At 54.6% G+C, this 57671-nt stretch carries 54 protein-coding genes and 1 tRNA gene (2 of these 55 cut by a window edge); 18 read left to right on the forward strand and 37 right to left on the reverse strand.

What is annotated here, in order from left to right:
* From tssM to tssA, 12 genes are all read right to left on the reverse strand, one after another.
* A protein-coding gene (tssM, locus tag AC0JZ1_RS16440) for a type VI secretion system membrane subunit TssM (protein ID WP_471883530.1) crosses the window boundary here: on the reverse strand, window positions 1–696 show its 5' end (the start). Its footprint begins 2793 nt before the window's first position; 696 of the gene's 3489 nt are visible here — the first part of the coding sequence; the start codon lies at window positions 694–696; the stop codon falls past the left edge of the window.
* Complete coding sequence (gene tssL, locus AC0JZ1_RS16445) at window positions 693–2228, reverse strand: type VI secretion system protein TssL, long form (protein ID WP_471883531.1); 1536 nt, start codon at window positions 2226–2228, stop codon at window positions 693–695. Before tssL ends, tssM begins: the two co-directional genes overlap by 4 nt.
* A complete protein-coding gene (gene tssK / locus AC0JZ1_RS16450) occupies window positions 2225–3565 on the reverse strand; it encodes a type VI secretion system baseplate subunit TssK (protein ID WP_471883532.1) in 1341 nt (446 codons plus the stop codon). Before tssK ends, tssL begins: the two co-directional genes overlap by 4 nt.
* Window positions 3555–4745, reverse strand: a complete 1191-nt coding sequence (locus tag AC0JZ1_RS16455; RefSeq protein ID WP_471883533.1) for an FHA domain-containing protein — start codon at window positions 4743–4745, stop codon at window positions 3555–3557. Before AC0JZ1_RS16455 ends, tssK begins: the two co-directional genes overlap by 11 nt.
* Entirely contained in the window at window positions 4735–5757 is a 1023-nt protein-coding gene (gene tssG / locus AC0JZ1_RS16460; RefSeq protein ID WP_471883534.1) for a type VI secretion system baseplate subunit TssG, read from the reverse strand. Before tssG ends, AC0JZ1_RS16455 begins: the two co-directional genes overlap by 11 nt.
* Before the next feature lie 7 nt (window positions 5758–5764).
* Window positions 5765–7546, reverse strand: a complete 1782-nt coding sequence (tssF, locus tag AC0JZ1_RS16465) for a type VI secretion system baseplate subunit TssF (RefSeq protein ID WP_471883535.1) — start codon at window positions 7544–7546, stop codon at window positions 5765–5767.
* Window positions 7539–8048, reverse strand: coding sequence for a type VI secretion system baseplate subunit TssE (tssE, locus tag AC0JZ1_RS16470; RefSeq protein ID WP_471883536.1), 510 nt, complete (start codon window positions 8046–8048; stop codon window positions 7539–7541). The genes tssF and tssE overlap by 8 nt, the downstream gene beginning before the upstream one ends.
* Complete coding sequence (locus AC0JZ1_RS16475) at window positions 8041–8880, reverse strand: type VI secretion system accessory protein TagJ (RefSeq protein WP_471883537.1); 840 nt, start codon at window positions 8878–8880, stop codon at window positions 8041–8043. The genes tssE and AC0JZ1_RS16475 overlap by 8 nt, the downstream gene beginning before the upstream one ends.
* Window positions 8877–10265, reverse strand: a complete 1389-nt coding sequence (tssC, locus tag AC0JZ1_RS16480) for a type VI secretion system contractile sheath large subunit (protein ID WP_471883538.1) — start codon at window positions 10263–10265, stop codon at window positions 8877–8879. The genes AC0JZ1_RS16475 and tssC (AC0JZ1_RS16480) overlap by 4 nt, the downstream gene beginning before the upstream one ends.
* A gap of 57 nt (window positions 10266–10322) precedes the next feature.
* The gene (tssC, locus tag AC0JZ1_RS16485; RefSeq protein ID WP_471883539.1) at window positions 10323–11801 is read right to left on the reverse strand and encodes a type VI secretion system contractile sheath large subunit; all 1479 of its coding nucleotides are present in this window, start codon (window positions 11799–11801) and stop codon (window positions 10323–10325) included.
* A gap of 99 nt (window positions 11802–11900) precedes the next feature.
* Window positions 11901–12407 carry a type VI secretion system contractile sheath small subunit gene (gene tssB / locus AC0JZ1_RS16490; RefSeq protein WP_471883540.1) on the reverse strand — a complete coding sequence of 169 codons (507 nt, stop codon included), beginning with the start codon at window positions 12405–12407 and terminating at the stop codon, window positions 11901–11903.
* Window positions 12408–12491: 84 nt separating this feature from the next.
* On the reverse strand, window positions 12492–13535 hold the full coding sequence (gene tssA / locus AC0JZ1_RS16495) for a type VI secretion system protein TssA (RefSeq protein WP_471883541.1): 1044 nt from the start codon (window positions 13533–13535) through the stop codon (window positions 12492–12494).
* 232 nt (window positions 13536–13767) lie between these two features.
* On the opposite strand from tssA, the gene tssH reads away from it, so the two are divergent.
* The 4 genes from tssH (at window position 13768) to AC0JZ1_RS16515 (ending at window position 19140) form a co-directional block, all read left to right on the forward strand.
* On the forward strand, window positions 13768–16542 hold the full coding sequence (gene tssH / locus AC0JZ1_RS16500; RefSeq protein WP_471883542.1) for a type VI secretion system ATPase TssH: 2775 nt from the start codon (window positions 13768–13770) through the stop codon (window positions 16540–16542).
* Window positions 16543–16576: 34 nt separating this feature from the next.
* Window positions 16577–17053 carry an Hcp family type VI secretion system effector gene (locus tag AC0JZ1_RS16505; protein ID WP_377397857.1) on the forward strand — a complete coding sequence of 159 codons (477 nt, stop codon included), beginning with the start codon at window positions 16577–16579 and terminating at the stop codon, window positions 17051–17053.
* A gap of 105 nt (window positions 17054–17158) precedes the next feature.
* Window positions 17159–18235 carry a hypothetical protein gene (locus tag AC0JZ1_RS16510; protein WP_471883543.1) on the forward strand — a complete coding sequence of 359 codons (1077 nt, stop codon included), beginning with the start codon at window positions 17159–17161 and terminating at the stop codon, window positions 18233–18235.
* A gap of 11 nt (window positions 18236–18246) precedes the next feature.
* Window positions 18247–19140: a hypothetical protein gene (locus AC0JZ1_RS16515; protein WP_471883544.1), complete on the forward strand. Its 894-nt coding sequence runs from the start codon at window positions 18247–18249 to the stop codon at window positions 19138–19140.
* 119 nt (window positions 19141–19259) lie between these two features.
* Here AC0JZ1_RS16515 and AC0JZ1_RS16520 read toward each other — a convergent pair whose 3' ends face one another.
* The 4 genes from AC0JZ1_RS16520 to AC0JZ1_RS16535 form a co-directional block, all read right to left on the reverse strand.
* The gene (locus AC0JZ1_RS16520) at window positions 19260–20303 is read right to left on the reverse strand and encodes a quaternary amine ABC transporter ATP-binding protein (protein WP_471883545.1); all 1044 of its coding nucleotides are present in this window, start codon (window positions 20301–20303) and stop codon (window positions 19260–19262) included.
* A complete protein-coding gene (locus AC0JZ1_RS16525; protein WP_471883714.1) occupies window positions 20296–21183 on the reverse strand; it encodes an ABC transporter permease in 888 nt (295 codons plus the stop codon). Before AC0JZ1_RS16525 ends, AC0JZ1_RS16520 begins: the two co-directional genes overlap by 8 nt.
* Before the next feature lie 178 nt (window positions 21184–21361).
* A complete protein-coding gene (locus AC0JZ1_RS16530) occupies window positions 21362–22360 on the reverse strand; it encodes an ABC transporter substrate-binding protein (protein ID WP_471883546.1) in 999 nt (332 codons plus the stop codon).
* A gap of 518 nt (window positions 22361–22878) precedes the next feature.
* Window positions 22879–22953 (reverse strand) — tRNA-Gln (locus tag AC0JZ1_RS16535).
* Window positions 22954–23125: 172 nt separating this feature from the next.
* On the opposite strand from AC0JZ1_RS16535, the gene AC0JZ1_RS16540 reads away from it, so the two are divergent.
* Entirely contained in the window at window positions 23126–24037 is a 912-nt protein-coding gene (locus AC0JZ1_RS16540; protein WP_471883715.1) for an MBL fold metallo-hydrolase, read from the forward strand.
* Between the two features lie 17 nt (window positions 24038–24054).
* Here the strand turns inward: AC0JZ1_RS16540 and AC0JZ1_RS16545 are convergent, their stop codons facing one another.
* A complete protein-coding gene (locus tag AC0JZ1_RS16545; RefSeq protein WP_471883547.1) occupies window positions 24055–24981 on the reverse strand; it encodes a DUF1499 domain-containing protein in 927 nt (308 codons plus the stop codon).
* Between the two features lie 183 nt (window positions 24982–25164).
* Here AC0JZ1_RS16545 and AC0JZ1_RS16550 point away from each other — a divergent pair, with 183 nt between their 5' ends.
* Together AC0JZ1_RS16550 and AC0JZ1_RS16555 are read left to right on the forward strand one after the other, a co-directional pair.
* Window positions 25165–25443, forward strand: coding sequence for a hypothetical protein (locus tag AC0JZ1_RS16550; RefSeq protein WP_471883548.1), 279 nt, complete (start codon window positions 25165–25167; stop codon window positions 25441–25443).
* A 49-nt stretch (window positions 25444–25492) separates the two neighbouring features.
* The gene (locus AC0JZ1_RS16555; protein WP_471883549.1) at window positions 25493–26539 is read left to right on the forward strand and encodes a glycosyltransferase family 4 protein; all 1047 of its coding nucleotides are present in this window, start codon (window positions 25493–25495) and stop codon (window positions 26537–26539) included.
* Here AC0JZ1_RS16555 and ppdK read toward each other — a convergent pair.
* The 7 genes from ppdK to AC0JZ1_RS16590 form a co-directional block, all read right to left on the reverse strand.
* Window positions 26536–29202 (reverse strand): pyruvate, phosphate dikinase, encoded by a 2667-nt coding sequence (gene ppdK / locus AC0JZ1_RS16560; protein WP_471883550.1) that lies wholly within the window; start codon window positions 29200–29202, stop codon window positions 26536–26538. The genes AC0JZ1_RS16555 and ppdK overlap by 4 nt on opposite strands.
* A 564-nt stretch (window positions 29203–29766) precedes the next feature.
* Window positions 29767–30240 carry an Ivy family c-type lysozyme inhibitor gene (locus AC0JZ1_RS16565; RefSeq protein WP_471883551.1) on the reverse strand — a complete coding sequence of 158 codons (474 nt, stop codon included), beginning with the start codon at window positions 30238–30240 and terminating at the stop codon, window positions 29767–29769.
* Window positions 30237–33698 (reverse strand): chromosome segregation protein SMC, encoded by a 3462-nt coding sequence (gene smc / locus AC0JZ1_RS16570; RefSeq protein ID WP_471883552.1) that lies wholly within the window; start codon window positions 33696–33698, stop codon window positions 30237–30239. Before smc ends, AC0JZ1_RS16565 begins: the two co-directional genes overlap by 4 nt.
* An 81-nt stretch (window positions 33699–33779) precedes the next feature.
* The gene (locus AC0JZ1_RS16575; protein ID WP_471883553.1) at window positions 33780–34484 is read right to left on the reverse strand and encodes a DsbA family protein; all 705 of its coding nucleotides are present in this window, start codon (window positions 34482–34484) and stop codon (window positions 33780–33782) included.
* A 160-nt stretch (window positions 34485–34644) separates the two neighbouring features.
* Window positions 34645–35148: a DUF721 domain-containing protein gene (locus tag AC0JZ1_RS16580; protein ID WP_471883554.1), complete on the reverse strand. Its 504-nt coding sequence runs from the start codon at window positions 35146–35148 to the stop codon at window positions 34645–34647.
* Window positions 35149–35151: 3 nt separating this feature from the next.
* Window positions 35152–36387 (reverse strand): O-antigen ligase family protein, encoded by a 1236-nt coding sequence (locus AC0JZ1_RS16585; protein WP_471883555.1) that lies wholly within the window; start codon window positions 36385–36387, stop codon window positions 35152–35154.
* 74 nt (window positions 36388–36461) lie between these two features.
* The gene (locus tag AC0JZ1_RS16590; RefSeq protein ID WP_471883556.1) at window positions 36462–37214 is read right to left on the reverse strand and encodes a glycosyltransferase family 25 protein; all 753 of its coding nucleotides are present in this window, start codon (window positions 37212–37214) and stop codon (window positions 36462–36464) included.
* 58 nt (window positions 37215–37272) lie between these two features.
* On the opposite strand from AC0JZ1_RS16590, the gene mutY reads away from it, so the two are divergent.
* From mutY to AC0JZ1_RS16605, 3 genes are read left to right on the forward strand one after another with little or no spacing between them, the layout of a single operon-like run.
* Complete coding sequence (gene mutY, locus AC0JZ1_RS16595; RefSeq protein WP_471883557.1) at window positions 37273–38364, forward strand: A/G-specific adenine glycosylase; 1092 nt, start codon at window positions 37273–37275, stop codon at window positions 38362–38364.
* Window positions 38365–38979, forward strand: a complete 615-nt coding sequence (locus tag AC0JZ1_RS16600) for an HAD family hydrolase (protein WP_471883558.1) — start codon at window positions 38365–38367, stop codon at window positions 38977–38979.
* Between the two features lie 4 nt (window positions 38980–38983).
* Window positions 38984–39262, forward strand: a complete 279-nt coding sequence (locus AC0JZ1_RS16605; RefSeq protein ID WP_471883559.1) for a putative quinol monooxygenase — start codon at window positions 38984–38986, stop codon at window positions 39260–39262.
* Window positions 39263–39535: 273 nt separating this feature from the next.
* Here the strand turns inward: AC0JZ1_RS16605 and AC0JZ1_RS16610 are convergent, their stop codons facing one another.
* Window positions 39536–40666, reverse strand: coding sequence for a DNA methyltransferase (locus AC0JZ1_RS16610; protein ID WP_471883560.1), 1131 nt, complete (start codon window positions 40664–40666; stop codon window positions 39536–39538).
* A gap of 139 nt (window positions 40667–40805) precedes the next feature.
* A complete protein-coding gene (locus AC0JZ1_RS16615) occupies window positions 40806–41228 on the reverse strand; it encodes a DUF1284 domain-containing protein (RefSeq protein WP_471883561.1) in 423 nt (140 codons plus the stop codon).
* 150 nt (window positions 41229–41378) lie between these two features.
* Between AC0JZ1_RS16615 and AC0JZ1_RS16620 the strand changes: the two genes are divergently transcribed.
* Complete coding sequence (locus AC0JZ1_RS16620; RefSeq protein ID WP_471883562.1) at window positions 41379–42068, forward strand: HAD family hydrolase; 690 nt, start codon at window positions 41379–41381, stop codon at window positions 42066–42068.
* Between the two features lie 76 nt (window positions 42069–42144).
* Here AC0JZ1_RS16620 and AC0JZ1_RS16625 read toward each other — a convergent pair whose 3' ends face one another.
* A complete protein-coding gene (locus tag AC0JZ1_RS16625) occupies window positions 42145–42771 on the reverse strand; it encodes a PilZ domain-containing protein (RefSeq protein WP_471883563.1) in 627 nt (208 codons plus the stop codon).
* A 178-nt stretch (window positions 42772–42949) separates the two neighbouring features.
* Between AC0JZ1_RS16625 and thrC the strand changes: the two genes are divergently transcribed.
* From thrC to AC0JZ1_RS16650, 5 genes are all read left to right on the forward strand, one after another.
* On the forward strand, window positions 42950–44347 hold the full coding sequence (gene thrC, locus AC0JZ1_RS16630; RefSeq protein WP_471883564.1) for a threonine synthase: 1398 nt from the start codon (window positions 42950–42952) through the stop codon (window positions 44345–44347).
* Between the two features lie 32 nt (window positions 44348–44379).
* Window positions 44380–45678: a M16 family metallopeptidase gene (locus AC0JZ1_RS16635; RefSeq protein ID WP_471883565.1), complete on the forward strand. Its 1299-nt coding sequence runs from the start codon at window positions 44380–44382 to the stop codon at window positions 45676–45678.
* Window positions 45679–45753: 75 nt separating this feature from the next.
* Window positions 45754–46356, forward strand: a complete 603-nt coding sequence (locus tag AC0JZ1_RS16640) for a GNAT family N-acetyltransferase (protein ID WP_471883566.1) — start codon at window positions 45754–45756, stop codon at window positions 46354–46356.
* Window positions 46353–49259, forward strand: coding sequence for an EAL domain-containing protein (locus AC0JZ1_RS16645; protein ID WP_471883567.1), 2907 nt, complete (start codon window positions 46353–46355; stop codon window positions 49257–49259). The genes AC0JZ1_RS16640 and AC0JZ1_RS16645 overlap by 4 nt, the downstream gene beginning before the upstream one ends.
* A 186-nt stretch (window positions 49260–49445) precedes the next feature.
* Complete coding sequence (locus tag AC0JZ1_RS16650; protein ID WP_471883568.1) at window positions 49446–50330, forward strand: DUF1003 domain-containing protein; 885 nt, start codon at window positions 49446–49448, stop codon at window positions 50328–50330.
* 108 nt (window positions 50331–50438) lie between these two features.
* Here the strand turns inward: AC0JZ1_RS16650 and AC0JZ1_RS16655 are convergent, their stop codons facing one another.
* The 4 genes from AC0JZ1_RS16655 to AC0JZ1_RS16670 form a co-directional block, all read right to left on the reverse strand.
* A complete protein-coding gene (locus AC0JZ1_RS16655) occupies window positions 50439–51500 on the reverse strand; it encodes a zinc-binding metallopeptidase family protein (RefSeq protein WP_471883569.1) in 1062 nt (353 codons plus the stop codon).
* Between the two features lie 93 nt (window positions 51501–51593).
* The gene (locus tag AC0JZ1_RS16660; RefSeq protein WP_471883570.1) at window positions 51594–51785 is read right to left on the reverse strand and encodes a CsbD family protein; all 192 of its coding nucleotides are present in this window, start codon (window positions 51783–51785) and stop codon (window positions 51594–51596) included.
* Window positions 51786–51890: 105 nt separating this feature from the next.
* On the reverse strand, window positions 51891–52496 hold the full coding sequence (locus AC0JZ1_RS16665; protein ID WP_471883571.1) for a YqgE/AlgH family protein: 606 nt from the start codon (window positions 52494–52496) through the stop codon (window positions 51891–51893).
* 30 nt (window positions 52497–52526) lie between these two features.
* Window positions 52527–52697, reverse strand: a complete 171-nt coding sequence (locus AC0JZ1_RS16670) for a hypothetical protein (RefSeq protein ID WP_471883572.1) — start codon at window positions 52695–52697, stop codon at window positions 52527–52529.
* A gap of 91 nt (window positions 52698–52788) precedes the next feature.
* On the opposite strand from AC0JZ1_RS16670, the gene AC0JZ1_RS16675 reads away from it, so the two are divergent.
* Window positions 52789–53499 carry a protein-disulfide reductase DsbD domain-containing protein gene (locus AC0JZ1_RS16675; RefSeq protein WP_471883573.1) on the forward strand — a complete coding sequence of 237 codons (711 nt, stop codon included), beginning with the start codon at window positions 52789–52791 and terminating at the stop codon, window positions 53497–53499.
* 53 nt (window positions 53500–53552) lie between these two features.
* Complete coding sequence (locus AC0JZ1_RS16680; RefSeq protein ID WP_471883574.1) at window positions 53553–54038, forward strand: redoxin family protein; 486 nt, start codon at window positions 53553–53555, stop codon at window positions 54036–54038.
* Window positions 54039–54168: 130 nt separating this feature from the next.
* Here the strand turns inward: AC0JZ1_RS16680 and AC0JZ1_RS16685 are convergent, their stop codons facing one another.
* From AC0JZ1_RS16685 to AC0JZ1_RS16710, 6 genes are all read right to left on the reverse strand, one after another.
* On the reverse strand, window positions 54169–54480 hold the full coding sequence (locus tag AC0JZ1_RS16685) for a Dabb family protein (protein WP_471883575.1): 312 nt from the start codon (window positions 54478–54480) through the stop codon (window positions 54169–54171).
* A 29-nt stretch (window positions 54481–54509) separates the two neighbouring features.
* Window positions 54510–54950, reverse strand: coding sequence for a ribonuclease HI (gene rnhA / locus AC0JZ1_RS16690; protein ID WP_471883576.1), 441 nt, complete (start codon window positions 54948–54950; stop codon window positions 54510–54512).
* On the reverse strand, window positions 54947–55918 hold the full coding sequence (locus AC0JZ1_RS16695; protein WP_471883577.1) for a homoserine kinase: 972 nt from the start codon (window positions 55916–55918) through the stop codon (window positions 54947–54949). The genes rnhA and AC0JZ1_RS16695 overlap by 4 nt, the downstream gene beginning before the upstream one ends.
* Window positions 55919–56028: 110 nt before the next feature.
* Window positions 56029–56385: a VanZ family protein gene (locus tag AC0JZ1_RS16700; protein WP_471883578.1), complete on the reverse strand. Its 357-nt coding sequence runs from the start codon at window positions 56383–56385 to the stop codon at window positions 56029–56031.
* Window positions 56386–56449: 64 nt separating this feature from the next.
* Window positions 56450–57454, reverse strand: a complete 1005-nt coding sequence (gene ispH / locus AC0JZ1_RS16705) for a 4-hydroxy-3-methylbut-2-enyl diphosphate reductase (RefSeq protein WP_471883579.1) — start codon at window positions 57452–57454, stop codon at window positions 56450–56452.
* A 4-nt stretch (window positions 57455–57458) separates the two neighbouring features.
* Window positions 57459–57671, reverse strand: the 3' portion of a protein-coding gene (locus AC0JZ1_RS16710; RefSeq protein ID WP_471883580.1) for a DUF1304 domain-containing protein. Its footprint extends 153 nt past the window's final position; 213 of the gene's 366 nt are visible here — the last part of the coding sequence; its start codon lies beyond the right edge, outside the window; its stop codon occupies window positions 57459–57461.

Genomic DNA, 57671 nt, shown 5'->3' on the forward strand with positions numbered 1-57671 from the left:
AATCAAGGCGCCGTTAATCGGCTGCGAGCGTCTGTACTTGCGAAGAAGATCGAGAAAACCTTCCCAGCCTGCCTTTGCCGTACCGTTCAGGTCTTCCTGCGTTGTGTAGCGGCCAGCAGTATCGATCAGGATCGCTTCATCGGTGAACCACCAATTGCAGTTCCGCGTGCCGCCAACGCCCTGCACAGAATTGCCGCCCAGCGCGTCCCCCAGCGGAAAGTTGAGGCCCGAATGCGTAAGCGCGGTGGTCTTACCGGAGCCAGGTGCACCGAAGATGACGTACCAAGGGAGTTCGTAAATATAGCCGAAACGTTTGCGGGTTACACGGCGCAACAACTGGAGGGCGTCTTTCAGCCGTTGATGGATTTCAACAACTTCCGCCTTCTGGCTGGCTTCAGCTTCCTGCTCAGCGCTTCTCTCAATCCCATCGACCAATTCCGCATCACGTTTGCGACTGCGGATGATCGTGACCACCATATAGATGATCCACGCCAGCACGAGAACGCCGATGGTGACGATCCGGGCGTTGACACTGACCAGTGGCTTCCATTGGCCAAAGGCAAGCAGGTAACCGTAGAACCAGATGATGACGCAAAGGGCTATAAGCCAAATGACCGAGATGAAGCGTCTGCCGAGCAAACCGGCATAGGCTTCGACATAAGAACGGATTGTATAAAAATAGCTCAATGGGTTCATTGGGCGCTACCCGGTGTTTTACCTGCTTCGGGTTCTGGTTGCGTGCGAACAGCAGGCGCGGTGATGCCTGCCTCGTTCAGCCGCTGGCGAGGATCCGTCAGCACTAGGATCTCTGTCCGCCGGTTCATTTCCCGGCCTTCAGGGGTGGTGTTAGGCGCGATGGGGTCACTATCGGCACGGCCTTCCGTTAAGATGGCTTCGGGACCGGTGTATGCTGAAAGGATCTCGCCGACCGCCTTGGCTCGTGCCTCGGACAGGTGCCAGTTGGAAGGAAACTGAACGGTGCGAATAGGCGTGTTATCCGTGTAACCCACAACAACCGCCCTAAATTGCTCACCTGCCAGCGCGCCGCCAATCCGCTCCAGCAAGCCGCGAAATTTATCGCTCACCTCAGCGCTGCCCACGTCAAACAATCCTGAATTGTTGATGCGGATGCGCAAGCGGCCATTGGCATCGGAGAGGGAAACGAGGTTTTTCTCCACCTCTGGCTGAAGGAACGCCATGAAGTTTTGCAGCGGCGATGGCTTGGACGGTTGCTCCGGCGCCTTTTGAGCCGGAGCAGGTTCCTCTTTTTTCGCTTCAACGGGCTTTTCATTGACCGGCGGCGCGGGTGGCACAGTCAAGGCCACGCTTGGCGTTTCGTGTGGCGGAAGACTTGCCATTCGAGACAATGTACCATCCGATACGGAGTTGAGGGAGAACGTGAAGAAAATATATCCAAGACCGAAGAGCAGCGCGAGAATGGAGAGCAACGTCCATAGGGCCGTGGCAGTTTTCAGCGGCTTGTGACGTGCGGCAACGCCTCTCCAATGAGGTGAAAGCTCTCGCTCGAATATACCGTATTGGCCAAGAAGTGTCTTGTAGAGACTGTCTCTGACACGCCCCAGTTCCAGGTTACCACGCGGCGAAACTCGCATTCTGCCTTCGAAAGCGAGGGACAGGCAGAGGTAGATGAGAAGAAGAATATCCTTGGACGAGCCAGGAGACTGGTGAAAATGATCGAGAAGATCGAAGACCTTTTCACCGCCCGTTACATCCATGTGGAAGGTGGAGACCAGCCCGGAACGCGCCCAGCCCGCAGCTACGCCCCATGGCTTACTGAGCACCACATCATCAACCGTTGCACAGACCACGTAGTGCGCAGCTCTTGCACGCTCCGGCGCAATGCGCGCTGCGGATAAATCCCGCTCGTAGGCATTGACGGCGGCGATAGACACACGACGCAGCTCATCAATATCAGGCTGTTCGGAAGTGTGGCGAATGGCATGTGCAAGGTTGAGAAGCGGTGCTGCCGACCGTACCAGCGTCGGCACCTCATCTCCACCAAGTGTAAAGTCCTTGACCAGCCGTTCCGTCGACCACCCCCCGGGAGATGAAGCACGGCCTGCCGCGCTCGGATCTTGCTGCGCCGGGTTGATGATATCATCGAGGAAATCCGACATGGTACCGGGGGACTGACGCTTGTTCACACCATCCTCATCCAGATCGACAATGGTTGGCAAATCCTGCCAGGAACTGCTGTCTTTGTTCATTCTCTCAAGGCCCACAGTTCCATCTCAAGCCCTTGGAACTCACCCGAAAGATGTAGGGCGATGGCACCAGAGGTCTCAAGCTGCTTCCACAAGGGATTTTGGGTGTCCAACTCGAAGTAGATCGTTCCAGACCTATAGGGCAACTGCCGCGGTAAGACCGGAAGCGGACGCACTGGAATACCGGGCAAGGCGACATTGACCAATTCGGCAATACGCTCCACCGGCCCCACCTTGATCTGGGCGGGAAGCTTGCGGCGTATTTCTTCGGCGGGCATATCGGCGCGGACGGCCAGCACAAAGCCCGCATCTCTGAGCAAGGTGCGATCATGGATCGTACCAACGCGTACGCCGTGCCGGCGCTCAGCCAGCTCAATGGCGACTGCTGATTGTTCAAGGACTGCCGAGAGCGAGGTCCGCAGATCGTCGAACACTGCGGCGAAGGTGGATTTCAGGTCATCATGACGATAGGGCGGAAATTCCGTTGCCCGTTTGCGCTCGGTTGTGAAGGTTGAAAGCTCGCCCGCCAGCTGGATACAAAGCTCATAGAAATTCATGGGATGAAGGCGCGTTGCATTGGCCGCCATGTGATGCAGCAGAGGATCAGCCCGGTTGAGGATCTGCAGCAGGAAATAGTCCCCGACCTCTGCTGTTCCCCGAATGGTGGGGTCCCCAATACGGTCTGCAATGGCTTCGGCGCGATGCCTGACAATGCCGAGCAGTTCTTTCATCAATTCCGATAAGCGAGGCTCGGCTGCACAGTTCAAGCTCGGCGCGAGGTAGTCAGGATCGAGAATGACGGCACGGTCCGAGCGAACCTCAATGATACGCGCAACGCCGATCAGATCGAACCCGGACAAGTCGTCGCCCGATTTCAGGTAACGAAGGTTCAGCCGCCCGACTTCAATGGGTGCCATGAAATCCGTTTCAACATTCGCATCGGGCGCTTCATAGGGAGAAGCCACATGGCGAACCTGATGCAGAGCTGCTGTGCCGTTCAGCGCTATATCCGCCCTGCCCGGTTGGCGCGTGGGTAGAGCGAGATAGATGACCGCGTTCTTCACGGTTTCATCCAGCTCCAGTGCCGGTGGAAGATCGCAATCAATGGGTGCTTCAAAGGCAGTACCGTCTGGAAGAATGCCGCGAAGATTACTCACGGAGAAACGCCCGATAGCCAGAGCGCTTCTATCGATCTCAATGGCCGCCACCCCCCAGGGATAGGGTGAAAGCGTGCGCATGGTGGTGCTGATCAAGCGCTCCGTCCAACGATCTGCCTGCTGAAAATGCTGAACCCGGAGAAACATACCCTCGCTCCAGGCAACACGGTTCTCATACCTCATCCGGTATACTTCCTTCCTTGGAGGCGCTTGGCTCACCTCCGGTCTCATCTGATGCTGATGTCAGGTACGAACTGCGCAGCAAATCGGCGGTGGAAAGCTTCTTTCCCCCTTGTTCGAATTGCTGGCTATAAAAGCGCCAATAGGTCGCTTGTTGGAGAAAAGCAAAACCGGGCCTTTGCTTCGCGTCCGCCCGAACTTCCACGATGCTTGGATCAAACAGGCGCGCGGATTCGCTAAACAAGGTTTCGAGCGCTTCATTCACGCGCATCTGTTTGGAAAGAATTGCTTCCAGTCGGCCAGCCAATTCTCGCGCATGATTATCAGAGAATGAAAGCCCTACCATACCATCATGTTCTGACAGCTTCAGAGTGGAAAAGCTTTGATCGAGGGCCTGTTCCAGCTGCCGTACCAGGGCGTCCAGTCGTGGGCTGGGATTTGCAGCCAGCTGCGGCTCGAAGAGAGGTTCCACCGCGTTTGGTGTTATACCTGTAGAGCTTTGAGCGGGCTCATCCTGTCTCACAGAACGACTGATGCCGACAGAAACCCGCGTGGCAGCGCTGTGCTCCAGCACATGCCCAAGACCGGTTTCGGGCTCGCCCTCTTCCCACCAATTATCAGGCAGTAATTTGCTTGGCTTTTTCGGGTCAGGAGCGCCGTTCCAGCCGATCTCAACATTACGCGACGACGGTGCGCCCGGCTTTGGATTCTGAATGAATGCAAGCGGATCGTCCAGCTCGCGCGGACCAAGCGGGCCGGAGGCTATGCGACCCGCTGGCACGACATCCGAAAGAATGGAGGATATGGTCAAAGGCTCAGAACTTAGAGCAAGGTTCTGACGAGGATCGTCGTGATATTCGCTTCGCTCACGGTGGATAGCGGCCCGATAGGTGTAATTGCCGATCACGACAATGCTTTGATCGCGAAGGACAGCCGTCTGCCCATCATGCAGCCAAGCACCTTCGACAGAGGCCCCATGCGGACTACAGTTTTCCAATATGAACCGATCACCTTGCCGCTCGATGAGGCAATGAACGGCGGCGATCGAAGTGTCAGCGGGCTTAATTTGCCAATCGCAGTCAGCGCCGCGCCCAAGCGTTTTCCGCCCCCGCTCAAGCGTCCAAGAAGACGCAGATCCGTCGTGATGCTGACGCGGTGCTTCAAGGATCAGTTCAAGATGCATGGCGCAACTCCCCGATCAATTTTTCAACGGACCCTGCCTGTATGACAGCATCTCCGCTATCTTCATGCGCGGGCGCGGTCCTTGCCCAAGAATTCCAACCAAGCCGCGGAGGATCGCCTGCGCGCCCCAATTGGCACATCGGCACATCTTCCCGCCGAAGAATGACCTGAACATCGAAATCCAGGGTCGGGCCAACATAAAGGCGTGTCAGTGCAACGATTTCACGAATTGAACGGCTGTCCGGCGAAAGGCGCATATAATCGCCGTAAGATAATGGCCCGATGACGAGCCTGAACGCACCTGTCAGATCACGCAATCTCTCACCCGCGCTGGCATTAGTGCCAAGCACGAGGCCTTGCGGCTGGCCAAGCGAGCTTCTTTCACTCATCGGAATCTGCAACCAGCGCGGCCTGAATTGATCCACTTTAACCGACGCACCGGTCAACTCTGTCAGCATGGCGGCGAGCCCTGCGGCTGAGCGGGTTCTGTTTGCGAAGAACCCCGAAAAGCGCAAGACGAAATTTTTATCTATTTCCGCATGGCTGATGGTGCGACGTGTGCCAAAACCACCAAGAGAAAGAAGCGTTTTAAAGAAGCCGCTTTCCGCATTGCTCCCCTGCCATCGCAACCACCGTGCCAAGCGATATTTTTCGGTAGCATCTGCAAAGAGTTCGCTGATCCGGCTGTTGAAAATATCTAGAAAGGCGGAGAGAGAGCGCGACCGCTGCCGCTCCTCGTGCATGACAAGCTGATTATAAGACGGAGGCAATGAGCCGACCGGCCCGCTGAGGCTCGCAAGCAGCGTCTTGATCCTGTTGCGCTTTTCCTGTCGCGTGAAACCCGAAACGGCAACAGGTGAAGGTTCGACGCCAATCGGCGCAACGATATCGAGCCCCTGAGGGCTGGCGCGCTGAGCAACACGGAGTGCAGTCACCGGTTCAAAGCTTCCGGGGTCCTGCGATAACCGCTCCGTCAGAGTATCTTGTGTGTAATCGACCGACCGCGCGTCCATCTGGGCCTCACAAGAGCGGTCGTTCGGCTGCACGCGCAGGCCACCGGGCAACAGGTTCGCTGATACCCTTCATGAAAACGGTGAGGCGCGTGTAGCTGTTGATGGATGTGTAAAGGCCGAAGAAGCGATCGAGAATGCTGCCGAAAAGGTAGGCTGAGGCCTGATCAATCGCATTCGGGTCGAACGTTAACGCGATATCGGTCCCGGGAACCATTCCACCATGCGGCATTCGCGCCAGCGAAGACTGAGCTTGAAGGCTGACAATCGCCTCTGCAAACTGTCGAGTTTCTGGGCTATCCCTAAAATTGTAGAGCGACAGGATATCTTTCAGTGCACCGCCATTACCATCAGTGAGCGAGAGATGATTGAGCAGGAGATGTGAGATGAGACGCCAGTTTCGTCCTTCCTGATCGTTCATCCGCACCGAAGGCGTTGGTGGAAGCAGGGCTTGCACTCCACCAACGGCTTCATGGCCGGAAGCAAGCTGTAAGTAGGGATGACCTCCACCGAACGGCAACTGCTCTGGCAGATCCCGATTTAGGCAAAGGGCATCGACGCTGGCAACCGTATCGACAGGGCTGGCAAAGCGCCGTTCGCGATCGACGAAGGCTATATCTGTGTCGCTGGTACGATCATCCTCATTGAATTGGCGGCTGATCTGCCAGAATGTGGTTGAACCATCAGGTTTGTGCGCGCGCCCAAAGAAGGGGCGGCTCGTTTCCCGCGTTCCGTTCGGTGTCGTCAAAGTCACGCTTTCGACCGAGTAGATCTCACGTGTTTTTTGCCGCCGCGCATCGGGAAGAAGACGATATTCCGTGCGTGTACCATCGATAGCGATGGGTTCGCAGGCTTGCCGGAAAAGATTGACGATTGGCGTGGCATGCAGAGCAAAATCACGGGCGGAAACTGTCCGCTCAAGTTTGGGGTTGGCTGCATTCAGATAAACGAAGATTTCAAGTGTTTCCTCGCGCCAGCCTTCCAAACCGGAAATTTCCACAAAGAGCGACTTCTGCGGCAGGGCAAAGAATTCTGTCAGCAATCGGTAACCGTGAAAACTTGGCGCTGGATAGGGAAGCAGAGCCTCCTCCGAACTAAAGCCGATCGGTCTCAGGTTCCGGCTGGGCAGGATGTGAGGCTGCATGTCACCAGAATGGCGGGCCAAGGCTATGCCGACGGTATGATTGCAAAGCAGTTCATGGATTTGAATGGCCTGTTGCCAGGGAGCGGCAATATACAAGCGGAGCCTTGACAGGCCGAGGCTGCTTATCGGTTGGCGCGCATCGCGTGATCGAAGGGAAAGCCTCAGGCAACCCGTGACACCGGGGAAAGATACTGGCGGAGCATCAATCGGCTGCCCCATGAGCCTTGCGGCTGCAAGATCAATCGGTGCCACAGCGACATCCTGGCTGGTGCGAAACCGGCAGGTTTCACCAGCTACCGGCTCTGCCAGCACTTCCGTGTGGCGCGGAACGATTTGTTCCCCCGCGAGAGTTTTGGCCGGTTCAAATTGAACAACGGACATAGAAGGCAGCGGTGCGAGATAATGGGGATAAAGAGTTTCCAGTAGGCTATCGGTGAGTTCCGGAAACTCATCGTCCAGCTTTTGGCGCACACGCGCTGCCGAATAGGCAAAGCTCTGAACCAACCGTTCCACATGAGGGTCATCTATGACTTCCGCCGTCATGCGAAGACGACCGGCTATCTTTGGAAAGCTTTCCGCAAAACGGCTAGCACGCTGGCGCAGTGCAGCCAGTTCTTCATTGTAGCGGGCTAGGAAGCCTTCAGCCATCGCTGCCCTCCACCTGAATTCGCTGTGACGATGGGTCAATAACGGATTCGAAGCTGATGGGCGGCATACCCTCGTGAAGGCGGAAGGTTGCTTCAATACGCATCCGAAGTGCACGAGCAGTGACACTGCGGCTCTTCAAAATGGTAACTCTGACATTGGACAGCCGTGTTTCGAAGCGGCTGATGCTGCGTTCAATAGAACGGGCAAGCCCTAGCTTTGCTTCATCTGTCATAAGATTTGCAGCGACCGCGCCGTCGACGCCATAATTGCGCAACGAGTTTTGCAATTCGATAAGTTCGCCCTTCGGCGTTTCAATGCAGCGCCGAGTGTTCAGCAGCATTTCAAGATCGCGCCGAATAGCCTCGCGCATCTCGCGGATCTGGTCTGCGTAGCTGAGAGGCGGATCGACGGGGCTGAAAGGTGCATCATCTAGCAACCGATCTAGAACCGATCGAGTGATCTGCCGCTCTCTTGGCCGGAAAATGTCGAGAGGATCAGCCATGGACAAGCTTTTGCCCAGCAGTTGACGCGTTATCAGATGGTGCAGCAAGCTCTTCGATGTCGCTCATCGGAACAAGCTGATCGCCTACAAGGAAACAACGGTGCCCGGCGCCAACGGTAAGGCCTGTTTTCAAGACGTGCCAATCGGTTGAGCGACCAAGTTTCGCTTCGGTGCTGGTCACTTCACCGCCATGATAAATCGCAGGCAGCAGCACTGGCGCAACCGCGCCATCCGTTAAAGTCAGTTCAGCTTGACGAAAGGCAATATCCCGTGGGCGACGCATGGGTTCAATCCGCAACTGCGCTATCCGGGAAAAATCGATCCAGAGATAGGCACCGCTGCTCATAATGACTTCAAGGGCATGTGGGATACGATCATCCAGGTCGCGAAATTCAGACACCACCTTGCCATTGAAGCGCATCGTCTTCTCGCCACGCAAAGCATCCAGCTCAGCAAGCGTAACCTTGGCCGTTTCCGCATCCCCTTCCCGGTTTGCCAAGCCAATCTTCATGGCTAACTTGTCGAGTGTCGTTGGGCCTTCTGGAAATTCAGGCACGGCGCCCAACTTGAACCAGGCATCGCGGGCGGCCATTCCCCGCAACTGATTTCGCAGAAGCGCAAAACCCATGACGGCATCCGGCTGAAAAGTCGCAGCCAACGCGCACTGGTTATCAGCACGCTCGTAATCATCCGCGACGATCAGCAGATCAATATAGATGTTGCGTGCTTGTGCATCGGAAGGACTAGCTTTCACCGCTGCCTTGGCTAGGTCCAGAGCAGCATTAAGATCCCCCTCGCCCAGAACTGATGAAATCTCTTGAAAAAGGCTCATGCGGAAATCCTTTCGCGACGGTTCGCGCTCGCCGGTGCCATCCTGTCGGGGTTGGCTTCGGCAATGAGATGGAAGCTGGTGGAAATATCATCCAACTGGAAATGCGGCTGGAGACGCACGGTACAAGCAAAACTCCCAGGCTTGCCGGGTATTTCGGAGACGGAAATACCGGCTGAACGCAGGGGATAACGAACGCGCAGCGCAACATCGGCATCATCATTGCCGAGGGTGTAGCCGGTCAGCCAGTCATCCAGCCGACGTTCCAGAGTGCGCGCATCGGTAAGTTTGCCGATTTCATCGCGCATGATCACCTTCAGGTAATGGCTGAAGCGCGAGGCACACAGCACATATTGCAACATGGCAGCAAGGCGTGCGTTCTGACGTGCCTGATCGGTAGAATAGTGCGGTGGTGCATGAAGAGACGGGTTGGAATTGAACAGAGCATTGGGCGTGAGATAGGTCGATCCAATTGCGATCAGCCCCAGTTCGCCAAGTTGTTGCTCCTGATAGCTGGTAAGTCTCACTTCTAGAGGCGGTTGTGCACCCAGATATTCGCTTTCAATGCCCAGATCGAGCGGCGCAACTTCCACTTCGGAAAGAAGCCCGCCATCGATACGGTCTTGCGTCACTCCTCGAATGTCGGCGAACCATCCAGATTCCAGAAAGTTGCGGATGATGACCGCGCCGAATGCAAAAGCACCATTCGCCCACAGAAGAGTTTCGCCCCCCTCCGACACATGTTCATGGAACGGGAATGGATCGCCACGGCGACGATCATGCGGCTTTAGCGGTTGGCGCATCAAGACGCGAGGCGCTACAAGCCCAAGAAAGCGCGCATCATCGCTGCTGCGCAAGCTGTTCCAGCGAAGACGTTGAGGATCCGTGGAAAGCCAGGTGAAATCCTGAATGCGGCTGAGTTCCGAAAAGTCCTCAAGCCCTACTGTCTTTGGTGTGGCACCTGCCACAAGGGGGCAAAAGGCGGCTGCAGCTAACATGCCAATATGCGCCAGTGCACTCACCGGGTCAGAGCCCGCCGGATCTTCCGGCGAGAAATAGTAGTCTGCAATCAGCAGGCCAAAGGGCTCGCCACCGGCCATGCCGAACTCCCGGCTATAGACGAGTTCGAAAAGATGGCTCTGATCAAAATCGGATGCTCGCTCTAGAGAACGAGCAAGCTCATGCCATTCAATGCTCAGAAGCTTGATTTTTACATCTGAGCCCCGGGATGCCTGCCGGACCAGCATGGCAAGCCCACGCCAACGCGCTTCCATGGCCTGAAAGGCAGCATGGTGCATGATAGCGTTCACTTGTTGGTTCAATGCTCCATCGATCAGGCAGATAAGTTGATCTGCAAGCCGACGCGCATCACTGCCGACATCGAGCATATCGCAACCTCCCGGGAAGGAGGGGCGTCTGTCCAAGACGCCCGCCCTGCAGGTGGATCAGTTCTTGGACGGAATACGTGCCACCATTCTGAGCGATGTGGTTAGCTCTTCCATCTGCAACCATGGACGCATCCAAGCTACAGCATTGTAAGAACCCGGACGTCCTGGAATTTCCTGAACGGTTACCTTCGCGTCACGCAGGGGATATTTCGCACGAGACTCTTCACCAGCATCGTCATTGGCGTTGACGTAGTTGGAAATCCAGCGGTTGAGCCAGGCTTCGCAATCCTTGGCTTCCATGAAGGAACCAATTTTGTCGCGGCCCATCACCTTCAAATAGTGCGCGAAACGCGACGTCGCCATCATATACGGCAGACGGGCAGAGACTGCCGCATTCGCCGTTGCCTCAGGCCTGTCATAGAGTTTCGGCTTGTGCGCCGTCTGTGCACCGAAGAAGACTGCGTAATCCGTGTTTTTGTAGTGGCACAGCGGAAGAAAGCCGAGCTTGCCCAGTTCCGCATCGCGACGATCTGTAATGCCAACTTCCGTCGGGCACTTCAGATCCAGATCGCCATCGTCGCTGGAGAAAATGTGCATCGGCAGATTTTCAACCTTACCACCATTTTCCGCGCCGCGGATCGCTGTGCACCAACCGCTCTTTGCGAACGCATCCGTCAGACGTGTGCCGAGCACATAGGCCGCGTTCATCCAGCAATAGGAATCATGCGGCAGTTCGCCGGTCGTCGAACCGCCAGTTTCATCATAGTTGAAGGCATCGACCGGCACTGTTTTCGGGCCATACGGCATGCGAGAGAGAACGCGCGGCATTGCGAGCGCCACAAAGCGCGAATCATCACTTTCGCGAAAACTACGCCACTTTGCGTATTCCACGGTTTCGAAGATCTTTTCGAGATCGCGTGGTTTGGCAAGTTCCGTGTAATCTTCGAAACCGAACATATGCGGGCTGGCGGCAGAGATGAATGGCGCGAATGAAGCAGCCGCAATCATCGATACGCCTTGAAGCAATTGCACATCTTCGAAGGAATTATCGAACTCGAAATCCCCAACGATAGCGCCCATTGGCTCGCCGCCTGGTGTGCCGAACTCGTCTTCGTAGATGGATTTGAACAGTCGGGACTGATCGAACTCGACCGCCTTCGCGAGATCCTTGGAGATCTCACGCTTGGAAGCGTTCAACACCCGGATCTTCAGATTGACGCTCGTCTCAGTGTTTTTCACAAGGTAGTTGAGCCCGCGCCAGCTTCCCTCCAGTTTTACGAATTCCGGCGTATGCATTATGGCAGCGAGCTGGGCCGAAATTGCCTTGTCGATTTCAGCAATCGCGTTGTTCAAAGTGATGGTGAGGTTTCGATCATAGGTTACCGTTCCCTTCAGAGCCTGGTCGGTCAGGGTGCGCAACAGGCTTTGCGCACGGTCCGGTTCTGTTTGTCGGGTGGCAGCAACAACTTTTGTCAGCAGGTTATCCTCGACAAAGGTGGATTGCTCCCTCGCCTGAACTTGAGTTTCAGCACTCATCTCATCATCCTTCCGATGGCGGCGCGGCTATGTCTCGCGCTCTTGATGAACTTTTGGTCAGCATGACAGGCAGCGGCCGGACATGCGGAGTCTTCAGTTTCAGGACGCGCGTGATTTATCGCCGAGCTGGGACACCAGCTTCGCCAAATCGCCCTTGTTCTGCAGGATTTCTTCAAGCAGGCGCTCCAGCTCCTCAGAGCGATCCGCCTTGCTCATCAGATCGCGTAGCTCGTTGCGCGCATCCAGAAGTGCCTTCAACGCCGGCACCTGTTCGACGATCGAGCCGGGCTCGAAGTCTTCCATTTTTTCAAATTTGAGTGAGACGTTCATCTGGCTGCCGTCGTTTTGCAGCGTGTTGTCAACGGAAAGCTGAAGGCCAGGCGTCATACGGCGCATGACGTCGTCGAAATTGTCACGATCGATCTGAACGAATTTGCGCTCACCAAAGGGCTTCAGCGGCTGCGTAGGATTGCCGGAAAAATCGCCCAGAACGCCAACAACAAACGGCAACTCTTTTGCGACCATAGCGCCCTCGGTTTCCACCTCGTATTTGATGTGAACCCGTGGCTTACGAACCCTCTCCAACTTTTCATGTACACTTGCCATCTCGAATGTCTCCTTCCTGCACTCGGGCAGATCTATTCAAATGAATTAGGTCGCGCGTGACGCACGGCCAGAGGTTGTCACGTTTCAACTGGAATCTGTGGTCTTGATGCCCGCAGCCGACAGAACCGCCTGTCTTTGATGCGCATCAGGTAAGAGCTCGGCTAGAAGATCCGAAAATCCCATTCGCCCACGGCGCACCAGGGTTTCCAACGAAAGAGAGATCGGTGAGTGAGGCTCGTTCTTTTTGAAGTAGCGAGCAACCTGCAGGATGATTTCGAAGGCTTCTTCTCGCGAAGCAATATTCTCTGGGGAAGGCTTTCTTATCTCTGGCACCGCACCCGTGATGTCAGTACCCGCGTCTGCGCCCTGCGAAACCTCGCTCTCCGATAGATCTTCGCCAACATGACCCAGTATGCGTAAAGCCGAAGCCGCCTCGGCTAGCACATTGCGTGTATTAGAGCTCGCTGGAGCAAGCGTGCCGCATCTCTCAGTAAGTATTTCCGTGATGCGATCAAAAAGTGTGAGGCAGTCGGTTATCGCTGCATACTGCTCTGATATCTGAGCGACATTCAGATTTGCAAATGCGTTTTCAAGGTCTTCCCGAACGCGGTCCTCGCCCGGACGTTGCGCCACTTGAAAGTCCCACAGCGTGTATTGTCCGAATTTCGCGCCCGGAATGAGTGAAGTCAATCGGATAGCTTGAATCAGCGTCCCCTCGCTACCCGTTCCGTTCAATCCTGCAAATGGAGCAAATCGCTCTTCTGCATCGTCATTACCGATGGAGTGCAGCTCATCGAAAAATTGTTCTAAAAGCGACACCGTCACATCGTAGACTGCGCGCAGACCCGCATAACCACTGACCCTAACCTGCGCCTCCGTGAGCCAGGCAAGGACCTCTATATCCTTGCTAATAGAAGATAAAATATGCAATCCCAGATTGCTCACCTCCTGCCAAAGCGGAGATAGACTTACATTTTCACCGGGATTAATCATGCGCTCCGAGGCTCTTGCAAGGCCTCTGGCATCCTTAATTTTGAAGTATACATCACGAACATCAGTATTGGTGCGAACGTTTTCCCCGCATGGCCGATCTTCACTAATTGAAAGCTTCAATTCTTCGAATTTCATTACATGCGACCCTTGCAAGCAGAGAATTTAGCGCTGCGCGTAACGCATATTGGACAATTAGGACTTGTTATCAACCCCCTATAAATGATGTCAGAATGATGACAAGCTTCTTGTTGCTCTAAAAAGTTAGCATCGATCACTTTTTCCTCTGGACATCTCAAACAACCCGCCATAGCTAAGTGAACTCAACCAATGCGTGGGCCGAAGCAACGAATTTACGGAGCTGACCTCTATGTCGCATATCGATCTAGACCGCCTGATCAAAAGGCTGGAGCCGCCACTTCGTGTCGGTCTTGAGACAGGTGCATCGATCGCTGCGCGTATGCAGCACTCGAGTGTAGATCTCTCGCATTGGCTTCGCGGCCTTCAAGATGTTCCAGATATCGCGGCCCGTTTTTCCACGTTAGGCATTGATTGCGAGGCGCTTCGCCAAGAAGTTGATGCAAGCATCGCGGATCTTGGTCGCGGTGATGGCGCATCGCTTGTCTTGTCGCAGAACATATTGTCCGTATGCCGGGAAGCGTGGCTTCTCTCTTCTTTAGAGAGTGGTCGAAATGAGATTCGGCTGACAGATATTCTGGCTGCAGCTTTGGATGATAATCAGTTACGCGGCTATATTCGCGGCGCGGCTCCGGCGCTTCTTCGACTTGACAGGAATGCACTCGACACAGCGCGCAACGAACAAAAAGATGCGCTGCCATCCGATGACGCCACTTCATCGACAGCCAGCCCCAAGGATGCAAACGAGTTCCTGCGGCTTTACACGCGAGATATGACCGCTGATGCCGAGAGTGGTAGGCTGGATGCGGTGATTGGCAGACAGCAGGAGTTGCGGCAAGTCATCGACATTCTGATGCGCCGCAGGCAGAACAATCCCATTTTGGTCGGGGAACCCGGCGTAGGTAAGACAGCCATCGTCGAGGCCCTGGCCTTGGGCATCGCGCAGGGCGAGGTACCGGAAAAGCTCAGCAGTATTCGTTTGCTGCTTCTGGATTTAACCTTGCTGCAGGCGGGTGCCGGCGTGAAGGGTGAGTTTGAGAGAAGACTGCATGGTGTAGTAGACGCGGTTAAAAGCTCTCCAGAACCGATTATTCTATTCATTGATGAAGCCCATGGCCTGATTGGCGCGGGTGGCCAGCCTGGACAGGGCGACGCTGCCAACATTCTGAAGCCGGCTCTGGCAAGGGGCGAGTTGCGGACGATCGCGGCGACTACCTGGAGCGAATACAAGCGTCATATCGAAAAAGATGCCGCACTGACGCGTAGATTTCAGGTCGTTCAGGTTGCGGAACCAGATAACGCTACCGCTGTACAAATGGTGCGCGGCATAGCTCCAGGCCTCAAAAAGCATCATGGCGTAAGAATTCGCGACGAAGCTATTCGGGCTGCCGTTGAGCTTACTGCTCGTTATCTTCCTGCCCGCCAGTTGCCGGACAAAGCCATTAGTGTCCTCGATACTGCTGCCGCCGCGGTGGCGCTTGCTCGCCAGACTACCCCCGGTGCCATTTCAGATCTGCATCTGGAACTTCGGCTCTTGAAACAAGAGCATGCGTGGTTAGCCGCCGAGCCGCAGACCGATGCAAGCGAGACACGTCTAGACGAGATTGTTACCGAGGTCACCGCCATTGAAAGCGAGATCGCCTCGCTCCAATCAAGGCTGGAATCTGAACTAAGGCTTTCGTCGGAGGCCGATCGACTGGAGCAAATCATTGCTTCGGATGACGATATCGTTGCACTGCCACCATTGTCTGAACAGGGCGTGGATGTCTCCAACGTTACTCCGCTCGGGCCGCAGTCGCGTTCAACAGCATCTCCGTCGCTGGCGTTGAAGCAACTGGAACAGGCTATCATTGATGTTTCTGGAGAAAAGCGCCTCGTTCCCCGAGTTGTCGATCGCGATGTGGTGGCCACCATCGTATCCCGCTGGACTGGCATTCCAGTTGGAAAATTGCTGACAGACCAGATCGCTGCCGTTCAAACGCTGGATGACAAGCTTAAGCAGAGGGTTCTTGGGCAGAACCATGTGATTGGCCGAATTGCCAACGCTATGCGTGCTGCAAAGGCTGGGCTTGCCGATCCGACGCGTCCTCCGGGTGTATTTCTGCTTGTTGGCATGTCCGGAACGGGTAAGACCGAAACCGCACTGTCTGTTGCCGATATCCTTTATGGCGGCAGCCAACATCTCACCACCATCAACATGTCGGAGTTCAAGGAGGAGCACAAGATTTCCATGCTTCTGGGCTCTCCACCCGGTTATGTCGGGTATGGCGAAGGTGGTGTGTTAACCGAGGCTGTGCGCCGTCGCCCCTATGGTGTTCTGCTGCTGGATGAAATCGACAAGGCTCATCCCGGCGTCCAGGAGATCTTCTATCAGGTTTTCGACAAAGGAACGCTTCGTGATGGTGAAGGTCGTGACATCGACTTTCGCAACACGACGATCTTCATGACAGCCAATACTGGCTCTGAATTGCTCGCATCCTTGAGCGGTGATCCAGACACCATGCCTGAAGGCGAAGCACTTGAAGCATTGCTGGTTCCTGAGTTGCAAAAGCATTTCAAGCCAGCTTTCCTTGGCCGCACAACAATCCTGCCATTCATGCCGTTGGATAAGCAAAGCCTGCTTGGCATAGTGGACATTCATCTTGCTCGGATCGCAAAGCGCATCACAACGACTTATGGCGCGCAACTGAGCGTGCAACAGCAGGCTCGCGATGCGCTATGCTCGCGCGCTCAACTAAGTGAAATGGGCGCTCGCGCCATAGAAGTGATGATTATGAGAGATCTGATGCCAGCTCTCTCGTCTCAACTTCTGGAAACGCTGACGACCGCTTCAAAGATCAGAAACATCGAAATCAGGCATGATGGCAAAGCCTTCACAATTCATGTGGATGCCATCAACGCCGCACAGGAATCCGTCGATGCTCCAACAGCGGGTGCGCCGGATGATGTAGCCCCGGCTCGCAAACGCGCGCGGGGAGGAGCACGGCGCCGTGCCGACGTGCCTTAACCAGCAAACCATTCTCGAACAGGAGAGCTGAAGCATGCCGATTTATTTGCAGATCGATGGAATTCAGGGTGATGCAACTCACGAACAGCATCGCAAATGGATGGATATCGAAGCCATTCACTGGAACGTATCCCGTAACATGAACACCGCAGCAGGTTCCGCTGCTAACCGCGAAGCTTCTGAGCCGACGGTTTCAGAAGTGATTCTGACCAAAGTGAGCGATTCGTCCTCCACCAAGCTTTTCCAGGAAGCGTGCTCTGGCCGCACAGGCAAGCGGGCGACGATCCATATGGTCACCACCGGTAATCCGGGCGAGACTTATATTGAATACACGCTGACAAACACTTTGCTGGCAAGCTATTCGATCGATTCCAATGGTGACCGTCCGATCGAAACGATCAAGCTGAACTTCACCAAGATGGAAGTGAAGTATACGCCATTCGACGAGAACCAGTCGCCACAGTCGCCGATGATCGCGTCTTACGATCTCGCCACGACCAAGGCTGCTTAAAACTACGCCGCTCATGTGGTGCCGGCAACAGTCGGCACCATCTCACATCTGCCTGCCTTGGCCGCAGGCCTGGGTTCAATCCGCCTTATATAACGGAGAGGGCAAATGTCTTCAGCCAATGAGCGTTTGAATGAAATTCTTCTCGATCTTCCAAAGTATCAAGCTCAGTGGGAGTCCTACGTGGCAAATCCCTACGTTCGAGCCTATGATCTTGCCTTGGAAAACTTTAATCGAGAAACAAAGGCGCAAGCAGAGCGAGATCGCGCGAAAGCTGAGTTCTTCGTATTCGGCGCGTCTATTCTGACCGGCAGCGTCATGATGGCTGCGTTTGCGACCACATCAGTGAGAGTTCTCGCCGGTCGCGCTGCTCTGAATGTCATCTGCAACAGGAACCTCAACCGCACCTTCGATATGCTCCATGCTGCGAACCAGAATAAGACCCTGATGTTCGCTCTGGGAGGCGTGATGGACGAGGTGAAAAAACTGGCTGGCGATCAGGTCAAGAAGGCGGCTGAGAAGTTTGCCAGTAGCGAACCTATGGCTTCCGCAACCACATCGATCAACTACAAGACGCGCCTGGAAGACTTCATCAACGCAAACTTTATCTGCATCCACGACCTCGTGGAAGACGTGCGTAAAGATAACAGCTTGACTGACGCAGCTAAGAACCGGGTCGCGGAGTTGGCTCGGAAGGTGCCTTTCTGTAACCCACCCGCTGGCCGAAAGGTAAATGAGCAGCGCCTCGCTCAGAAGATGGAATTGCTGTTTTACATGGTGGCAGTTCTTGATTCCGATAAGCTTGTTAGTTACGCCCCTTCCGTGGGCGGAAGTGACCACACCATTGGTCGCGAAATCGAGTACAGCAAAAAATCAATCAGCCAGCTGCCTTCAGCCCAGGATTATCCGAAGGAAACACAGCCTCGACTGATGCGGAGCCCTCTTCCCCATTACGCACCGGGCCAGCGAGTGACCTATGAAAATATTGGCAGCGGAATTCGTGACCGTATCGATGCGTTGAGCGTTCAGACCGGTAACGGCAAGTTTTACCCTGATCAGAACGTGGTCGAAAAAATGTTCGTCAACCCAACGCAACATAGCCACATGCTAAAAGCGGAATTCATTATCAACAAACTATCCAAGGACACAACGCCGCAAGCTTTGACCGAAGTAAAGTCCATTTGAGCGGATTACGCATGGCGATCAGCTTCACAAGGACTTGTATAACAGTAAGTCGTAGCCGGTTGCTAACGCCGGTGGTTGCGGCCGTTTTCGGCGCATTCCTGTTTTCGTCTGGCTTGGCAAGTACCAAGGCTTCAATCGACCAGTCTTTCATGCTTGTCGAGCAAGTTGACGGCCGCTTGTCGTCCACGTCCAAACTTGTTGAAACGGTATCAGCTGCGGCACAAGCGGATGGAGTGAACAAGGTCGACGTCTTAACGCCTATACTGAAGAAAGCTGCTTCGTCTGCCTTCGACCACGCTGCGATGAAAGACAAGATCTCAGCGGCATTAGCCAAAGCGAGTGGTACCACCGTCACCGGGGCTGAATTCGCCCAAGCCGCTCAAGATCTGGCCAATATGTTTATAACTGATGCGTCTCGAGAGCCAGGCGGCGGCAGCGATTTGCAAAACCCGGAGCGCATTTCAAAGCTTGTGGACATAATGGCATCTCCAGATCTGGCATCTGAAACGGCATTGACTGCGCAGGTCATGTATTCCGCTCTTGAGTTGCTTACCAATGCATCTACCGATCAACTCCATGCATTATCCCGAGATGACCTTCAGCAACAATTGCTTGGGCTTGTGAAAACGTTGCGCGCAAAGCACTCTAACGAGAAGCCAGTGCCAAAAGACATTGCATCGGCTCAAGAAAAAAATCGCCTCTCTGTGATGCTCAAAAATCTCCCAGAGCAAGATTTGAGCGTTTTGGAGGATTTCTATAATAGCGATACCGGGAAAGCCAAAAGCGAAGCGCTTATCGATGCTTATCGGGAAGTTTCGGATGCTGCAAATGCGGAGATGCTTAACTTATACATGCAAGACGTTCTCACACAGTTGAAGACGAATTCAAGCTTGAAACAGAACTGAAGGTATGCGCCCTTACGCAGACGTAGCAAGCTGCATGGTTCAGCTCTGACTGAGCTCGAAGCGGGGCGACGCGGCGATGATGGCCGCGTCGCATCAACCTGCATGGCGTTTCTCTATGATTAGTGCGGTTGGTTCGATCCAATCATGACTTTCGCAATTTGCGGCAATGTCACATAACCGACCGGCGTTTGCTGGTTGAGTACAACGAGCTTGCCTTCCGGCGTGCTTGCCAAAATTTGCATGGCATGATCCAGACAGGAGCCAACCTGAAGGCTGAATTCGCTCGCGACAGGCTGTCCGCTATAAGGCTGCATGATCGCATCGACACGAATAACGCGGCCCCGGTTGACCTCCTTCACAAAGCTTTCCACGTAACCATCTGCAGGTTGGAGCACGATGTCCTGGCTACTCCCCTGCTGGATAATCTCGCCATCACGTAAAATCGCGATTTGATCCCCCAGCCGAAGAGCTTCATCAAGGTCGTGTGTAATGAACACGATCGTTTTGCGAATTTCCTTTTGCAGATCCAGCAAGACCGTTTGCATGTCAACGCGAATAAGTGGATCAAGCGCCGAGTACGCCTCATCCATCAGAAGAACCGGCGCATCATTGGAAAGCGCACGAGCAAGTCCTACACGCTGCTGCATGCCGCCTGAAAGCTGGTTCGGATACTTCTTTTCGAAGCCCTTTAAACCAACTCTTTCAATCCAGCGCATGGCTATATCGACAGATTTTGCCCGTGGAACACTCTGAACTTCGAGACCATAAAGTGTGTTTTCAAGTACATTGCGATGGGGGAATAGAGCAAACTTTTGGAAAACCATTGCGGTTTGGTGCCTGCGAAATGCCCGCAAGGCCTGCGGACTCATTTTGCAGACATCTTCCCCGCCGACCAAAACCTCGCCGGCGGTGGGATCTATCAAGCGGTTGATATGGCGGATCAATGTTGACTTTCCTGAGCCTGACAGACCCATGATCACCTGAATCGTTCCTGCCGGTATGGAGATATTGATGTCTCTCAAGCCCAGAACATGGCCATGCTTATCGTTCAGCTCGGCTTTCGTCAGTCCGTTCTTCACAGCCTCGATATAGTTGGAGGCTTGTGCACCAAAGATTTTATAGAGATTGCGGATCTGAATCCCTGCAAATTCCTGATCAACCATGGGCGATCTCCCGATGCTTTTGCAAGCGAGCGCCGAAGGCTTGGCTTACACGGTCGAAGATAATAGCAATACCAACGATGGCGAGACCGTTGAAAATGCCCAGTGTAAAATATTGGTTAGATATGGCCTTCAGAACCGGTTGACCTAATCCTTGGACGCCGATCATTGATGCAATCACTACCATGGCAAGCGCCATCATGATCGTCTGATTGATGCCAGCCATAATCGTTGGTAGCGCCAGCGGAAGCTGGACGTTTTTCAGCTTTTGCCAGCTTGAAGAGCCAAAGGCATCCGCAGCCTCAAGCACATCGCGGTCCACCAGCCTGATACCCAAGTTCGTCAATCTGATCATCGGAGGAATGGCATAAATGACCACTGCGATCAGGCCAGGTACCTTACCAATGCCAAGCAGCATGACCACCGGGATGAGGTAGACGAAACTGGGCATTGTCTGCATGACATCCAAAACAGGATTAACCAGTGACTGTACGCGGTTGGAGCGCGCCATAAGGATTCCGATGGGAATACCAATCACGATGGAAAGGATGGTGCAGACCAGAATCATCGATACGGTTTTCATCGTATCTTCCCACATCCCGAAATAGCCAATGGCCAGCAGAGTCGCGAGACAGCCGATGAGAATTGGAATGCTACGGCTAGCAAACCAGATAACAAGGCTGACCAATACCAGGATAATTGGCCAGGGTGTTTGTGTCGTGAATCGTTCACCCCATATCAGGAAATGCTGAAGTGGAGAAAAGAACGTCTCAATTCCCTCACCGTAGGATCGCGTAAAAGCGCGGAAGCCTTCATCGATCACCTTTTTCAGGTCACGCAATGAAGATTCGTCCATTTGAGGAAACTTAGTCAACCAATCCATATGGTTCCCCTGCAAGCTCCCGGCGGTCTTTTGCCGTCTTGGGAGCCAGTTTGCGTTATTTAGCGCGTGAACCGCACCGCGAATAAATCTTACTGCAGCTTGGAAAGACAAACTTGGGAATGCGCCTCACAACAAAGCGCATCCCGCCTTCAATACAAGCCTCAGCTAAATCAAGTCGTCAAAGAGCAGCCTTGATTTTGGCAGCAGCTTCTGGCGATACCCATGTGGACCAGATGGCCTCATTTTCCTTCAGGAAGTGCTTGGCACCATCATCACCACTAGCCTGATTGTCGCTCATCCAAGCCATCAGTTTGTTAACAGTGGCATTGCTCCAAGAACGCTTATTGAGGTAGCTCATTACATCCTTGCCCGACTTCTCCGAGAAGGATTTGGTCACCAGCGTCTGGACCTTATCCTTGGGCCAATCGTTCTTTTTAGGGTCCGGGCAATCAGCCACTGTGTTGCAACGCTTCCATTCCGCAGCGTTGTAAGGAACACCGTGCTCAAGTTTTACCATCTCGTATTTTCCGAGAAGCGCGGTCGGTGCCCAGTAGAATCCCATCCAGCCAAGTTTACGTTCATAAGCCTTCGCGATAGACCCATCTAGGCCCGCGGCAGAGCCCGTATCGACGAGACTAAAGTTTGCCTTTTCTGCTCCATACGCCTTGTAGAACTGCGAGGTAATGACGGTACCGCCCCAGCCTTGCGGACCGTTGTGGACAGCGCCTTTGCTTTTATCTTCCGGATCCGGGAACAATTCAGGGTGCTTAAGCGCATCCTCGATCGTCTTGATATCAGGATGCGCGTCCGCAACATATTTGGGTATCCACCAGCCTGATACGGCGTTGTCGGAAAGGGCATAAGCCGCACCAACCAGCTTACCTTCGCCAATTCCGCGGCTGACAACATCTGGCAGCAAATCAACCCAACCCTCAGGTGCCAAGTCAGGTTGGCCTTTTTCAATCATAGACGTAATCGTCGGAACAGTATCGCCTACGATAATATCGGCTTTGCATCCGTATCCATTATTCAAAATAAACTTGTCGAGACTGGCAAGAACCTCCGCACTTTGCCAGTTCATGCTTGCAATCGTGACGCTGCCACAGTCTGCGCGCGCCGCACCCGTCATTGCCAGTAAAGCGAGCGAGGTGCATGCGAGAGCTGCAAGATGTTTCATGTTTTTGTCCCCATTGTTGTTGCGGCATTTCGATCGGGGCGAGCTGCCGCTTGACGCGCCCCGGGAACTCGGGCGCCCTTTATATATTCGGCAAAACACCGGCGGACGGCATCCGTCCGTCGCATGGCCAGTGATCATGAAAATTAGCGACTAGACGGGCATTCTTGCTACAATGCATCAGGATATTCACATGGAGCATGCTGGATGTCATGTTCAATCCCCGTCCCAAGTGCTGGACCGACGCTAACCGTTGGTGCAAGCCCCATTGACCATGGATTATTCACTATTCTCCATGCCGGAATTGCTGATTAACGGCATTTTTCAAGCCTCAAAGCGACGCGCACTTACTAAAGGAATGAACCGGTCTAGGACGGCGGGCTGAACGATGCGATATTTGGCGCGACGAATGAACAGCCTCGGGCCCCAGGTAGTCTCAGTAGCGAAAAGCAGTTCATCAAACTCTTGTTGCGAAGCTCCTTGAACTCCGTAACGGTTTTAGATCATGACTCAGGAAAGTGTGGCTGGGGCGCCTGGATTCGAACCAGGGGATGGCGGTACCAAAAACCGCTGCCTTACCGCTTGGCTACGCCCCAACATCGAAGGTCAGCAAGCGCTTCGAAGCACTTCCTTCGTGATGGCCATGCGTTTAGCAAAGGTCGTTGCTTGGGGCAATCAGGTCCAGACGCTTTTTTGACATTTTCGCTGAAAGCTTCCACATGACAGTGGAGAAGGTGTTTAGGTGAAGGAAGAAACATGGCAACGACTATCGATGGACCGGAATTCGATCTGTCGTTTGAACCCGCCTATGGAGAGGCTCTTCCCGTTGCTGATGGTGTGTTGCGGCTGACATGCAACAATCCATCGCCCTTCACTTTCCACGGAACAAATTCCTACATTATTGGCGCGGGTAAAACGGTGGCTGTTCTAGACCCTGGCCCGGAAGACGATGCCCACTTCGAGTCAATGATGCGGGTGCTTAAAGGCCGTCAGGTAAGCCACATATTTATTAGCCATACGCACCGTGATCATTCCCCCCTTGCCCGCCGCTTGAAGGAAGAAACCGGCGCACAGACGGTTGCCGAAGGGCCGCACAGGGCGTCGCGTCCTCTGCACGAAGGAGAGGTCAACCTTTTTGCGGAAAGCTCTGATACCGATTTTGTGCCGGACATCACCTTGGAAGATGGACAAACCATCGAAGCGGATGGCTGGTCATTGACCGCGCTCCACACCCCGGGACACACCGCGAACCACAGCGCATTTGCGCTAAACAATAACGGGATCGTATTTTCCGCCGATCACGTCATGGCCTGGGCAACGACCATCGTTGCGCCCCCAGATGGCGCGATGAGCGACTTCATGGCGTCTGTGGATAAGCTTCTGGAGCGCCAGGATAAAGTCTTTTTCCCAGGCCACGGCGGGCCTGTGGCTGATCCGGCGTCATTCTTGCGCGCGTTGCGAACACATCGACGCATGCGGGAGCGCGCGGTGCTGGAGCGGGTAAAGGCCGGAGACCGGCTGATAGTGGAAATGGTTCAGGCCATTTATGCTCGCACCGATCCGAGGCTGCACGGTGCAGCCGCACTTTCGGTGTTGGCACATCTAGAAGATCTGGTTGATCGCGGGCGGGTGCTCACAGAGGGTCCGCCGTCCCTTAACGGCTCCTATTGGTCTGCATGATCAGGCCACGCGACCTGTCACTCAGGAGCAAGCCCTAGAAGTTCGGCATCGAGAGATCGCAGGAAGGCTTGGGCAATTTCTGCACTGACACCAAGATCGTGCGATCCGTAGCGCGAGGCCACACGCACATCTACCATCACGGTCTCTTCCTCCTCCCGCAGCCGAACCGCCACATCGAAGGGCAAGCCAAGGATGAGCGTGCGAACAGCGCCTTGCAGCAAGAGATCACCCCGCGCCTGCGCCTGAAGCATAGAGGGCGGCGCTGCCATGGAAGGGCGCGCGAGTGGTATTGGCACCACATCCGGCACCGGTGGCATGGCCTCTTGTGTCATCGGTTCAGGTGGCGGCGACACGCCTGCCTTCGGCTTTGCCTTCTGTGCAGGATCCTGAGCCTGCTTATCTTTCTCGAACTTTATGCGATTGGAAAGCCCAACCTTGATAACAGCTTCATAAATACGGTCGCGCGCACCTTCATACCGGCGGCTGGTAAGTTCCGGATAGGCATCCTCCTGCAATGCGCGGTCTGCGGGACTGACAAATGTCGGTTGGCTGAGCCAGAGCTGATCAGCCACAGGCTGCTTTTTCCACGCCGGAGGATCGGCCACATCAGTCGATACATCGAAAAGCGCTGGCCGCGTCTCGTAAAACCATAGACCGGCACCGAACAGACAAAGCGCTGGCATCGCCATCAAAATCGCCTTTGTTGCGGCAATGCCACCGCGCGCTCCGGAAACCCAGAGTTCGACAAGCCCCTTGATGGCCAACAAAAGGCTGACGAAAGAGACAGCTGCACAGAGCAAAACAAGGGCCACAAAGCTCGGCGTCGTCAACGGACCGAACCGGTGGGCGAGGAGCGAGATGAGGAGAAGCAGGAAAGAACCCAGCGCCAACCGCTTCGCAGAGTACGCGCAGGAGGAGACAGGTCTTACATAACGAACGGCCATGGCCTGATATTCCGGTTGCCCTGCACGCCACAGCAGGCAGGCATATTAAGTAAAAGCAATCAGCGCATAAGCTGGGTTAGACAGTGGTTTTCGCGCGACATACGCTATCTTCTATGTCATGCGCTGCTTCGCGTCACCCCGTCGCGGCAAATTCCTCGGTCTCTCAATCGCAAGGGCAGAGTTATGATTTTCAAGCACACAAACCGGATACTGCTGACTAGCCTTATGATGTCGCTCTTCCTTTCAGGTTGCCAAACGATAAGCCCGGAAGAACGTCGCGCGGCTGATGAACGCACCTGCCTACGCTACGGCTTCAAACCAAATACCGACGCGCTGGCGCGCTGCCTTCTGGATCTCGACCTTGATCGGCGTGCTGATGGTCGGGCTTTTCAGGCACGGGCGGACCAAATGTGGGGTGGGCCGGTGATCGTAGAGCGGCGCATCATCGTAGACAGGCGTTGAGGCTTCGCAACAGCATCAAGCATGTCATCACAAGGCAGCCGGATACAACGTGACCAGGATTCTCTATCTTACCAGCGCCGACTATGCCGCTCTCACTGGCGGTCATGTTTACAATTCGAATCTTCTGGCTGCTCTGGCGAAACAGGGGCAAACACCGCGGATATTGAAACTAGACACTGCCTTTCCCGATATTCCGTCCGATGAACGAGATATCGCGCGAGACGTTTTGCTGAACCTGCCCAAGGGTTCGATGGCCCTGATGGATCATGTCTACCTTTGCCGGCTTCAGAGCATGATGCAGCAGGTTCGCCAGCCAGTTGCGGTTATCTTTCACCACTCAGATGTGATGGAGCACGGGACGGATGCGGATGAAGAAGGGCAGCGCCTATTCCACGTTGAAAAAAGTGCTCTACAGCTGGCGACAAAAGTGATTGTCTCGTCTGGTGAGACGGCGCGCTACCTTTCTCGCTATGGCATCAAAGAGGATCGTATTCTCGTTGCTGCGCCAGGAAATCCACCAGCTTTAAAAGGAACGGCTGGTCGAAGCGAAAACAGTATGATCCGTATCCTGTCTGTAGGAGCGCTTATCCCACGAAAGCGTTATGAGCATATCCTTCAGGTCGCCTCCATGCTTGGAGATTGTGATTGGCAATGGACAATTGTGGGCGATCCCCACCGTAATCCCGGCTACACGCAGGACTTAAACTTGCAATGCCGCGCATTAGGGCTGGAAGGCAGGCTTCTTTTCGCCGGTGACGTGCCCAACGGGGAACTGCGACAACTGCGCATGAACACGGATCTTTGTGTCGCTGCGTCTTTTTATGAAGGTTATGGAATGGCGATTGCGGAGGCGCTTCGCCATGGCATACCCGTTGTCACAACATCATCCGGCGCGGTCTCAACCTGGGTGGGGGCCGGTGTGCTGCAAGTTGACGCTGAGACACCCCATGCCATGGCCCAAGCTATAAACAGCCTCGCCAACAACCGAGCTGAACTAATCAAACTCGCTGAAGAGGCATGGCAGTTCGGCCAATCCCTACTGAGTTGGGATGATACCTTTGCCGGTGTTGCCGACTGGCTGCTGACTGAGAGCTAGCGGTTGTTGGCGATTGCGGCCTGGGCGGCAGCAAGGCGCGCGATCGGTACACGGAAAGGCGAGCAAGAAACGTAATCGAGGCCGACTTCCTCACAAAAACGGATGGATGCGGGATCGCCTCCATGTTCCCCGCAAATACCAAGCTTGAGGTCGGGTCGGGTTTTTCGCCCGCGCTCTGCCGCCAACCCAATCAATTCTCCAACGCCGTCAAAATCCAGCGAAATGAAAGGGTCCTGCTCGATAATACCCTTGCGTTGGTATGTCGGGATGAAGCTCGCGGCGTCGTCACGCGATATGCCAAATGTCGTTTGCGTCAGGTCATTGGTCCCGAACGAGAAAAACTCTGCTGTTTCCGCAATGACATGCGCGCGCAAGGCCGCGCGTGGCAGTTCGATCATCGTTCCCGCCAAATAGCCGATTTGCATGCCCGTTTCCTTGGAAACATCGGCAGCGACTTCATCGATACAGGCTTTCACATAATCCAGTTCCGAGCGCAGACCGACCAGCGGCACCATGATTTCAAGTTCCACAGGCGCACCAGTAGCCTTTGCAGCGGCAGCAGCCGCCTCGAATATGGCGCGAGCCTGCATCTGCGCGATCTCTGGATAGGAAATCGCCAGGCGGCACCCGCGATGACCCAGCATCGGATTGAACTCATGAAGCGCTTCGACCCTGCGCGAAAGCTGAGCGGGCTCCATATCCATTGCCGCAGCAACTTCCTGGATCTCCTGTTGGGTCTTCGGCAAGAATTCATGCAAGGGTGGATCAAGCAGTCGAATGGTCACCGGAAGACCATGCATGATTGTAAAGAGCTCGGTGAAATCCGAGCGTTGCATCGGCAAAAGCTTATCCAAGGCGGCCCGGCGGCCAACCTCATCCTCTGCCAAAATCATCTCGCGCATGACATGAATACGCGCACCCTCAAAAAACATGTGTTCGGTTCTGCACAAGCCAATACCTTCCGCCCCATAGGAGCGTGCGGCTCTGGCATCCTGTGGCGTATCGGCATTGGTGCGAACAGCCATGCGACGCGCTGAATCCGCCCAGTGCATCAACCGCCCGAAATCACCGGAGAGTTCCGGCTGGATCATCGGCACTTCACCTTTAAGCAGCTGCCCCGAGGAACCATCGACCGTCACGATGTCTCCTCGTCGGCAGGTGAAGCCCGGACCGATCAGCAGCTCGTTGCGCAAATCAACGCGCAAGCCACCAGCTCCCACCACGCATGGAATACCCATTCCTCGCGCAACCACAGCTGCATGGCTGGTCATCCCGCCGCGTGTTGTGAGAATGGCCTCAGCAACATGCATGCCGTGAATATCTTCAGGACTGGTTTCTATTCGGACGAGAACAACCTTTCGGCCTTCCGCTTCCGCTTCGACAGCATCCTCGGCAGTAAAGACAATCGCACCGCTGGCAGCCCCCGGCGAAGCGGGCAGACCTGTTCCCAGGATAGTGCGCTCTACGCGCGGATCGATGGTGGGGTGCAAAAGTTGATCAAGCGATGCTGGCTCCACACGGCCGATGGCTTGGTCCCGGGTGATGACGCCTTCTTCCACCAGATCCACCGCAATCTTGATGGCAGCGCGCGTGGTCCGTTTTCCCGCACGTGTCTGAAGCATCCATAGCTTGCCACGCTCGACCGTGAATTCGACATCCTGCATATCGCCATAGTGGCTTTCGAGCTTCTCGCAGATAACTTTAAATTCGGCGAATGCCTCCGGCATCAACTTTTCCATCGAGGGCCTGTCGGAACCGCTGGCAAGCCGACCTTCCTCGGTCAGACTCTGGGGCGTGCGAATACCGGCAACGACGTCTTCGCCTTGCGCATTGACGAGAAACTCACCGTACAGCCTTTTCTCTCCAGTCGACGGGTTACGGGTAAAAGCGACCCCGGTTGCGGAGCTGGAACCCAGATTCCCAAACACCATCGCCTGTACGTTAACCGCCGTACCCCAGCTTTGAGGGATTCTGTGCAGAGTTCGGTAAGTCACTGCACGGGGGTTATTCCAGCTGGAAAAAACAGCAGCAATGGCTCGCCATAGTTGCGTATGGCAATCCTGCGGGAAGGCTTCGCCCAGCTCTTCTTCTATTGTCTGCTTGTAAAGTGAAACAACATGTTGCCATTCGACCGCCGATAGTTCGGTGTCATAATCATGGCCGAGACGGGCCTTTTCATCCTCCAGGATTTCTTCGAAAAACTCGTGGTCTAGCCCCATCACCACGTCACCATACATCTGGATGAACCTGCGGTAACTATCCCAGGCGAAGCGCGCATCGCCCGCATCATGGCCGAGTGCTTGCACCGTTTCATCGTTCAAGCCAAGGTTCAGAACAGTATCCATCATGCCTGGCATGGAAGCGGGTGCGCCGGATCGTACGGATAACAGCAACGGCTTTGCGCTGGCACCGAAGCGCCGCCCTGTCAGCTTCTCCATATGTGCCAGAGCCTCCAGCACTTGTTCCTCCAGGCCATCCGGCAGGCATTTTCCGTGAGAGAAATACCAGTGGCAAGCATCCGTTGTGATCGTCATGCCCGGAGGAACAGGCAGGCCAAGTGCCGCCATTTCAGCAAGGTTTGCGCCCTTGCCTCCCAAAAGAGATGAATCGCGGGCGCATCCTTCGGCGATCCCTCCTCCAAAACGGTAGACCCACTGTTTCATGCACTCCTCCGCCTTATGAGCGTTTTCCCCTCATAGGACAGATATTTACAGCAGATGTGCTGCCTTGGAAACCGGTCGGCTCCGACAATATGCTGCGATGCAGCAAATCAGGAAAGGAAGAGATTTAAGAAGCAATTGCTTGATCCAGAACATGTCGCGCAAAAGCGTAAAACGGTTTTGCGATAACGACATTCGTAGAGACAAGAGGCTAAAGTAAGTTGCATGAGGCTGATCGGCCGCAACGTGCTTTCATTTGACAGACTTTGCGGGGCCGCCTGCTTCGGCCCCGCAAAGTCTCCGGCCGGTACAGGAAACCTGCCGGGGGTCTAGCCTCTGCCGACAATGCGACAGAGCGTCATTCTCCCTATCAGTTCTGATAGGTCTGGAAAGTCGATTTAATAATGGGCGAAATATAGTAGCGCACGCATCATCATGCCTCATCACCAAATCACAACGTGCTCTGTAGGCGTATGTTCCGGTTTACGATGCTGAACACAAACCAGATCAGGAGATCTTGATATAAATCAAAGTTGTCCGGCTGATGCTTGATATCCCGAAACGGGTTTATAGGCCAGTTTTAGACAGTTCTGCCAACGCTTGCGGTGAAGGTGAGCCAATTACAATCTCGCCCATCATCTTATCAGCGGCGCGTAGAGCAATGAATTTGCCAGTTGATGTGAAGAGTACACGCAGATGACTATCTGAACATTCACCGGCGCGACACGCCGCAAATGCTTCCATCTGTTGGTCGTCAATCATGACAGACGCCGAAGCCCCCGATACGTAAAGCGGGGCGGAAACCATATTGCGCACCCAGTTCGGCAGATTACGTTCCGTCCGAATAGCTCGCAATAAAGTTTCCCGATGGACTTCAGAAGTCCGAAGCACCTCATGCAGAAAACGCCCGGACCGGGCAGTTTCAGTTTTGGGGGCTGCCGGAGCTCCAGAAGAGGAAGCAGCCTCTAGCGCGAGTGTTGCACTTGCCGTGCACAGGACCGAGCAAACGGCCAGAAAGCTCTTCGGGAGCCTGATCATCATACAGCTTCCCGCAGAAGTTCCGCTGTTTGGAGATCGACGGAAACGAGTTGAGAAACACCTTGTTCCGCCATTGTAACCCCAAACAGCCGGTTCATACGCGCCATGGTGATGGGATTATGCGTGATGATGACAAAACGAGTCTGTGTCGAAGCAGCCATCTCATCCATCAAATTGCAATATCGTTCGACATTGTGATCGTCGAGCGGTGCATCAACTTCATCCAGCACACAAATCGGCGCGGGATTAGTGAGAAATACTGCAAAGATGAGCGCCATTGCCGTCAATGCCTGCTCACCGCCAGAAAGAAGTGTCATCGTCTGCGGCTTCTTGCCGGGAGGACGTGCAAGGATTTCCAGACCTGCTTCCAGAGGATCATCGCTTTCGATTAGCTGTAGCTCAGCGGTTCCGCCATTGAACAGATGGGTGAACAACCGCTGAAACTGGGTATTCACCACATCAAAGGCTGCGATGAGACGCTCTCGGCCTTCCCTGTTGAGGCTCTGGATCGCGGACCTTAGCTTGCGGATGGCATCGATGATGTCGTCTCGCTCCTTGATGATCTGGCCCAGCCGCTCGGAAAGCTCCTTCTGCTCCTCCTCCGCACGCAAATTGACCGCTCCCAGGCGCTCTCTCTCCATCTTTAAACGGTCAAGTTCACGCTCAACAACTATTGTATCCGGGAGGGAGGTGCCCAAAGCAATGCCCGCCAGACGAAACGCCTCATGGGGCTCAACCGCCAATGCCTGACGAATAGCATTTTCTGCGTCATGCCGACGCTCGGCTGCGGACACCAGACGTTCTTCGCTACGGCCACGCTTTTCTCTAGCTTCCGCAAGTGCAGCCAAAGCTGTTGCCGCGTGCCCGTCGGCTTCCCGCTGACGTGTTTCGGCTTCGACCAGAAGGTCTGCCGCCAAACGACGCGCGGCTTCAGCCTTCTGGAGTTCGTTCATCAGCGCATGACGCTTGTCTTCGAACTCCTCAGGAGCAAGATCGAGTTCAGCAATTTCCTCGCGAGCTTCTTCTTCACGCTCTCGCAGGGTTTCGACATGCTCCTGCGCGCTCGCAGCACGTGTTTGCCAACTGGCCTTCTCCGCGACTATGGTGGACAACCGACGGCGCCGCGCATCAGTCTCTCGCGAAAGCCCGTCATGCTTTGCCCGGGCTTCGGCGAGAGCCACGCGATCTTCGGCCAGCTTCAACTGCTGCTCCGCCAATCGTGCGTCGATAACCATCAAATCAGGTGCAGTTTCGTATTCGCTACGCGCATCTTCCGCCTGACCGGTCAAATCATCGAGTTGCTCTATCACTTGTGCAAGCGCGTTTTCCAACACTGCCTTGCGGCGCAAGAGGTCGCCCGCTGCTCTTTCAGCCTGTGACAATGCATCTCTGGCATCAGACAAAGCGCGCTGCAGCAGGCGGTTTTTCTCGCGTGATTCTGCAAGACGCGACTCTTCGAAGCGAATAGAATCCGCCGCTTCGGCAGCCATATCCTCAGCGTTCAAAAGCTGGATGCGCGCCTCTTCAATCTCGGCTTCCAACTCGGCGAGGCGGTTCTTCTGCACGAGGCGCAGAGCAGCGGCGCTTGGAGCCTCAGAACCCCTCACATGCCCATCCCAGCGGTAGACAGCGCCATCTCTGGTAACCAGACGCTGCCCCGGCTTGAGGTGCGATTGAAGTAAAGACGCTTCGTCGCTGGAGACAAGACCGATCTGGGCCAACCGACGTGACAGTTCGGGTGGAGCCGTGACATGATCTGCAATCGGCTGCACACCCTTGGGTAATGCTGGATCGGCGACATCTGCCTTCAGAATCTGCCAGTAGGAGGGCGCGTTTGGATCAAGGGCGCTCTCCAGCGAATCGCCCAGCGCTGCGCCGAGCGCCGTTTCAAAACCTTTCGCAACGCTCACCATGTCGGCGACAGGTGCGAAGGCACCATTTGCAGCCTCAACCGACAGCATCTTGGCTATGGTTCTGGCTTCTGTTTCCAAGCCATGAAGCGACGCCTTGGCTCTTTCCACCGGTCGTCGTGCATCCGCTTCCCGCTGACGTGCCAACGAAAGGGCAGTCTCGATATCCTCTATGGCGTGGGCGATATCTTCGATGTTGAGTTCAGCAGCCTCTACCGCTTCACGCATTTCCTCCGGGTCCGCCAAGGAAGAGAGGGTTTCCTGCAATGCCTGAAGCTCGGATGCCGTTTCGCTGCGGGTGCGATCAAGCCTAAGACGACGGTCCGCGAGGTCCCGGACCAGTCGCTCAAGCTGTGCACGCGTTGCGGCGACTTCTGCACGTTCCGCGGTGATGGCTGCGAATGCAGCTTCCGACTCGGCCAGCCGCTCCGTTGCAGCAGCGAATGCAACACGCAGCTCCTCGGCTTCCTCGCCCGATTGCGATAGAAGCTCATTCAGCTCATTTTCCTCGTCATCAAGGCGGGCCAAGGCTTCAGTGTTATCGGACGCCAATTGCTCTTCGCGACGAATATCTTCCGACAGCTGCGCAAGGCGTCGCATCAAATCATCCTTGCGGCGCATAAGCCGCCCGGCTTCTTCCTCCAATTGGCTGCGAGCAATCTGCAAGCGCTGGAGCGCAGCACCTGCCTTGGCCTCAGACTCTCGCAGCTCGGGCAGCTTCAGGCTTGCAATCGCCTGTGCTTTCGCTGCCTCCATCTGCGCTTGCGCTTTTTCAGCGACAATGGCAGTTGCAGCATTTAGGGCTTGCGTCGCTTCATTTTCAGCATCCCGTGCTTGAACCCAGCGAATATGGAGTAGCTTGGCTTCCCGCTCACGAATATCGGCAGACAGCATCTTGAATCGATTGGCCTGCCGCGCCTGCCTCTTCAGGCTTTCAATCTGACTTTCAAGTTGAGAGGTGACGTCTTCCAAACGCTCCAGATTGGTTTCTGCGGCGCGAAGCCGAAGCTCCGCTTCATGGCGGCGCGAATGGAGGCCGGAAATGCCTGCAGCCTCTTCCAGCAATTGTCTGCGCGCCTGCGGCTTTGCCTGAATGAGTTCGCCAATACGGCCCTGTCCAACCATAGAAGGAGATCGCGCACCCGTGGAGGCATCCGCGAACAGAAGCTGCACATCCTTGGCGCGGGCCTCCTTGCCATTGATTCGATAGACGGAGCCCTGCTCGCGTTCAATTCGACGAGAGACCTGGATTTCATCGGCATCGTTAAATCCGGCCGGAGCGGTTCGATCCGCGTTATCCAGATAAAGGCCCACTTCAGCAGAATTTCGGGCGGGGCGGTTGCCTGAACCGGAAAAGATCACGTCATCCATGCCGGACGCGCGCATGTTTTTGTAGGAGTTCTCGCCCATCACCCAGCGCAGGGCTTCAACGAGGTTGGACTTGCCACAGCCGTTTGGTCCCACCACGCCTGTGAGGCCCGGTTCGATGATGAATTCTGTCGGCTCGACGAATGATTTGAAACCAACCAGGCGCAGCTTGGTGAACTTCACGGCGAAGTCCCCCAAGCCGAAGAAAAACAGAAATCACGCGAACACAGGAAAGCCGCGCCCGCGTGCGGTACCGCGTGCGAATTAGAGCAGGCTATCGATGAGCGCCGACATGGCCTCAACAGACATGTCTCCAGAGTAGCGGTTGCCATTAATCAGGAAGGTGGGCGTGGAATTCACGCCGAACTCGTCCGCGCCGCGCTTCATGGTGGCATTTACATCATCGAGAAGCTTCTGGTTCGTCAAGCAGGCTTCGAAGCTCTCCTGTGAATAACCAGCAATCTTGGAGGTCTGCATCAGCGCGTTGCGAACGTTGCCATCAGCTGGCGCCGCCCACGACCGCTGCTGCTTGAACAGCATGGAAACCATGGCGTAGTAACTATTTACATCCGCCATTTCCTGCGGCTTGGCGGGATTGCAGCGTGCCAACATGAAAGCAGCCGTCGCGACTGGATCGAATGGGAACTCACGCAGGATGAAACGCGCTTTACCAGTATCGATATACTTGGTCTTGATCGCGTCGAATGTCGTGTTGTGGAAGTGGGCGCAATGCGGGCAGGTCATCGACATGTATTCAACAATCGTAACCTTAGCCTTTTCATCGCCCAGTGCCATTTCCGGAAGTGGCCCGGGTTGCAGAACCTTCGCCATATCGACCTTGCCAGAAGCTTCAGGGAGATCCACAGCAAATGCGTAGGAGGCCGTACCTAAAAAGGAAAGACCAGCTGCAGACGTGGCGACACCACCCAGAAGTTGGCGGCGGGTTGAAACAGGAAGACGAAGAGTCATACGGCACCCATTTGAAGTAAATGAAAGACTTGTTGCCTCACGTATCGCGCAACTCACCCAAGAACAAGTCGCTTCGACGGATCAGCCACACTTCTCAAACAAACGTGACAGAGAAAAGATGAACCTAAGGTGAGCAACATTGGCTTGTGAAGACTAGTAGCTATCGCTTTCGCAATGGGCGGGGCTGCAGCACCGCAGTTCCCAACCTTTCGACAGCCTTGCGAAGCGCCTCGTTTTCAATCCCATCCATCATGTCGGCCAATTTGCGAGCCGAGTCACCGCGCAATGGTTGAGGCCGTGTCCTAGTGCGGCTTGCAACAGACACCGGCTTCTGCACGATGCGGATTTGGCGAACGGCTGGAAACCCAAAAAATCCGTTGATACGCTCGATCAATTCGCCTTGCGCATGGCTTAGAAACAGCGCGCGCGCGCCTTCACAAGCAATGGTAAGAGTTCCCGGCTGGTGCCCACCTTCGCTATCGCTCCCATCCCGGCGTGGCCAAGCGATCTTTTCCGGTCGTGTACAGTCCGCAAAATCCTCGCCAGCGATCTCGTCCCATGAGCCCAACAGACTGGTCGATATACCGGCACGCCGGGACAAGACCGGGTCCATCAACCCGTTGGCAATCTCTGAGATTTGCAAAGGAATAGGTCTACGCGCCATAGCCTACATGGTCCTTGGAGCGCGATCCGTCAGACCTCGCCATCTGTCCGTTTGCGCAATCAGCACGCCGAGAAACAGCATCGTCGATGACATGCATAACTCATGGTAGAAGGGGTCGTGAAGCAGCCCGAATATTACGATGCTGCCGAAGTAGTAGAAACTGGCGCGCTTCAATTCGGGATATCTTGCATCTTTCACTATGAGCCTCGTTACGCTCGCGAAAATCGCGAGCAACAGCATCAAGCCAATGAGGCCATTCGCCAAAAGCTCCTGCAAGACGAAATTGTGTACGTGTTTTCCGCCTTCAACTCTGCTGAGTTCCTGCCCAGCAACTTTTTCCAATTCTGGGAATGTGTTGCGGATGCCAACGCCGATAAAAGGATGCTGGGATATAACTTTGATCGAGGTATCCCAGAGTGCAAGACGGATATTGCCAGACTCCATGTCGTGAGCGCGCTGACCTTCAACATAATATTCGTAAACAGTGCCGAAGCGCTCCACCAAAAGGTGCTGGACAGATGGGAACAGGAGCAGAAGCGAGATACCCGCTGCACTGCTGAGATAGGCCCGGTTGCGCCAGCGTGGTCGCCAACGCAAGCTGCAATAGGCGAATTCGACTGCCAGGATCAGGGGCAGCACCACCATCACCGCACGCGTTTCGGACAGAAACACCGGTATTGCGGCGATCACAAGATATGCTGGACCATTCGGCAGATACCGCCAGGGCCGGTCTATGGGAATGATTGCGGCTATGCCGCCCAGCAAGGCCACGATTGCAACGATGGCCGCATTGCCGCCGCCATCATAACGTTCGCCCGCCGTCTTCAGCACGAACATCGCCATCAATGCGGCGCACGCACCGGCGACAGTCCCAAGGCGCGCGCCGATAACCAGCCATCGCAATGGCTGACGCACAAGACTGAGACCCGGCGCGATGAAGGCGAGCCCGAGCAAGAGCCCGATAAAGCCTAATTGCCGATTGCTTTGGAGCGACAGGTCGTTGCGCCATAGAAGGAGCAACATGACCCACACGATATAGGCGAATACGAACCCAATTGGCGACTTTGCCAATTGGACGAGCCTGCGGCGTTTGGAGAAGGCAACATATAGGCCCATGACACCAAATAAACCGGCTATTGCGACGGCTGGTGGCAAATACATCGCTATACACAGCATGCCAGCAGCCAAAAGCCATGGATCGACCCGACGCCGTGCGAGCATGATACGCTTGAAAGTCATTATGCCGCTTTCTTTTGACCGACGCTAAAGCTGCCTCAAATACACTGTATACGGCCCTAATTAAGGCCAGCTTGCTATAGGAAAAGTGGGTGAAGCGCCCGTTTGATCATTTCCCGCAATCGAAACAAGTGAGTAGGCAATTTGGCCACACCTTTGAGCTTATGATGCCGGTAATCGGCGCGGCTGGCAATGAAGGTTTCAAACCGTAAATCCCCAAAGTCCAGCAACGAATGCTTGCTGGTCAAAACCGGTATGCCGTGATCCCAGCTGCGTTCCAGCGCCATGTCAAAGGGAAGTGATTGAACTCTCAGCCTATCGATCAGATGACGCGCGGCCTCTGCAGTCAGCAGATAACATGCGGCAGATCCCTGCGGCCCAAGGCGTGCAAAGCCGACTGCATCACCCTCCTCCGTTTTCAGTATCTGACGAAAAGCCTGAGTTCGATGGTTCACAAGCTTGACCACACAATCTCTCGGCACAGCGGACGCCACTGATTTTGCGCGTTCCATTAGGTCGCGGCTGAGTGAAACATCATCTTCAATGATAAGCGCTGCAGGCTTTCCACTACCAAGAAATTGCTGAAATGCCTTCAGGTGGCTCTTATAGCAGCCATATTCGCCCGGCATGAGTGGGCGGCCATTACGGCGGAGGAAAAGCTGTTTGTCCACATCCTGCCATTCATTTTCCGGCACAGACTTGCCGTCCACACCAGCAACCCGCTCCAGTTCAATGCCCAGCTCCGCCGCCTGGCGCTCAACCAATTCTCGCCGCGCAGCGGCGCGCTCAATATTGATGAGATAGACGGGTAAATCATCCAGCTCTGCCATTGGCTTTAACTTTCCGCCTCATTAAGAACATGCGTGAACAACGAGAACGCCTGCCTCGATGAACGTCCAAAATTACAATTCACTCACGATCCAGCTACTCAACTGGTACGATCGGCACCACCGGGAACTACCTTGGCGGGTGACGCCTGCGCAACAACGCGCTGGTTCAAGGGCAGACCCATACCATGTCTGGCTGTCTGAGGTGATGCTTCAACAGACAACGGTGCAGGCGGTCAAGCCCTATTTCCACAAATTCCTGAGCACTTGGCCCAGCGTCACGGACTTGGCCCGCGCGCCGGTTGACGATGTGATGGCTGCTTGGGCAGGACTTGGCTACTATGCACGCGCTCGCAACCTGAAGAAGTGCGCCGAAGCCGTCTCAAATCTCCACGGTGGGATATTCCCCGATACGGAAGAAGGACTGCGCGCACTACCGGGCATTGGAGATTATACGGCTGCGGCAGTCGCGGCTATTGCTTTTGATCGTCCGGCTGCTGTGATGGACGGAAATGTGGAGCGGGTTATTTCCCGTCTCTTCGCGATCGCAGAACCCCTCCCAACCTCCAAGCCCACCATGAAAGCCAAGGTCCGCGAAATAACCCCCAGCATAAGACCGGGGGACTTTGCACAGGCCATGATGGATCTTGGTGCCACCATATGCACACCGAAGCGCCCCGCCTGCGCCCTCTGTCCCTTCAACAATAGCTGTCTTGCCTTGAAAGATTTCGATCCTGAGACCTTTCCGGTAAAGGCCCCGAAAAAGGAAAAACCTGTGCGGCAAGGTGCGGCCTTCGTGGCTGTTTCACCGAAAGGTGAGATTTTCCTGCGCCGCCGCCCGACTTCAGGCCTCCTGGGCGGGATGACGGAAGTGCCGACCACTCAGTGGACATCACGGCAGGACGGTGGCTCAACAAGAGATCACGCCCCCTTTGCTGCAGATTGGGGAAGCTGCGGAACCGTAGTCCACGTCTTTACCCATTTTGAGCTTCGCCTCACCGTCTTCCGCGCTGTTACGGACCAACACGTTGATTCGTCTGGCTGGTGGGAGCCGGTTTCAAATCTCGGTTCTCAGGCCCTGCCAACGGTTATGAAGAAGGTCATTGAACTGGCACTCCCTACCGCCTTCAGAACTATCGAAAAGGAAGAATGAATGACCACGGATATTCAGCACATCGTCTTCGACATCGGCAAAGTGCTGATCCATTACGACCCGAACATTCCCTTCGCTCGGATTATTCCAGATGAAGCGGAACGGCGCTGGTTCTTCCTCAATGTATGTACACATGAGTGGAATTTAGAGCAGGATCGGGGTCGTGAATGGGCTGTCGCCGAAGCTGAGCTTATCGCTCAACATCCTGAACGCGAACACCAGATCCGCGCGTTTCGCGAGCATTGGCACGAAATGGTATCCCATGCTTATGATGAGAGCGTTGCCATCATGGAGAGCCTGATTGAGCAGGGGCATGATGTCACCATGCTAACAAATTTCGCTGCCGACACTTTCCGCCATGCGCGAGAACTGTTTCCATTTTTGAACAAGCCGCGCGGCGTAACCGTTTCCGGCGAGATTTTCCTGATCAAGCCCGACAAGGCAATCTACGATCTTCATGCGGAGAACTTCGGGCTTACCCCTGAAAAAACTCTGTTCATTGACGATTCCGCAGCCAACGTGGAAGGAGCGCGCGAAGCTGGCTGGCAGGCGATCCAATTTACGGATGCAGCAAGATTAAGAGCTGATCTTGCTCACTATGGCATTAAGGTCTGACGCCATGACGGTCTACCTCGACGGCTACCTTGACGTTCCCAATGATCGGCTGGAGGAGGTGTTGGCTGCCTTACCGCAGCACATCACGCTAACGCGCGCAGAACCGGGTTGCCTGAAATTTGAGGTTTTACCTTGTGCCCAGGTTCCTGGCCGGCTGATCGTTGCGGAGCAATTCGACAATCAGACTGCCTTCGATGCTCATCAGCAACGAACCAAAGCCTCGCCCTGGTTCGAGATTACCTCAGGCATTCCGCGCCATTATACAATTCGAACTGAAGATTAATTTCTGGCGGAACGAAAAACGCCCGGACCGCAGGGAAAAGGTCCGGGCGCTTGATGTGATGTCCGGCACTGGAGGTCAAACCGAACAGAGTCTGAATTTCCATGACGGGATGCATTTCTGCGACCGCCGCGCCCCAGGACGATGACGGTGGATCGTTACTCGTCACAAGCGCGAGATTATCTGGAACCCTGATTATGGCAGAATTATTGAGGGGCAGCGTTGGAAGGAACCATGTCCAGCCTCCACGCCCCATCAATTCCTGCGAGATGGGCTTTAATCCAACTTCGCCATGCCGCTACGAATAACGGCGCGCAGGTCATCGATCGGCTTTAATCTGCCCTCATCTTCAAAGTGCCAGAAAGTCCAGCCATTACAGGTATCAAAACCTTGAACCTTGGCACCAAGGCGATGGATTGAACCTGCCTCACCGCCAGAGACCAAAGTACCATCAGCACGAACAATGGCACTGACACGGCGCTTGGCATCCATCAAAACCTGGCCGGGTTTAATAAGTCCGCTTTCGACCAGCGTATTGAAGGCAACGCGCGGCTCTGCCTTCTTGCCGGTCATCACCGTGAGCTCCACCTTACCCAGCGGCTCAACGTCAGCGATCCGGGCTGAGGCAGCATCAATATAATCCTGCTCACGCTCTATACCGACAAAGTTGCGGCCCAAACGCTTGGCAACGGCGCCGGTGGTGCCTGAACCGAAGAACGGGTCGAGGATTATGTCGCCAGGCTTCGTTGACGCCAATATGACACGAGCCAGAAGGGCTTCCGGCTTTTGCGTCGGATGGACCTTCTTGCCATCCTCGCCCTTCAACCGTTCACCGCCGCTGCAGATGGGGAAAAGCCAATCGGAACGCATTTGCACGTCGTCATTGGAGGCCTTCAAGGCATCGTAGTTGAACGTGTAAGCCTTGGCCTTCGGATCACGGCTGGCCCAGATCATCGTTTCATGCGCGTTCTGGAAACGGCGGCCCTTGAAGTTCGGCATCGGATTTGTTTTGCGCCAAACGATATCGTTCAATAGCCAGAAGTTCAGATCCTGCAGCATGGAGCCGACGCGGAAAATGTTATGGTAGGAACCAATGACCCAGATCGTGCCATTTGGTTTCAACACGCGTCTGCAAGCCAAAAGCCATGCGCGGGTGAACGCATCATAGGCCTGGAAGCTTTCAAACTGATCCCATTCATCATCGACCGCATCGACCAGAGACTGGTCAGGACGATGAAGCATGCCACCGAGCTGTAGGTTATATGGCGGATCTGCAAAGATGACGTCGACGGACTGGTCCGGCAAAGCCTCGAGTGCGGCGACGCAATCGCCCTTGATGATGCTGTTAATCCAGGAATCGGGGCGGACCTGCTGCTTAAGGTCCACAAGCGGAAGAACGGATGCCATCTGATACTCGCTGTACGCTTACTCGACACATTTACTGACTGTTATGGTTACTCAGTTTGGTTACCAAAAGCTGAACACGATCAGATAAATACGACAATTGCGCCATGGGCGGGCGTTGCTTTGGTAAATGCAGGTCAGTTCACCGGAGCAGAGTGCCTTCAAAACGCTGATCAGCGACGCTGTCGCAAAGCCTGGACCATTCGCACCCATGACAAGCCGTGCGTATCTCCTTGGTCGCAAATGCAGTTCTCAAACCATAGAGCACCTCCTCATCCAGTTGCAGGATGCCACCTAACCTCAAGGACGCACCAAGGAGCCGCGATACATCTGCAAGCGCATGAGCATCTCGCACCAATACGCTTTCCTTGTTGCAATGTGGGTTTGACGTGTCTGCAAGCAGCGGCGAGCATATGTCATCTGGACCATCCACCACCAGAATAGCCTCCCCTCGCCCAAGACGATGGACGATCTCGACATAGTTTCGAGTGAAAGATTCTGTGTAACCTCTCCCGATAAAGGTGAGGATGCACAGGAGGTGATGGGGACGCAGGCGTATCGTCACGGGGCGGCACTCAATGGCGGGTGCCACTGCTTACCGCAAATGCGATGCCGCAGCCATGTGGGGGCAGCCATGCAAACCCGCGCAATTGTTATATCTGCATCCCTCGTGTAGGTGTTTGGAAAAGTTTATTGAATGTAGAGCTAAGGCAATATGAGCGGATTCGATCTCATCATCTTCGACTGCGACGGCGTTCTGGTCGATTCGGAAATCATCGCGGCACAAGTGGAATCGAAGCTGCTGACGGATGCTGGCTACCCCATTTCCGTGGAGGAAATGGGTGAGCGGTTTGCCGGAATGACTTGGAAGAACATTCTTCTCGCAATCGAGAAGGAGGCTGATATTCCTCTTTCCGCTTCTCTTCTGGATAAATCAGAAAAGATCCTCGATGCTCGCCTGGCCCGGGATGTGAAGGTGATTGAAGGGGTCAAGCTAGCCCTCTCACGTATCACCACCCAATCCTGCATCTGCTCCAACTCGAGCAGTCAGCGACTGGATGCCATGCTGACAAAGGTTGGCCTGAAGCCCTATTTTCAACCCAATATCTTTTCGGCCAAGGATCTGGGACCGGATAAGGTCAAGCCGCGGCCGGATATTTTCCAACACGCTTTGAAGACGTTCAACGTGCCGCCGTCACGCGCTGTCGTGGTCGAAGATTCTGTACACGGAATACACGGAGCAGTGGCCGCGGGATGCCGCGTCATTGGCTTCACGGGCGCCTCCCATACCTATCCAAGCCATGCGGACCGCCTGACGGATGCTGGCGCGGAAACCGTCATTTCGCGGATGAGCGATCTGCCGGCCACGATTGCAGCACTGAGCGAATGGGTCGGCGCAATCTGAAAAGCCATCCCGAACTATTAAAAAACCGGGCGATGCAAGCAAACCGCCCGGTTTTTTAGCTTTCAGCGCGGGCTTATCAACCCTTGCGGCGACCGCTCTTCTTGACTGTTGCATCTTCGAAGCCGATGCGAACGCGAGTAAAGCGCGAAACGCCGCCCATCTGGTTCGGGATTGACACGTCTGCCTTGTCGAAGAGGAACTGTGCCACGCCTTCAGCCGGAACATCGACCGTGGTTTGGGCCGTCTGCGAATAAATGACCTTATCGTCATCCAGCACCTGGACATTGACAGGCACAGTGATGCGACCGGGCTTACCGGCGGGGCCAAGCACAACGCGACCCTGGGCCTGCACATGAATGGTCAAAGTCGTATCGCTCGCGGTGCAGGCGCGGGTGGCTTCGCTCAACGATGCCCGGTAAATCAGCTTGTTCTGGTCGTCCTTGGCATTGCCGGCATAGGCATTACGGATCGCAGTCTGTTCCAACATCACCACCTGCGGGCAATAGGCCTGAACAACGGGTGTAACAGGCTGCGTATTCTGCGCGGAGGATTGGCCGATTGCTAACCCACCCGTTGGAGCGGACGAATTACATCCGGTGAGGATTGCGAGAAGCGCGAGCGGGAGAAACTTGAGAGATTGCTTGCCAGACACGACTGCGACCTTTTCTGCTAAACGTCCCCGAATACTCGTTTGAATACTCATTCCGGGCTTTCACGGTAAATTTTGATGGTCTATATCAGCCACAAAAGGAAAAATCGATTGGTATTGCAGCTGAATTTTGTTCGCGACGCGCGCAGAAACATCGGCTGTGCCAATGGATCGGTCCACATCGACGACAAGGTGCAGGCAAAGCTGCGCCTTCATGCTGGGAAAAGAAGTTTTGGACTATATTTCGACACGGGGCGATGCGCCTGCTCTCAAGTTCCGCGATGCACTTCTGGCCGGTCTCGCAAGGGATGGAGGCCTTTATCTTCCACGCGAATGGCCTCAAATTTCCAAAAAAGAAATTCGCGCCCTGCGTGGTAAAAGCTATCAGGACATAGCCTTTGCGGTCCTCTCGCATTTCGTCGCGGATGAGATTCCGGCGGACGCATTGAAATCGATGATCAATGAGGCCTATGCCACCTTCCGGCATCCGGCAGTCGCACCGTTGGTGCAAGTCGGTCCAAACGATTTCGTTCTTGAGCTTTTCCACGGCACGACCTTGGCCTTCAAGGATGTGGCAATGCAATTGCTGGCTCGTCTGATGGATTACGTGTTGGCAGAGCGAGGCGAGCGCGCCACGATCGTCGGTGCAACCTCTGGCGATACGGGTGGTGCAGCAATCGATGCCTTTGGCGGGCGGGAAAGAACAGACGTTTTCATTCTCTTCCCACACGGCAAGGTTTCGCCGGTTCAGCAACGCCAAATGACCACGACAGGGCACCCCAATGTCCACGCCCTGGCTGTGAATGGCAATTTTGATGATTGCCAGGATTTGGTGAAGGCCATGTTTAATGATGCTGGCTTCCGCGATAGCGTGAAACTGTCTGGTGTTAATTCGATCAACTGGGCGCGTATTATGGCTCAGGTGGTCTATTATTTTACCGCGGCCATTTCGCTCGGCAGTCCGGATCGGAAGGTCTCCTTTACGGTGCCGACCGGCAATTTCGGCGATATCTTTGCTGGCTATGTCGCCAAGCGCATGGGGCTGCCAATCGACCGCCTCGTGATTGCAACCAACGATAACGACATTCTCGCGCGCACCCTGAAAACGGGGCGCTACGAAATGAAGCCGGTGATCGCCACAAGCTCACCTTCCATGGATATTCAGATCTCCTCCAACTTCGAGCGTCTTCTGTTCGAAGCCTACGGACGCGATGCCTCTCAGATCCGATCCGCCATGTCTGGCCTGCGTCAATCCGGTGCCTTCGAAATCCAGGCAGATGCGCTGAGGTCCATCCGCAAGGAATTCCGTGCGGGTCGTGCGACACAAAAGCAGGTAGCGGAAACCATTCGCGAAACGCTCGCCGAAACCGGATACCTGCTCGACCCGCATACAGCGACCGGCATTTTCGTGGCGAAAAAGAACAGTAAGCCGCTGAGCCCGATGGTGACCCTTGCAACCGCGCACCCGGCCAAGTTCCCGGCCGCTGTAGAATCCGCTTGCGGAATTCATCCTGGCCTTCCATCATGGCTGGGCGATCTTATGAGTAGGGAGGAGCGCTTCGACATTCTGGACACAGACCTGAAGGCATTGGAAAATTTCATTAGCCAACACGCGCGGGCAAAAGCCTGATTGGACAGAACGAAGTGCCGGAAAGACCGACAATGAATGTTGAAATCACCCGGCTTGCATCCGGGTTGACTGTAGTAACGCAGAATATGCCACATCTGGAAAGCGTGGCATTGGGCGTCTGGATCAAATCGGGTTCTCGCAACGAAACCCAAGACGAGCATGGCATAGCCCATCTTTTGGAGCATATGGCATTCAAGGGTACTGCCCGGCGAAGTGCACGGGATATTGCCGAGCAGATTGAAAATGTTGGCGGCGAGCTGAACGCCGCCACCTCGACAGAAACGACCTCGTACTATGCCCGCGTGCTCAAGGATCATGTCCCTCTGGCGATTGATATTCTCGCCGATATCCTGACCGAATCCGTCTTCGATGAGGACGAACTTGAGCGGGAGAAACACGTTATCCTGCAGGAAATTGGTGCCGCCAACGATACGCCGGATGATGTGGTTTTCGACCGTTTCTCCGAAGTTGCCTATCGTGGACAGACGATTGGCAGGCCGATTCTCGGCACACCAGATACGGTGCGCTCATTCACGCCGGACCAGATCCGCGGCTACCTTTCACGCAATTACACCACAGACCGTATGTTCATTGTTGCAGCGGGCGCTGTGGATCACGATACGCTTGTGCGTCAGGTGGAAGAACGTTTCGCACTCTTGCCGCTGACCCCAGCCGCATCTCCCGTTTTCGAACCGGCGAAATATCTTGGTGGTGACGTGCGCGAAATGCGCGACCTGATGGATACGCAACTGCTGCTCGGATTTGAGGGCAAGGCGTATCATATGCGCGATTTCTACTGTTCTCAGATCCTTGCCAATATCCTTGGTGGCGGCATGTCTTCCCGCCTGTTCCAGGAGGTTCGTGAGCACCGGGGCCTTTGTTATTCCGTCTACGCGTTCCACTGGGGCTTTTCAGATACGGGCGTATTTGGCGTTCACGCTGCCACTGGCGGCGAAGATCTGCCGGAACTTGTCCCCGTGATCCTTCAGGAGCTGCGAAAGTCTTCAGAAGTCATCCACCAACAGGAAATCGACCGCGCCCGCGCGCAGATCCGCGCACAGCTTTTGATGGGCCAGGAAAGCCCTGCAGCCCGCGCTGGCCAGATTGCCCGTCAGATGATTCTGTATGGTCGGATGATTCCGAACCAGGAAATGATGGAGCGTCTCGAAGGCATTACAACCTCACGTTTGACGGACCTTGCAGGACGTCTGTTTTTCGATACAGTTCCGACATTGTCTGCCATCGGGCCGATTGAAAAATTGGCGCCGCTTTCGGATATCACTGCGGCGCTTACGTCGCAGCCATTCAAGTCTCAGATCGCAACCGGTTGAGTGTAAGTGGCGTCGACGCGTAAATCGGCTGCGACCGGAACTGCGTGGCGACGCCAAGATGGGGTAAGAAGGTCGGTGTTTCGGTTCTTGTCGCGCCTGCCGGAGTCGCCGGAGCTTTACGGTGATTTCCACCTGCTTCGCCTACCTCGTTATCAGGATTATAAGGCTTGGTATGCGCTGCGGTCGCAAAGCCGTTCGTTTCTCCAGCCTTGGGAACCGACCTGGCGGCATGATGAACTGACGGAAGCTTCCTTTCGTGCGCGGGTCATGCGCAATTCACAGGAATTCTCGTCCGGGCTTGCCGTTCCTCTTTTCCTGTTCAGGAGAGAGGATATGGCCCTGCTAGGCGGCATCACTGTCGGCCATATCCGCCGTGGAGCAGGTCAAAATTGCATGATTGGCTACTGGATGGGGGAAAACTATGCCGGACAAGGCCATATGTTTGCCGCACTCAAACTGGTAGTACCCTACATCTTCTCCGGCCTTCAGTTGCACCGCATAGAGGCAGCCTGTATCCCGGAGAACTGGAAGAGCATTCGGCTTCTTGAAAAGGCCGGTTTCGAACGGGAAGGTCTGTTGCGGAAATATTTGAAGATCAATGGTGAGTGGCGCGACCACGTGCTTTACTCGTTGCTTGAAGGCGATGATGCCGCAGCAAGGGCGCTTGCCGCGCGATGAGAAAGCTAGCAAAAATCGCTGCGCTGCCAATGCGCTTCCTGGCGTTCTTCCTATCGATCCTCATTGGCGTTCTTCCGGTTTCACAGGCATTTGCACTGGAGCCAGTCAAGATTTCGCGTGACGATCGCGCGCTTGATCTGACCGCGACAACGGACATCTATACCAATCAGGGAGAAGCCTTCCAGGTATCGACGGCTCCAGGTTCCGACGGTATCCGCCGTCGTATTGAGGTCCGTGCCAGCACCCCGACCCATCAGGGCGATTGGGCGGTCTTCGCGCTTGCCAATGTCTCTGAAGAACAGCTTGAACGCGTCATCGTTGCTCCGCATTTCCGACTGGTCAATTCCAAGGTCATCTGGCCTGATCTCGGTTCGCAGCGTATCGACGCCATCACACCATCGGAAGGTTTCGCGCTGGACCGCGTTCAAAGCCCAGATGCGGATGTGTTTCGCATTACGCTCAATCCAGGCTCTGTCGTCACTTTTGTTGCAGAACTGACGACACCGAGCCTGCCTCAGCTGTATCTCTGGGAACCCGACGCCTACAAGGATACGGTCAACTCCTTCACGCTCTATCGCGGCATCGTGCTTGGAATCGCTGGTCTTCTCGCCGTTTTTCTCACCATTCTTTTCGTGGTGAAGGGTACCTCCATGCTGCCCGCTGCGGCGGCTCTTGCATGGGCAGTTCTTGCCTATATCTGCGTGGATTTCGGCTTTCTTGAAAAGCTCATCAGCATCACCTCCAGCGATGAACGAATATGGCGGGCCTGTGCTGAAGTGGCGCTTGCGTCATCCCTTGTCATTTTCCTTTTCACCTATCTCAACCTCAACCGATGGCACGTGCATCTGGGCCATGCGACGTTCGCGTGGGTTATCGGCCTTGTTCTGCTTTACGGGGTTGCGATTTATGATCCTTCCGTTGCATCCGGGATCGCACGCATCTCACTTGCGCTGACTGCCACGGCCGGCATTGTTCTCATCATTTATCTCGGCCTGAACCGGTATGACCGCGCCATTCTGCTGGTCCCGACCTGGGCGCTGACGCTGGTCTGGCTCTTCGGCGGCTGGCTGACGGTAACCGGGCAACTTGATAATGACATCATCCAGCCCGCACTTGGAGGTGGACTTGTTTTGATCGTCCTGCTCATCGGCTTCACAGTTATGCAACATGCCTTTGCCGGTGGCGCATATCAACAAGGCCTGTTTTCGGATCTGGAACGACAGTCGCTGGCGCTGATGGGCAGCGGAGATACAGTTTGGGATTGGGATGTTGCTCGCGACAAACTCGTGACAACCCCCGACATCTCTCTGCAACTCGGGCTGGCGATGGGAAGTATGCATGGGCCAGTTCGCAATTGGATCCCGCGCCTGCACCCGGATGATCGCGACCGCTTCAAAGCCACGCTCGACGTGCTGCTGGAGCAGCGAAAAGGCCGCCTTTCCCACGAATTCCGCATTCGCGCGGAGGATGGACATTTTCATTGGTTACACATTCGTGCGCGCCCGGTGCTTGGCTCCAACGGCGAAATCATCCGCTGTGTAGGCACAATCGTTGATGTGACCGAATCAAAGAACTCGGTGGAGCGTCTTCTCTCGGATGCCTTGCACGATAATCTGACCGGTCTGCCAAACAGGCAACTTTTCCTCGACCGTTTGCAATCAATTCTATCCATCGCTTCCTCAAGCGACGGCGTACGGCCGACTGTCATGGCTATCGATATCGACCGCTATAAGCAGGTCAACGATACCTTGGGAATTGCGGCTGGTGACAATATTCTGATCGCCCTGACGCGCCGCTTGCGCCGCTTGTTGAAGCCGCAAGATACTTTGGCGCGAATATCAGGGGATCAGTTCGGGATTATTTTGGTATCGGAACGTGACCCGATCAAGGTAGCCGAATTTGCCGATGCCGTGAGCCGCGCAATCTTGGTTCCAATCAACTTTGCCAGCCGCGAGGTCATCCTTACCGCGTCTATTGGTCTCTGCTCCTGGGTGGATCAGCAGGAAAATGCTTCCGGTATGCTGGGTGATGCAGAGCTTGCAATGTATCGCGCCAAACGCACAGGTGGAAACAAGGTCGAGCCCTTCCGCCCAGCCTTCCGTACCAACGCGGCACCAGACAAGCTGCAGATCGAAACCGATTTGCGGCGCGCCATTGAACGTCGGGAATTGCATCTCGCCTATCAACCAATCATCAATCTGAACAATGGTGAGATTGCAGGCTTTGAAGCTCTCATGCGTTGGGAGCATCCAAAGCGTGGCATGATCCCGCCGAGTGAGTTCATTCCGATCGCGGAAATGTGCGATCTTATAGAACCGCTGGGCCTCTTTGCACTGGAAAGCGCGACTTCCGATCTGATGAACTGGGAGAAGCAGACCGGTGAACTGCCGATCTTCATCTCCGTCAATCTATCGAGCGCCCAGCTGCTCAATTCCGATCTTTTCAACGAAATTCGTTCGCTTCTCGCCCGCACACACTGCCACCCTCACCGTCTGAAGCTGGAACTCACCGAGTCCATGATGATGGAAAATCCTGAGCAGGCTCGGCTGGTGCTTGGCAAGTTGCGAGATTTGGGCGTCAGTCTCGCACTCGATGACTTTGGCACCGGTTATTCCTCTCTGGGATATCTGACGCAATTTCCGTTCGATACCATGAAGATCGACAAATCGCTTGTGCTCGATCGCTCGGAAAAGGGGGGCGTGCTGTTACGTTCCGTGGTCAACATGGCGTTGTCGATGAATATGGATGTGGTGGCTGAGGGAATCGGTTCGGACGAAGACGCAGCAGAGCTTGCCCGCCTTGGCTGCCCATTTGGACAAAGCTTCCTTTTTGGTGCGCCAATGGCCACAGATGCTGTGCAAAGACTTCTCAAGGAACGCTTTCCGCTGACGCGCAGAGCGTAACTGGCGCAATGCCTTCAACTAAAACTGGTTAGTCTTAAGCATAAAGACAAAAAAACTAGTGGCTGAGACTATACTGGTTGCTGAGCAGTATTACGTCCGCAATTCCGCCACGATTGAGCGTGAGCAGTCGCGCGCCAACTTCAGTTTCCGTCCCCAGATTTTCCTCCCTGCAAAAGAGGCACGCCCATGGCCGATACGGATGTCTCCGTCGATGTCAGCGACGATGAACTACCGAACGCTTCCATCATGGAAAGCGATCCGGCAACCGGTAATCTGCGCATCAAAAACAAGTTGATCCGGGATGCAGTCACTGGCCAGCAGTTAAAGAGGCGGGATGCCGTCAACATTGAAAACATGCGCCCGGCGCTTGTCGATTTCATGCGGCAGTTCCATCCTGACATTCCGCATCAAGGTTATCTTAGCCGCAAGCTGATCGAAAAATATCGCAGCCGGTTCATTTCGGATCTGTTGAGGGAGGAGCGCGGCGAACTCTCGGTCCTCGAAAACGAAGTTATTGAAAGCCTTGAATCGCACGATACATTGGCTGAAAACATCGAAGATGATTACGAAGAGAAGCGCTCTTTGGGCGACCGCGTTGCCGATTCGGTTGCGATATTCGGCGGAAGCTGGACCTTCATCATCTCTTTCTGCGCCTTCCTGGCCGTATGGATGGCAATCAACCTTATTCTTGGAGAAAAGGAAGCGTTTGACGCCTATCCGTTCATTCTCCTCAATCTTGTTCTTTCAACGATCGCCGCGCTGCAAGCGCCAGTCATCATGATGAGTCAGCGCAGGCAAGAGCAGAAGGATCGCTTGCGCGCGCTCAACGATTATAAGGTGAACTTAAAGGCTGAACTTGAAATCCGCCACCTGCATGAAAAAGTGGATCACCTCCTTAACCGCCAATGGGAGCGTCTAACGGAAATTCAACAGATCCAGATCGAGATGATGCGCGACCAGGCGAAGAAGACCGAGCGCGCACTGAAAGCTGTTAGAAAACCAAAGCCCGTCGAAAAGAAAAAGCCGAAGCCAACGTCTTCCGTCCAACCATCGACTTCGTCTGAAGACTGATCCTGATTATTGCCAGAAAAAGTGCGCAGCCTTTTTTCTGTTTAGAAGACTGACGAACCTAGAGTGTTTTTACGTTTCTGCTAACACGAAAACGGCTCTGGCTGACGGTCAGTGCTTGCCGTGCACCAGCCCGTGGATGAATTCCAACTTGGCAACAACCGTGGGTGTGAGGATGAACGGATAGAGATCCGGCACGCCCATAGAACGGTGAATACTATTCAAAGCCACGCTAAAGGGCACCCAAACCTCCACAAGCTGCGCGGCATCGCGTGCTCGATAAGGATCGAACGCTATCTCAGATGCCAGTTCCTCATGGCCTCGAGGCTCAATGACAATGCCGAATGTACGGGCGGTTTCCAGCGTATCCACAATGTGGAGATAGTGTGCGAAACTCTCGGCAAAATCTTCCCAAGGATGCGTACTTGCATAGGTACTAATGAAATGCTCTTGCCAGTCAGCAGGAGGTCCTTGCTCGTAATTCTTGCGCAAAGCCTCGGCATAATCCTGCTGCTCATCGCCAAAAGCGAGACGAAATGGGTTCAAGCGGTTTTGATCCCTTATCAGCTTGTCCCACATGTAATGACCTATTTCATGGCGAAAATGGCCGAGCATGGTTCTATATGGCTCGTTCATGGCGACACGAACCTGTTCGCGGGTCGCATCATTGGCTTCCGCGGCGCGGATCGCTATCAAGCCATCCTCATGACCGGTCATGGCCGGAACCACAGAACCGTCAGGCTGGACATCATCAACCAGAAAATCGAAGACCAGCCCACCTTCCGGATCTTCCTCACGGGTCGTGCGCGGCAAATTCCATTTCAGCAGTGAATAAAAAAGATGGCGCTGAGCTTGGCTGATCCGCCGCCACTGGTGCAGGCCTTCTTCCGTACTCACATCGGGCACAAGGCGATTATGCCGACACGCGATGCAAAACGTCTCGGTGCCTTCTGCAGGCACGGTCCAATTGCAAATGTCATTCACTTCATTCGCGCACAGCCTTACCCTATGTTCGGGTCGCGCAATGAGCATCCACACACCGGGTTCCACCTCTTCCAAGGCGTGAATTGCCATGCGCTCTGGCACGAATGCCAGCCGATGCCCGCAATTCACACAAACCCGGTTATCAAAGTGAATTGATTGCCCGCAATGATCGCATTCGAAAAGGCGCATGGATTGATCCTGAGGTAGAGGTGGTCACACCATAAAGAAAGCCTGCCCCGGAGGTTCACCGGAACAGGCTCTCATCAAATTTTCCGGGCGGTTTTAGGCGCGATCGACGATGTTCTTCGCGGCATCCTTTACTTCACCCTTGGCATATTGACCCTTGCCCTTGGCCTCCTGAGCAGCGCCCTTGGCTTCCATGGAGCGGTTATCGGTCATATCGCCGACAGCCTGCTTTGTCTTGCCTGCAACTTCGTTGGCCTTGCCAGAAATCTTGTCGCTCATGCTACCCATGGTGTTTTCTCCTTGGTTTACCGCGATGTTATCGATGTCTCGCGGCTTCGGTAGCATAACGTACACAGGCGATGTTGGTTCCAGGTGATGATGCATCCGAAGAGTTCAGGCGTGCCCCGCATCTGATGACAGCATTTCCGGTCGCACGCCCATGAGCGCCAGAGCCCGATCGTATTTTGCGTCCAATGAACGATCGAAAATCAGCTCTTCGCTCGCTGGGCAGTTCAGCCACGCATTCGCACCGATTTCCGCTTCAAGTTGGCCAGCACCCCAGCCGGCATAGCCGAGCATCATGGTCGCGCGCTGTGGGCCACGACCGTCGTAGATGGCGCGAACAATGTCGAGCGTCGCAGTGAGGGAAATATCATCGCTGACGGGAATGCTGCCTTCGCTAGAATAGTCATCCGAATGCAAGACGAAACCTCGACCGGTTTCTACGGGACCTCCGCTGAGAACGGGGAAATCACGAGTCGGTCCGGGAAGCATGATCGCTTCTGTCTGATCCACCATTTTCAGATGCAGCAGCAACTCCGTGAAGGAGACGGATTGTGTGCGGTTGATGATGAAACCCATCGCCCCTGCTGGTGAATGAGCACAGATATAGACGACGGAACGGACGAAATTTCCGTCCTTGAGATTCGGCATTGCAATCAGAAACTGCCCGTCAAGAAAGCCCCGCTCTTTTTTCTCCATTAAAGTTGAGAACGCCATTTTCCCTCCAGCATGTGGTGAAACCGGCCCTTAGGCGGGTGGTTCTTTCTTAAGATCCCGTTTGAACAAGATGGGGCAGGCAGCATCATCAATCAACCGAAAATGATAGACGGATGCAGCAAGTGACTGGTAGCTTCCTACAAGCTCGATTACATCTTCGGTCATGCTTGTCAGTTTACCAGCCAAATTCCAGTTTCTCATCTTCCTGTCTGCCCTGTTGACGGTGGTGATCGCACTAGCCTCCCCCACGCATGCAGAAATCTCGGCCTGGGCTCACAACGAAGGTGGCAAAATGCGCATTCTCGCCTTGCCGCCTGAGCCAGACGGGACCGTGAGAGGCGCCCTTCAGATAGAGCCATTAAACGGGTGGATTACCTATTGGCGCGAGCCGGGTGAAGCAGGGATACCGCCGCAGATATCCTTCCCGCCCGAAAGCGGATTAGTACTTCAAGCTCTGCAGTTTCCCATACCCAAACAATTCGTGGATGGGGATGTACGTGACCTGGGATATGACCATCCTGTCACGCTGCCATTCATCTTGAAAGCGAGAAATCCGGGTGAGACGGCGTTGCTAAAAGCCTCAGCGTTCATAGGGCTTTGCCGCAATATTTGCATTCCCTTTCAAGCAGAATTCCAAATGAATCTTAGCTCCGCCAAGCTGCCGCTGGAGGAAAACCTCATTCTGGACGAAGCCACTCGCCATCTTCCTGAGAAACCATCTGCTACATTCCATGTTCAAGATACGAAACTTGATCCATCTGCTGCCAGGCTTCGGCTCAGCTTGAACCTGCCCAACTCTGAAATAGAGCCGGAAATCTATCTGGTTGCACCGGACGGCCACGTCATTCTCGATCATACAGAAACCCGACGGGAGGGAGCCACTCACCAATTAGACTTCAAACTCGATGGTATTAAGGACAAAGCCCTCTTGACCAAAGGGAACTGGAGCTTGCTGGTGAAACTCGGTGACCGGGCCATGGAAACCTCCCTTGCTATCAATTAGCCGCCCTCTATAGTGCGGCACATATTCGAAGCGTTTCCAAGAAGGAGTATGCAATGGTCATCGCTGTTGGTGAAAAACTGCCCCAGGCTAAATTCAAGGAAAAGACAGCCGATGGCCCGGTTGAGGTTTCCACAGACGAACTCTTCAAGGGCAAGAAGGTCGTGCTGTTCGCCGTGCCAGGCGCCTTTACGCCCACATGCTCTTTGAACCACTTGCCCGGCTACCTGGAAAACCGTGACGCTCTGTTGGAGCGAGGCGTTGATGACATTGCTGTCGTTGCCGTGAACGACTGGTTCGTGATGGGCGCATGGGCGGAAAAGACCGGCGGTACGGGCAAACTACACTTCCTGTCAGACTGGGATGCGAGCTTCACAAAGGCGATCGGGCTTGAAATGGATATGTCTGGGGCTGGCCTCGGCGTGCGCTCCAAGCGCTATTCCATGCTCGTGGAAGATGGCGTAGTGAAATCCTTGAACATTGAAGAAAGCCCAGGCCAGGCTACGATTTCCGGTGCCGCCGCCATGCTGGAGCGGCTGTAATCCCTCCCGCGGCACAACCATGAAAGCGGCCTACGGGCCGCTTTTTATATGACATGAAATTCCGCCTCGACGCATTTTGGCACCTATCGCGAACTAAGCTTAAAAGCCGTGGGAACAGATAGGTAGGCTTTTACGGACGCTCGAAATCGAAAACCATGAGCCCCGCAAGTCCCCCATCGCAGGCAGAAACGATCCGCTTTCCGACCTCCACATGATCCGGGTGGACGAGGTAGGCATCTCTCGCGCCTGCAGTTTCAAACGTTACTGTGAAACCATCGCGAAAACCGCCGCTTAATCCCTCGGGCGACGCATTTGCGCCATGCTGGATATCCAGAATTCCAGCGATCCTGTCTTTCAGTCCATGAAGTTGTTCGAAGATTGCCTGTCTTTCGTCTGCACTCAGAGACGCCTTGAATCGCATGAATACGCAATGCAGGATCATATTTCCCCGCTCCATCTTAGCCTATTTCATTATCGCCGCTTGAAAGGCTCCATACCAAGTCTTGCAAGCTCGTCTGCGCGCTCATTTTCCGGATGACCGGCATGACCCTTGACCCAATGCCATTTCACCTTGTGGCGGGCGTTGGCGGCATCCAGCTGCTGCCATAGTTCACCGTTTTTGACCGGCTTTTTGTCGGATGTTTTCCAGCCGTTCTTCTTCCACCCAAAAATCCATTTGGAGATGCCATCCATCACATATTTGCTATCGGTATGGAGATCGACCTCACAAGCAGACTTCAAGGCGTTGAGGGCAGTGATCGCTGCCAGAAGTTCCATACGGTTATTTGTGGTTTCCGCTTCGCCACCATACAACTCCTTCTCGACCTCTCCGTATCGAAGAATTGCACCCCACCCGCCGGGGCCTGGATTGCCCGAGCAAGCGCCATCAGTAAAGATCTCCACGTGTTTCATGACCGGCTCTCCAAACCATACTCGGTGGGAGATTTCACAGCACGGTGGAAACGTAACTTTCTGAGATATTCTAGTGGGTCTTTCTTGACGACCAAAGCGCCTTCAGGAGTCGTTATCCAATCATAGAGCCTCGTCAGGAAGAACCTAAGGGCTGAGCCCCTGCACAAAACCGGCAAAGCCGATTTTTCCTCGTTAGTAAGGATGCGGACCGATTGATAGCCAGCAAGAAATGCAGCGCCTTTAGCGAAATTGAAAGCGCCATCTGGCTGGAAGCACCAGGCATTGAGGCAGATCGCGACGTCATAAGCCAACAGATCATTGCAAGCGAAATAGAAATCGATCAAACCAGACAGGCTTTCAGATAAGAAGAAAACGTTGTCTTGAAAAAGATCGGCGTGGATAACACCGTCCGGCAGATCGTGCGGCCAATGATGTACGAGATGGTGAAGCTCCTGCTCAATCTCTATACGCAGGCCAAGTTGAACCTCATCGGCACGATCAGCTGCTTTCCCCCATAGATCCACCCATCCGTCGACAGAAAGGGCATTGCGGCGGCGAAGGGGAAAATCACTTGCTGCCACGTGCAATTGGGCCAAAGCCACTCCAACCGCATGGCAGTGACGTGCCTCGGGTTTGCGCAGCCACATGCCCTCTAGAAATGAGATGAGCGCTGCAGGCCTGCCCGATAATTCACCGCAGATTTTTCCGTCATGTCGAGGCAAAGGCAGAGGGCAATTCAGTCCCTTGGCTGAAAGATGCTGCATTAGCCCAAGGAAAAAAGGCAGATCTCCCGCATCCACGCGCTTTTCGTAAAGCGTAAGGATCAGGGGTTCTCGCGTTGTGTGCAAGAGAAAATTCGAATTTTCGACCCCCTCGGCGATCCCTTTGTAGGAGGTCAGTTCACCGGTATCGTACTCGCTTAGAAAACGGCGAAGCTCGATTTCGGTAATATCCGTATAGACTGCCAATGGATAGCTTCCCTGCTGACGATGCTGCGCGAGTTCACTGTTTTGATACACAGCCAGTACAGTGCGTGGCTAGCCCTGCTTCGCATACCAACAGAGTTTTTGGCTGCGATCTACTGAGATGGCACGGAAAGCTTTTGGTGGAAACGAGAAGCCACCCGACCAATCATCAAGCCGACAAGAGCTCCGCTTGCTTTTACAACCGCGTCAATCAAGCGGGGATGGCGCGATGGCTCCAGAAATTGCAAGGCTTCCATCGCAAACGCGCCCAGAAGAATAACGAGAGCGCATAGAACGATATGCCGCGGATAGGACGCTGAAAACAGGAAGGCCAGCACCGCGAACGCAAGCGCACGATCCAAGTTGACAGGCAAAACGTCGTGTGGGCGAAGATCAATGGGCGACACAGTTGAGAAAACTATGAACGCCAGGAATGACCAAGCAGAAACTTTGAGGATGCGCTGAAACATGATGCTCGTGAGCCAGAAGAATATGACACTTCTGTGAAGCAAGAGATCTTGAATGTAAAGCGGCTCAGCCGTTGACCCAAGCCATGTCTTCGCGCGTTAGCTCGATATCGCGCAATTCGCGGTTTACAAGAAAATGTTCATTTTCTTCGGCAGTGATGGCAAGTTCTACGTTCGCATCATAGCGCTGCCTAAAAGCTTCAATGATTTCATCGACAATGACTTCAGGCGCAGATGCTCCGGCCGAAATGCCGAGTGTCTTGATCGGGCCAATGTCTCGCCAATCAATTTCAGCGGCTCGCTGAACAAGCATAGAACGTTGCGCACCGGCCCGCAGTGCCACTTCAACAAGCCGTTTGGAGTTCGACGAATTTGGCGCACCGACAACGATAAAGAGATCGCAACCCGGTGCCGCCTGCTTCACCGCTTCCTGGCGGTTGGTCGTTGCGTAACAGATGCTGTCTGCAGATGGCGCAGTCAGATTTGGAAAACGTTCCTGAAGTTTAGCGATCACACCGGCTGTGTCATCGACTGATAAAGTTGTCTGTGTGACATAGCCAAGATTGTCCGGGTCTGCGGGCTGATAACGCTCCGCATCCTCGACCGTTTCGATCAACGAAACGGTCCCTTCTGGCAACTGGCCCATCGTGCCAATGACTTCCGGATGTCCAGCGTGGCCAATGAGCACAACATGACGACCGAGCCGCTGATGTCGCATGGCCTGTTTGTGGACCTTAGACACCAACGGGCAGGTGGCATCCAGATAAAACAGATTTCGGGATTGGGCATCTTCCGGCACAGACTTGGGAACACCATGTGCAGAAAAAACGACGGGTTGCTGGCGATGTTCGGCTGGAATCTCATTGAGTTCTTCAACGAAGATGGCGCCCTTAGCCTCCAAACCTTCAACTACATAGCGGTTGTGCACAATTTCATGGCGCACATACACCGGCGCACCATAGGCTTTAAGTGCCAGCACCACGATTTGTATCGCTCGATCAACCCCAGCGCAGAAACCGCGCGGTCCACAAAGGCGGATCGTCAGCTGGGGTCGGTCGAGATGAACATTCATGGATTTAGCCAGCAATTCCTGTAACAATAAGCGCGGTGGCAGCTGGTAGCGCCTGTATATACAGGATCTTGCGCCCCACTGTTGCCCCTCCATATAGGCCAGCAGCCAGGACACAGCCAGTAAAAAACAGTTTTAACTGAAATGATACGGTAGGATCGGGATGCATGATAGCCCATATCAGGCCTGCGGCGAGAAAGCCGTTATACAGGCCCTGATT

The sequence above is a fragment of the Affinirhizobium capsici genome (genome assembly GCF_977018625.1).

Coding starts and splice junctions, on each gene's coding strand:
- AC0JZ1_RS16575 (WP_471883553.1), bottom strand. CDS start 34,484: ATGACTCTTCGTCTTCCTGTTTCAACCCGCCGCCAACTTCTGGGTGGT.
- AC0JZ1_RS16635 (WP_471883565.1), top strand. CDS start 44,380: ATGAATGTTGAAATCACCCGGCTTGCATCCGGGTTGACTGTAGTAACG.
- tssL (WP_471883531.1), bottom strand. CDS start 2,228: ATGAACAAAGACAGCAGTTCCTGGCAGGATTTGCCAACCATTGTCGAT.
- tssK (WP_471883532.1), bottom strand. CDS start 3,565: ATGAGGTATGAGAACCGTGTTGCCTGGAGCGAGGGTATGTTTCTCCGG.
- AC0JZ1_RS16455 (WP_471883533.1), bottom strand. CDS start 4,745: ATGCATCTTGAACTGATCCTTGAAGCACCGCGTCAGCATCACGACGGA.
- AC0JZ1_RS16645 (WP_471883567.1), top strand. CDS start 46,353: ATGAGAAAGCTAGCAAAAATCGCTGCGCTGCCAATGCGCTTCCTGGCG.
- tssF (WP_471883535.1), bottom strand. CDS start 7,546: ATGGCTGAAGGCTTCCTAGCCCGCTACAATGAAGAACTGGCTGCACTG.
- AC0JZ1_RS16675 (WP_471883573.1), top strand. CDS start 52,789: ATGCGCATTCTCGCCTTGCCGCCTGAGCCAGACGGGACCGTGAGAGGC.
- AC0JZ1_RS16530 (WP_471883546.1), bottom strand. CDS start 22,360: ATGAAACATCTTGCAGCTCTCGCATGCACCTCGCTCGCTTTACTGGCA.
- tssC (WP_471883538.1), bottom strand. CDS start 10,265: ATGCTCGATGTCGGCAGTGATGCGCGTCGGCTTGCAGATCAACTTATC.
- AC0JZ1_RS16510 (WP_471883543.1), top strand. CDS start 17,159: ATGTCTTCAGCCAATGAGCGTTTGAATGAAATTCTTCTCGATCTTCCA.
- ispH (WP_471883579.1), bottom strand. CDS start 57,454: ATGAATGTTCATCTCGACCGACCCCAGCTGACGATCCGCCTTTGTGGA.
- AC0JZ1_RS16545 (WP_471883547.1), bottom strand. CDS start 24,981: ATGGCCGTTCGTTATGTAAGACCTGTCTCCTCCTGCGCGTACTCTGCG.
- AC0JZ1_RS16610 (WP_471883560.1), bottom strand. CDS start 40,666: ATGGCATCCGTTCTTCCGCTTGTGGACCTTAAGCAGCAGGTCCGCCCC.
- tssC (WP_471883539.1), bottom strand. CDS start 11,801: ATGAGTGCTGAAACTCAAGTTCAGGCGAGGGAGCAATCCACCTTTGTC.
- AC0JZ1_RS16585 (WP_471883555.1), bottom strand. CDS start 36,387: ATGACTTTCAAGCGTATCATGCTCGCACGGCGTCGGGTCGATCCATGG.
- AC0JZ1_RS16605 (WP_471883559.1), top strand. CDS start 38,984: ATGACGGTCTACCTCGACGGCTACCTTGACGTTCCCAATGATCGGCTG.
- AC0JZ1_RS16505 (WP_377397857.1), top strand. CDS start 16,577: ATGCCGATTTATTTGCAGATCGATGGAATTCAGGGTGATGCAACTCAC.
- AC0JZ1_RS16565 (WP_471883551.1), bottom strand. CDS start 30,240: ATGATGATCAGGCTCCCGAAGAGCTTTCTGGCCGTTTGCTCGGTCCTG.
- tssH (WP_471883542.1), top strand. CDS start 13,768: ATGTCGCATATCGATCTAGACCGCCTGATCAAAAGGCTGGAGCCGCCA.
- AC0JZ1_RS16475 (WP_471883537.1), bottom strand. CDS start 8,880: ATGAGCCTTTTTCAAGAGATTTCATCAGTTCTGGGCGAGGGGGATCTT.
- AC0JZ1_RS16580 (WP_471883554.1), bottom strand. CDS start 35,148: ATGGCGCGTAGACCTATTCCTTTGCAAATCTCAGAGATTGCCAACGGG.
- mutY (WP_471883557.1), top strand. CDS start 37,273: ATGAACGTCCAAAATTACAATTCACTCACGATCCAGCTACTCAACTGG.
- tssE (WP_471883536.1), bottom strand. CDS start 8,048: ATGGCTGATCCTCTCGACATTTTCCGGCCAAGAGAGCGGCAGATCACT.
- AC0JZ1_RS16665 (WP_471883571.1), bottom strand. CDS start 52,496: ATGGCGTTCTCAACTTTAATGGAGAAAAAAGAGCGGGGCTTTCTTGAC.
- AC0JZ1_RS16520 (WP_471883545.1), bottom strand. CDS start 20,303: ATGGTTGATCAGGAATTTGCAGGGATTCAGATCCGCAATCTCTATAAA.
- AC0JZ1_RS16620 (WP_471883562.1), top strand. CDS start 41,379: ATGAGCGGATTCGATCTCATCATCTTCGACTGCGACGGCGTTCTGGTC.
- AC0JZ1_RS16625 (WP_471883563.1), bottom strand. CDS start 42,771: ATGAGTATTCAAACGAGTATTCGGGGACGTTTAGCAGAAAAGGTCGCA.
- ppdK (WP_471883550.1), bottom strand. CDS start 29,202: ATGAAACAGTGGGTCTACCGTTTTGGAGGAGGGATCGCCGAAGGATGC.
- tssB (WP_471883540.1), bottom strand. CDS start 12,407: ATGGCAAGTGTACATGAAAAGTTGGAGAGGGTTCGTAAGCCACGGGTT.
- AC0JZ1_RS16660 (WP_471883570.1), bottom strand. CDS start 51,785: ATGGGTAGCATGAGCGACAAGATTTCTGGCAAGGCCAACGAAGTTGCA.
- AC0JZ1_RS16550 (WP_471883548.1), top strand. CDS start 25,165: ATGATTTTCAAGCACACAAACCGGATACTGCTGACTAGCCTTATGATG.
- AC0JZ1_RS16525 (WP_471883714.1), bottom strand. CDS start 21,183: ATGGATTGGTTGACTAAGTTTCCTCAAATGGACGAATCTTCATTGCGT.
- AC0JZ1_RS16670 (WP_471883572.1), bottom strand. CDS start 52,697: ATGAGAAACTGGAATTTGGCTGGTAAACTGACAAGCATGACCGAAGAT.
- AC0JZ1_RS16650 (WP_471883568.1), top strand. CDS start 49,446: ATGGCCGATACGGATGTCTCCGTCGATGTCAGCGACGATGAACTACCG.
- AC0JZ1_RS16685 (WP_471883575.1), bottom strand. CDS start 54,480: ATGATCCTGCATTGCGTATTCATGCGATTCAAGGCGTCTCTGAGTGCA.
- rnhA (WP_471883576.1), bottom strand. CDS start 54,950: ATGAAACACGTGGAGATCTTTACTGATGGCGCTTGCTCGGGCAATCCA.
- AC0JZ1_RS16515 (WP_471883544.1), top strand. CDS start 18,247: ATGGCGATCAGCTTCACAAGGACTTGTATAACAGTAAGTCGTAGCCGG.
- AC0JZ1_RS16655 (WP_471883569.1), bottom strand. CDS start 51,500: ATGCGCCTTTTCGAATGCGATCATTGCGGGCAATCAATTCACTTTGAT.
- AC0JZ1_RS16600 (WP_471883558.1), top strand. CDS start 38,365: ATGACCACGGATATTCAGCACATCGTCTTCGACATCGGCAAAGTGCTG.
- AC0JZ1_RS16590 (WP_471883556.1), bottom strand. CDS start 37,214: ATGGCAGAGCTGGATGATTTACCCGTCTATCTCATCAATATTGAGCGC.
- tssG (WP_471883534.1), bottom strand. CDS start 5,757: ATGGACGCGCGGTCGGTCGATTACACACAAGATACTCTGACGGAGCGG.
- AC0JZ1_RS16680 (WP_471883574.1), top strand. CDS start 53,553: ATGGTCATCGCTGTTGGTGAAAAACTGCCCCAGGCTAAATTCAAGGAA.
- tssA (WP_471883541.1), bottom strand. CDS start 13,535: ATGAAATTCGAAGAATTGAAGCTTTCAATTAGTGAAGATCGGCCATGC.
- AC0JZ1_RS16700 (WP_471883578.1), bottom strand. CDS start 56,385: ATGTTTCAGCGCATCCTCAAAGTTTCTGCTTGGTCATTCCTGGCGTTC.